This window comes from Microseira sp. BLCC-F43 (genome assembly GCF_041929235.1).
Taxonomy (GTDB): Bacteria; Cyanobacteriota; Cyanobacteriia; order Cyanobacteriales; family Aerosakkonemataceae; genus Microseira.
In genome coordinates this window covers 1-50,740 of record NZ_JBHFNP010000033.1, presented here as the reverse complement: position 1 = coordinate 50,740, position 50,740 = coordinate 1, and the positions used below count along the sequence as shown (strand labels likewise).

At 46.1% G+C, this 50,740-nt stretch carries 48 protein-coding genes, 1 tRNA gene and 1 other RNA gene; 22 read left to right on the top strand and 28 right to left on the bottom strand.

Annotated features, from left to right (window positions below; all coding sequences use genetic code 11):
- Window positions 1-218: 218 nt before the first annotated feature.
- The 4 genes from ACE1CM_RS05600 to ACE1CM_RS05585 form a co-directional block, all read right to left on the bottom strand.
- Window positions 219-395, bottom strand: a complete 177-nt coding sequence (locus ACE1CM_RS05600) for a helix-turn-helix domain-containing protein (RefSeq protein ID WP_374876417.1) — start codon at window positions 393-395, stop codon at window positions 219-221.
- A gap of 46 nt (window positions 396-441) precedes the next feature.
- On the bottom strand, window positions 442-1,140 hold the full coding sequence (locus ACE1CM_RS05595) for a pentapeptide repeat-containing protein (RefSeq protein WP_374876416.1): 699 nt from the start codon (window positions 1,138-1,140) through the stop codon (window positions 442-444).
- Window positions 1,141-1,201: 61 nt separating this feature from the next.
- Window positions 1,202-1,612 carry a PleD family two-component system response regulator gene (locus ACE1CM_RS05590; protein ID WP_374876415.1) on the bottom strand — a complete coding sequence of 137 codons (411 nt, stop codon included), beginning with the start codon at window positions 1,610-1,612 and terminating at the stop codon, window positions 1,202-1,204.
- 648 nt (window positions 1,613-2,260) lie between these two features.
- Window positions 2,261-2,938 carry a response regulator transcription factor gene (locus ACE1CM_RS05585; protein ID WP_374876414.1) on the bottom strand — a complete coding sequence of 226 codons (678 nt, stop codon included), beginning with the start codon at window positions 2,936-2,938 and terminating at the stop codon, window positions 2,261-2,263.
- 91 nt (window positions 2,939-3,029) lie between these two features.
- Here ACE1CM_RS05585 and ACE1CM_RS05580 point away from each other — a divergent pair, with 91 nt between their 5' ends.
- Window positions 3,030-5,150: a PAS domain S-box protein gene (locus ACE1CM_RS05580; RefSeq protein ID WP_374876413.1), complete on the top strand. Its 2,121-nt coding sequence runs from the start codon at window positions 3,030-3,032 to the stop codon at window positions 5,148-5,150.
- 404 nt (window positions 5,151-5,554) lie between these two features.
- Here ACE1CM_RS05580 and trxA read toward each other — a convergent pair whose 3' ends face one another.
- Window positions 5,555-5,872, bottom strand: a complete 318-nt coding sequence (gene trxA / locus ACE1CM_RS05575; RefSeq protein ID WP_374876412.1) for a thioredoxin — start codon at window positions 5,870-5,872, stop codon at window positions 5,555-5,557.
- 144 nt (window positions 5,873-6,016) lie between these two features.
- Here trxA and fabG point away from each other — a divergent pair, with 144 nt between their 5' ends.
- Window positions 6,017-6,781, top strand: a complete 765-nt coding sequence (fabG, locus tag ACE1CM_RS05570) for a 3-oxoacyl-[acyl-carrier-protein] reductase (RefSeq protein ID WP_374876411.1) — start codon at window positions 6,017-6,019, stop codon at window positions 6,779-6,781.
- Between the two features lie 56 nt (window positions 6,782-6,837).
- Here fabG and ACE1CM_RS05565 read toward each other — a convergent pair whose 3' ends face one another.
- Window positions 6,838-7,167: a hypothetical protein gene (locus tag ACE1CM_RS05565; protein WP_374876410.1), complete on the bottom strand. Its 330-nt coding sequence runs from the start codon at window positions 7,165-7,167 to the stop codon at window positions 6,838-6,840.
- Window positions 7,168-7,880: 713 nt separating this feature from the next.
- Here ACE1CM_RS05565 and groL point away from each other — a divergent pair.
- The 8 genes from groL to ACE1CM_RS05525 all read left to right on the top strand — a co-directional run bounded on the left by groL (window position 7,881) and on the right by ACE1CM_RS05525 (window position 16,742).
- On the top strand, window positions 7,881-9,518 hold the full coding sequence (gene groL, locus ACE1CM_RS05560; protein ID WP_374876409.1) for a chaperonin GroEL: 1,638 nt from the start codon (window positions 7,881-7,883) through the stop codon (window positions 9,516-9,518).
- A gap of 273 nt (window positions 9,519-9,791) precedes the next feature.
- Entirely contained in the window at window positions 9,792-10,379 is a 588-nt protein-coding gene (locus ACE1CM_RS05555) for a hypothetical protein (RefSeq protein WP_374876408.1), read from the top strand.
- A 47-nt stretch (window positions 10,380-10,426) separates the two neighbouring features.
- A complete protein-coding gene (gene corA, locus ACE1CM_RS05550) occupies window positions 10,427-11,608 on the top strand; it encodes a magnesium/cobalt transporter CorA (RefSeq protein WP_374876407.1) in 1,182 nt (393 codons plus the stop codon).
- 113 nt (window positions 11,609-11,721) lie between these two features.
- Window positions 11,722-12,180, top strand: an RNA gene (gene rnpB / locus ACE1CM_RS05545) — RNase P RNA component class A.
- Between the two features lie 457 nt (window positions 12,181-12,637).
- Window positions 12,638-13,972, top strand: coding sequence for a GAF domain-containing protein (locus ACE1CM_RS05540; protein WP_374876406.1), 1,335 nt, complete (start codon window positions 12,638-12,640; stop codon window positions 13,970-13,972).
- Window positions 13,905-14,618: a ribonuclease III gene (rnc, locus tag ACE1CM_RS05535; protein ID WP_374876405.1), complete on the top strand. Its 714-nt coding sequence runs from the start codon at window positions 13,905-13,907 to the stop codon at window positions 14,616-14,618. The genes ACE1CM_RS05540 and rnc overlap by 68 nt, the downstream gene beginning before the upstream one ends.
- Window positions 14,619-14,696: 78 nt before the next feature.
- Window positions 14,697-15,734 (top strand): Gfo/Idh/MocA family protein, encoded by a 1,038-nt coding sequence (locus ACE1CM_RS05530; protein WP_374876404.1) that lies wholly within the window; start codon window positions 14,697-14,699, stop codon window positions 15,732-15,734.
- A 201-nt stretch (window positions 15,735-15,935) separates the two neighbouring features.
- The gene (locus ACE1CM_RS05525; RefSeq protein WP_374876403.1) at window positions 15,936-16,742 is read left to right on the top strand and encodes a tetratricopeptide repeat protein; all 807 of its coding nucleotides are present in this window, start codon (window positions 15,936-15,938) and stop codon (window positions 16,740-16,742) included.
- Between the two features lie 68 nt (window positions 16,743-16,810).
- Here the strand turns inward: ACE1CM_RS05525 and ACE1CM_RS05520 are convergent, their stop codons facing one another.
- The 5 genes from ACE1CM_RS05520 to ACE1CM_RS05500 form a co-directional block, all read right to left on the bottom strand.
- Window positions 16,811-17,230: a response regulator gene (locus tag ACE1CM_RS05520; protein ID WP_374876420.1), complete on the bottom strand. Its 420-nt coding sequence runs from the start codon at window positions 17,228-17,230 to the stop codon at window positions 16,811-16,813.
- Between the two features lie 49 nt (window positions 17,231-17,279).
- The gene (locus tag ACE1CM_RS05515) at window positions 17,280-19,871 is read right to left on the bottom strand and encodes a GAF domain-containing protein (RefSeq protein ID WP_374876402.1); all 2,592 of its coding nucleotides are present in this window, start codon (window positions 19,869-19,871) and stop codon (window positions 17,280-17,282) included.
- 42 nt (window positions 19,872-19,913) lie between these two features.
- Window positions 19,914-21,353, bottom strand: coding sequence for an AAA family ATPase (locus ACE1CM_RS05510; protein WP_374876419.1), 1,440 nt, complete (start codon window positions 21,351-21,353; stop codon window positions 19,914-19,916).
- 32 nt (window positions 21,354-21,385) lie between these two features.
- Window positions 21,386-22,423 carry a serine/threonine protein kinase gene (locus ACE1CM_RS05505; protein WP_374876401.1) on the bottom strand — a complete coding sequence of 346 codons (1,038 nt, stop codon included), beginning with the start codon at window positions 22,421-22,423 and terminating at the stop codon, window positions 21,386-21,388.
- A gap of 376 nt (window positions 22,424-22,799) precedes the next feature.
- Window positions 22,800-23,750: a TIGR01548 family HAD-type hydrolase gene (locus tag ACE1CM_RS05500; RefSeq protein WP_374876400.1), complete on the bottom strand. Its 951-nt coding sequence runs from the start codon at window positions 23,748-23,750 to the stop codon at window positions 22,800-22,802.
- Between the two features lie 89 nt (window positions 23,751-23,839).
- On the opposite strand from ACE1CM_RS05500, the gene ACE1CM_RS05495 reads away from it, so the two are divergent.
- Window positions 23,840-24,145: a 30S ribosomal protein PSRP-3 gene (locus tag ACE1CM_RS05495; RefSeq protein WP_374876399.1), complete on the top strand. Its 306-nt coding sequence runs from the start codon at window positions 23,840-23,842 to the stop codon at window positions 24,143-24,145.
- On the opposite strand, the gene ACE1CM_RS05490 is transcribed toward ACE1CM_RS05495, so the two are convergent.
- Both ACE1CM_RS05490 and ACE1CM_RS05485 read right to left on the bottom strand, forming a co-directional pair.
- A complete protein-coding gene (locus ACE1CM_RS05490; RefSeq protein ID WP_374876398.1) occupies window positions 24,142-25,974 on the bottom strand; it encodes a protein kinase in 1,833 nt (610 codons plus the stop codon). The genes ACE1CM_RS05495 and ACE1CM_RS05490 overlap by 4 nt on opposite strands.
- 56 nt (window positions 25,975-26,030) lie before the next feature.
- Window positions 26,031-28,142, bottom strand: a complete 2,112-nt coding sequence (locus ACE1CM_RS05485; protein WP_374876397.1) for an SPFH domain-containing protein — start codon at window positions 28,140-28,142, stop codon at window positions 26,031-26,033.
- Window positions 28,143-28,447: 305 nt separating this feature from the next.
- On the opposite strand from ACE1CM_RS05485, the gene ACE1CM_RS05480 reads away from it, so the two are divergent.
- The 3 genes from ACE1CM_RS05480 to ACE1CM_RS05470 are packed head-to-tail and all read left to right on the top strand — an operon-like array spanning window position 28,448 to window position 29,907.
- Window positions 28,448-28,606 (top strand): hypothetical protein, encoded by a 159-nt coding sequence (locus ACE1CM_RS05480; RefSeq protein WP_374876396.1) that lies wholly within the window; start codon window positions 28,448-28,450, stop codon window positions 28,604-28,606.
- Window positions 28,607-28,634: 28 nt separating this feature from the next.
- The gene (locus ACE1CM_RS05475) at window positions 28,635-28,994 is read left to right on the top strand and encodes a helix-turn-helix domain-containing protein (RefSeq protein WP_374876395.1); all 360 of its coding nucleotides are present in this window, start codon (window positions 28,635-28,637) and stop codon (window positions 28,992-28,994) included.
- A complete protein-coding gene (locus ACE1CM_RS05470) occupies window positions 28,954-29,907 on the top strand; it encodes an RNA-guided endonuclease InsQ/TnpB family protein (protein ID WP_374876394.1) in 954 nt (317 codons plus the stop codon). The genes ACE1CM_RS05475 and ACE1CM_RS05470 overlap by 41 nt, the downstream gene beginning before the upstream one ends.
- A 28-nt stretch (window positions 29,908-29,935) precedes the next feature.
- Here ACE1CM_RS05470 and atpC read toward each other — a convergent pair whose 3' ends face one another.
- Window positions 29,936-30,352, bottom strand: a complete 417-nt coding sequence (atpC, locus tag ACE1CM_RS05465) for an ATP synthase F1 subunit epsilon (protein ID WP_374876393.1) — start codon at window positions 30,350-30,352, stop codon at window positions 29,936-29,938.
- 103 nt (window positions 30,353-30,455) lie between these two features.
- The gene (gene atpD / locus ACE1CM_RS05460; protein WP_374876392.1) at window positions 30,456-31,904 is read right to left on the bottom strand and encodes a F0F1 ATP synthase subunit beta; all 1,449 of its coding nucleotides are present in this window, start codon (window positions 31,902-31,904) and stop codon (window positions 30,456-30,458) included.
- A 179-nt stretch (window positions 31,905-32,083) separates the two neighbouring features.
- Here atpD and ACE1CM_RS05455 point away from each other — a divergent pair, with 179 nt between their 5' ends.
- Window positions 32,084-32,323 (top strand): hypothetical protein, encoded by a 240-nt coding sequence (locus tag ACE1CM_RS05455; protein ID WP_374876391.1) that lies wholly within the window; start codon window positions 32,084-32,086, stop codon window positions 32,321-32,323.
- Between the two features lie 130 nt (window positions 32,324-32,453).
- Here ACE1CM_RS05455 and ACE1CM_RS05450 read toward each other — a convergent pair whose 3' ends face one another.
- The 7 genes from ACE1CM_RS05450 to ACE1CM_RS05420 form a co-directional block, all read right to left on the bottom strand.
- A complete protein-coding gene (locus tag ACE1CM_RS05450) occupies window positions 32,454-33,137 on the bottom strand; it encodes a PEP-CTERM sorting domain-containing protein (protein WP_374876390.1) in 684 nt (227 codons plus the stop codon).
- Between the two features lie 694 nt (window positions 33,138-33,831).
- The gene (locus ACE1CM_RS05445) at window positions 33,832-34,041 is read right to left on the bottom strand and encodes a hypothetical protein (protein ID WP_374876389.1); all 210 of its coding nucleotides are present in this window, start codon (window positions 34,039-34,041) and stop codon (window positions 33,832-33,834) included.
- Window positions 34,016-34,366, bottom strand: a complete 351-nt coding sequence (locus ACE1CM_RS05440) for a hypothetical protein (protein WP_374876388.1) — start codon at window positions 34,364-34,366, stop codon at window positions 34,016-34,018. Before ACE1CM_RS05440 ends, ACE1CM_RS05445 begins: the two co-directional genes overlap by 26 nt.
- Window positions 34,367-34,982: 616 nt before the next feature.
- Window positions 34,983-35,726: a PEP-CTERM sorting domain-containing protein gene (locus ACE1CM_RS05435; protein ID WP_374876387.1), complete on the bottom strand. Its 744-nt coding sequence runs from the start codon at window positions 35,724-35,726 to the stop codon at window positions 34,983-34,985.
- A 617-nt stretch (window positions 35,727-36,343) separates the two neighbouring features.
- On the bottom strand, window positions 36,344-37,141 hold the full coding sequence (locus ACE1CM_RS05430) for a hypothetical protein (RefSeq protein ID WP_374876386.1): 798 nt from the start codon (window positions 37,139-37,141) through the stop codon (window positions 36,344-36,346).
- Between the two features lie 811 nt (window positions 37,142-37,952).
- Window positions 37,953-38,141 carry a transposase gene (locus ACE1CM_RS05425; RefSeq protein ID WP_374876385.1) on the bottom strand — a complete coding sequence of 63 codons (189 nt, stop codon included), beginning with the start codon at window positions 38,139-38,141 and terminating at the stop codon, window positions 37,953-37,955.
- A gap of 216 nt (window positions 38,142-38,357) precedes the next feature.
- Window positions 38,358-39,131: an RNA-guided endonuclease InsQ/TnpB family protein gene (locus tag ACE1CM_RS05420; RefSeq protein ID WP_374876384.1), complete on the bottom strand. Its 774-nt coding sequence runs from the start codon at window positions 39,129-39,131 to the stop codon at window positions 38,358-38,360.
- Between the two features lie 385 nt (window positions 39,132-39,516).
- Between ACE1CM_RS05420 and ACE1CM_RS05415 the strand changes: the two genes are divergently transcribed.
- The 5 genes from ACE1CM_RS05415 (at window position 39,517) to ACE1CM_RS05395 (ending at window position 42,918) form a co-directional block, all read left to right on the top strand.
- Entirely contained in the window at window positions 39,517-40,083 is a 567-nt protein-coding gene (locus tag ACE1CM_RS05415; protein ID WP_374876418.1) for a sigma-70 family RNA polymerase sigma factor, read from the top strand.
- Window positions 40,080-40,448, top strand: coding sequence for a hypothetical protein (locus tag ACE1CM_RS05410; protein ID WP_374876383.1), 369 nt, complete (start codon window positions 40,080-40,082; stop codon window positions 40,446-40,448). The genes ACE1CM_RS05415 and ACE1CM_RS05410 overlap by 4 nt, the downstream gene beginning before the upstream one ends.
- 5 nt (window positions 40,449-40,453) lie before the next feature.
- Complete coding sequence (locus tag ACE1CM_RS05405; protein ID WP_374876382.1) at window positions 40,454-40,924, top strand: Spy/CpxP family protein refolding chaperone; 471 nt, start codon at window positions 40,454-40,456, stop codon at window positions 40,922-40,924.
- Window positions 40,925-41,098: 174 nt separating this feature from the next.
- Window positions 41,099-41,746, top strand: coding sequence for a YqiA/YcfP family alpha/beta fold hydrolase (locus ACE1CM_RS05400; RefSeq protein ID WP_374876381.1), 648 nt, complete (start codon window positions 41,099-41,101; stop codon window positions 41,744-41,746).
- Window positions 41,747-41,751: 5 nt separating this feature from the next.
- Window positions 41,752-42,918, top strand: a complete 1,167-nt coding sequence (locus ACE1CM_RS05395; protein ID WP_374876380.1) for a histidinol-phosphate transaminase — start codon at window positions 41,752-41,754, stop codon at window positions 42,916-42,918.
- Here ACE1CM_RS05395 and ACE1CM_RS05390 read toward each other — a convergent pair.
- The 3 genes from ACE1CM_RS05390 to ACE1CM_RS05380 all read right to left on the bottom strand — a co-directional run bounded on the left by ACE1CM_RS05390 (window position 42,898) and on the right by ACE1CM_RS05380 (window position 45,132).
- The gene (locus tag ACE1CM_RS05390) at window positions 42,898-43,365 is read right to left on the bottom strand and encodes a hypothetical protein (RefSeq protein WP_374876379.1); all 468 of its coding nucleotides are present in this window, start codon (window positions 43,363-43,365) and stop codon (window positions 42,898-42,900) included. The genes ACE1CM_RS05395 and ACE1CM_RS05390 overlap by 21 nt on opposite strands.
- 32 nt (window positions 43,366-43,397) lie before the next feature.
- Entirely contained in the window at window positions 43,398-43,997 is a 600-nt protein-coding gene (locus ACE1CM_RS05385; RefSeq protein ID WP_374876378.1) for a GNAT family N-acetyltransferase, read from the bottom strand.
- A 907-nt stretch (window positions 43,998-44,904) separates the two neighbouring features.
- Window positions 44,905-45,132 (bottom strand): hypothetical protein, encoded by a 228-nt coding sequence (locus ACE1CM_RS05380; protein ID WP_374876377.1) that lies wholly within the window; start codon window positions 45,130-45,132, stop codon window positions 44,905-44,907.
- Window positions 45,133-45,271: 139 nt separating this feature from the next.
- Here ACE1CM_RS05380 and ACE1CM_RS05375 point away from each other — a divergent pair, with 139 nt between their 5' ends.
- A complete protein-coding gene (locus ACE1CM_RS05375; protein WP_374876376.1) occupies window positions 45,272-48,694 on the top strand; it encodes a response regulator in 3,423 nt (1,140 codons plus the stop codon).
- Between the two features lie 64 nt (window positions 48,695-48,758).
- Window positions 48,759-48,829 (top strand) — tRNA-Gly (locus ACE1CM_RS05370).
- A gap of 280 nt (window positions 48,830-49,109) precedes the next feature.
- On the opposite strand, the gene ACE1CM_RS05365 is transcribed toward ACE1CM_RS05370, so the two are convergent.
- From ACE1CM_RS05365 to ACE1CM_RS05355, 3 genes are all read right to left on the bottom strand, one after another.
- On the bottom strand, window positions 49,110-49,517 hold the full coding sequence (locus tag ACE1CM_RS05365; RefSeq protein WP_374876375.1) for a hypothetical protein: 408 nt from the start codon (window positions 49,515-49,517) through the stop codon (window positions 49,110-49,112).
- 78 nt (window positions 49,518-49,595) lie between these two features.
- On the bottom strand, window positions 49,596-49,994 hold the full coding sequence (locus tag ACE1CM_RS05360) for a hypothetical protein (protein WP_374876374.1): 399 nt from the start codon (window positions 49,992-49,994) through the stop codon (window positions 49,596-49,598).
- A 328-nt stretch (window positions 49,995-50,322) separates the two neighbouring features.
- Window positions 50,323-50,740, bottom strand: a 418-nt coding sequence (locus tag ACE1CM_RS05355) for a hypothetical protein (RefSeq protein WP_374876373.1), incomplete at its 5' end; no start/stop codon positions are given.

The window sequence follows — 50,740 nt, the reverse complement described above, 5'->3', positions numbered from 1 at the left end:
TCTTTGATTGTGAATGTTGTCATTTTGAAGTTCATGCTGATTTGATAGGTGCTAGAAACATAACATTAAGAACGATTCTTTCTCGGCAAGACTGGGAAAGAACGGGTGCTTTGTCAGTGCGCCCTGATGTGTCGAGCGTTGAAGCTCTCATCGGAACGCCTTTCTAGGTATTCCGAGTTGAGGTGGAGCTTAGATACAAGCCCACGCTTGACCGTTGGTTAGCGCTGGGTTATTGACTTGACGGCTTCCCCACAGTTTCCCAATACAGGCGCTCTTGCTTGATTGTAAGCTTCTGTTCGTTCCCTGACTCTAAAGTTGTACTGCAAGCGAAGTAAATGAAGCCAGCGCTCCATTTTATCAGTTGGCTTCAGCTTGTAAACGTATGCGAGTAGCATAATTAAAGTGAGGGCTCGCGCGAATCGGTTCAGTTTTCGGAACTATTTACAGCAAGCCAAATAATAATTTGCCTTCCTGTAATGTTCCGTCAGGCATAATAGTGTTATGAAGCTTGACATCGGTCAAGTTTGCTCCCCAGAGATTCGCGCCGAACAGATTTGCTTCCGATAAGTTTGCACCGCACAAAGAAGCACCCCTAAGATCGGTACCCGAAAGGTTGGCTTGAGTTAGGTTAGCTTCTACTAATCTTGCTCCACCTAGATTAGCTCTCATTAAATTAGCTCTAACCAAATTAGCACCAATCAGCGATGCTTCAGCCAAGTTACTTTGACTCAAGTCTGCTTCGCTCAAATCTGCTTCGCATAGGGAAGCTGCAAATAAGTTTGCTCGACCTAATTTGACTTTCCACATGAAAGCGCCGCACAGGTTTATTTTTATTAAATCTGCGTCAACTAGGTTCGCTTCAAAAAAGTTGGCTTCGCGACAGTCTGCTTCGCGCAAATTGGCGGCGACTAGGTTGGATCCACTGAAGTTTGACTCGTTTAGGAGCAGGCCGCTAAGATTTGAATTGCTGAGATTAGTGCCGATTAAATTAATCCCTTTTAAATATAGCGATCGCAAATCCATTCCACTCAAGTCTGTGCCGCTGAAATCGCTCCACTTCAGCAGCTTTTCGGTAATTTTTTGCTCGAATGGGCTGGTTTCTAAAATCAAATTTTGCTGCAACATTTCAACTGAACTCACGATATATTTTTGCTCGTCACACTCACTCAGATAGCATCAGAATTATTCCGAGTCTAATTACTTAGCAGGAAGCACAATTTTTCCGCACTTGGATCGCAATCGCTCTGATTAATTTTTCTGGGATGATGGGCTTAGTTAAGTAACCATCTGCGACTAATTCTAGCTCTTTTAGCAGGTCAAAATTAACCGGTTCGCCGGTCAAAAAGATGAAAGGAATCATCGCTGTTTTTGGGTCTTGGCGCAAGGCATTTAACAGGTCATAACCGTTCATTTCAGGCATGTTGATGTCGGAAACGATCGCATCTGGAACCTGTTGCTTGGCTAGCAGCAAACCCATTAAGCCATTTTTAGCCCCAATGCCTTTAAAACCATAGGATTCAAGCAGTTCAAGCAGGCATGTTAAAGTCTCTGAATCATCTTCAATAACCAAAACTTTTTCGTTCCTACAAGTAACTTGACCTGTCCCTATCACTCATTTCTCTCCTAAGTAGCATTAACAAGCCGGTCAAAATTGCGTACCTTTTGAGAGTACACCCCAAACCGGATAGAAATTGGGGAAGGAATCGGGAAGGTTTTGAGAAAAAATCGGGAAGAATTCGGGAAGATGCTCCCAAGCCTGGGAATTTATGCAGAGTAAAAGGCTTGGTGGAGCTTCAGGAGCAGGTGAGCTCCAGGAGCAGATGAGCAGAGGGGGTATATTTTTGGCTTTCTGCCAGACTATAAAGCGATCGCAGACAATGGCTAAAGCAAGCCTTAAGAAAAAAATAAAACTTCTGCGTCAAGTTTAGCATCTATCTTTGGGTAGAGATACTTACTAACTCAAGTTGCTAGTTATGCTAATCGCTAATGGTCAGGATATTACTGAGCTTCTCTCTAGCAATTAGCAATTAGCAATTAGCAATTTGCTAGTTATGCTAATGGCTAATGGCTAATGGCTAATGTCAGGATATTACTGAGCTTCTCTCTAGCAATTAGCAATTAGCAATTAGCAATTTGCTAGTTATGCTAATGGCTAATGGCTAATGGCTAATGGTCAGGATATTACTGAGCTTCTCTCTAGCAATTAGCAATTAGCAATTAGCAATGCCCAAGTTTATAACTACCAACTAGCGTTACTACCCTAAGATAATTGTTTCAAGCGGTATCCCAAGCCGTGAACGGTTTCGATAAAATCATCGGGGGCGGCTACGGATCTAAGTTTTTGGCGTAGGCTTTTAATATGCGCCTTGACGGTTTCCTCTTCCGGCGGATTTTCACTAGACCAGAGGCTATCAATAATAACCGAACGGCTTAATACCCGGCGACCATTGCGGAGTAGAAGTTCTAGCACGCTGTATTCTTTGGGGGTTAAGTGCAGGGGTTGACCGTTATATGTAACTTCGTAGGTAATCGGATCGCAGCGCAAGTGTCCCCACGATAGAGTAGGCGTTGATAGGGTAGTTCCCCGGCGCAGCAAGGCGCGGATGCGAGCGAATAATTCTGGTAGATTAAACGGCTTAACTACATAATCATCTGCTCCGGCGTCTAACCCATTGACTTTATCCGCGCTGGTGTCGCGAGCCGTTAGCATCATAATCGGTAAATGATAGCCGCGATCGCGCAGTCGCCTGCAAAGACTAACCCCGTCGAGTTTGGGTAGGGAGACATCGAGCAAAATCGCGTCGTATGCGATCGCCTGTACTTGTCCCCATGCGGCTTCCCCATCCTTGACCAGATCTACCACATATAGCTGGTCACTCAAAGCTTCAGCTAGCGCCTCCGCCAAACGTATATCATCCTCAACTAGCAAAATCCGCATATTTAACAGGCTAATTTTAAACTTGTCATCCCTCTTAGGGATGAACTACTGATTTATGATTAAATTTTATCGCCCTTAACGAGGTCTGTATATGAAATGGCTGGTCGAGAAAAGAATTATTGCTGGCGGGTTTGGCTTGGCTATCCTTATTTTCGGTGCAGTGAATATAAATTCTTATCAAAATACCACCCAACTTTTTGAAAGACAAAAACGAGTAGAGCAAACCTACGAAGTTCTCCAAGAAATTAAAGATGTGCTGACGACGCTGCGGGATGCCGAAAGAGCGCGACGTGGCTATATTATAACCGGGAAAGAGTTTTATTTGGGAACTTACAACAAGGCTATTCAAGAAATTAACACTAAATTCGACTTGGTGCGACACTCCACCGCCGATAATCCCAATCACCAGTATAAACTCGACCTGATCAAACCTTTAATTGACGAAAGAGTCGCTTTGATTCAAAAATCTGTTGAATTATACAAGCAAAATCCCTCGGACAGGGAAACTCAAATCGAACTGACAGATGAAGGTATCGCCCTCCACGATAGAATCTCGCAAGTTTTTTCCGAAATGGAAGCCGAGGAAAAATTATTATTGCAGCGTCGCACCGCTGATTCAGAAGCGAGTTTCCGAAATACAGTGCTGATGAAGATCGTTGGTTTCGGTATTAGCTTTGGCTTGCTTTTGGCAGTATACTTGCTTCTGCACCGACAAATTAGGAAACGCCAGCAAGCAGAAGAAATTTGGCGCGAAAGCGAACAACGCTATCGAAATCTATTCGAGTTTCATCCACATCCTTTATGGGTTTACGACCAAGAAACTTTAGCTTGTTTAGCGGTGAATGAAGCCGCTATTAAACATTACGGTTATTCCCAGGCTGAATTTTTAGCAATGACCATTAAGGATATTTATCTTGACTCTGATGTGCAAAAATTGACTTGGTCAGCTAAGCTAGCCGGAGTTTGGCAACATCAGAAGCGAGATGGAACCGTTATTGATGTAGAAATATCCTCCCATGAATTAGCCTTCGCGGGAAGACAAGCCAGGCTGATGTTAGCCCTTAATATTACTGAAGAAAAACAAGCACAGGAGGCGATAAAAGTCAGCGAAGAAAAGTTTCGCCAAATCGCAGAAAATATCCACGAAGTTTTTTGGATGATGGATACTAATCTTAACCATTTATTATATGTGAATCCTGCTTATGAAAAAATTTGGGGTCGTGACTGCGAGAGTTTGTACGCAAATCCGAAGTCTTTTCTAGATGGCGTTCATTTGGAAGACAAAGCGCGGGTTATGGAAAATATTGCTGAGAATCTTACCAAAGAATATGAAATAGAATACCGAATTGTGCGACCAGATGGAGCGATTCGTTGGATAAGCGATCGCTGCTTCCCCATCCAAAATTCAGCGGGAGAAGTTTATCGACGAATCGGCGTAGTAAGGGACATCACAGAACGCAAGCGTGCAGAAGAAATTCGCCGCAACTTGGAAAAAGAAAGAGAACTCGGCGAACTCAAACTCCGCTTTTTCTCAATGGCTTCCCACGAATTTCGCACGCCTCTAAGCACGATTTTAATATCCGCGCAATTACTGGAAAATAGCAGTCCAAATTGGACGCCAGAGAAAAAGCTTAAAAACCTCCACCGGATTCAATCCGCTGCTAAAACAATGACGCAGTTGTTAACCGATATTCTCACCCTAACGAGAGCCGAATCTGGAAAATTAGAGTTTAAACCAGAGCGTCTGGATTTGGATAAATTCTGTAGGGATTTAGTCGAAGAAGTTGAGTTGAGTTCTCGCGCGCAACAAAACATCTTTTTTATCAGTCACTGTCCCGGTAAAAATGGTTACCTGGATGAAAAACTACTGCGGTCAATTCTCAGCAACTTGCTTTCAAATGCCGTTAAATACTCCCGCGAGGATAGCCATATTTATTTTACCCTCGATTGCGAATCGGACAAGGTAATTTTTGAGTTCCAAGACCAAGGAATCGGAATTCCAAGCGAAGACCAAGAAAACTTATTTGAATCATTCCACCGGGGTCAAAATGTCGGTGATGTTCCGGGGACGGGGTTGGGTTTAGCAGTTGTCAAAAAGTGCGTAGATTTACACGGAGGTAGCATTACAGTACAAAGTAAAGTTGGGGTTGGCACTACATTTACAGTTACCTTGCCGTTTAAAAATTGTCCCGTGTTAACTGGCGTCATTTAAAAACATCAAAAGCCCCCCTTATCAAGGGGGGTGTGGGGGGATCGGTTTTCTAACAAGCAACTTGTAAAAACATCAAAAGCCCCCCTTATCAAGGGGGGTGTGGGGGGATCGGTTTTCTAACAAGCAACTTGTAAAAACAGAAAAAGCCCCCCTTGTGAAGGGGGGTGTGGGGGGATCGGTTTTATCAATAGCAACTTGTAAAAACAGAAAAAGCCCCCCTTGTGAAGGGGGGTGTGGGGGGATCGGTTTTCTAACAAGCAACTTGTAAAAACAGAAAAAGCCCCCCTTGTGAAGGGGGGTGTGGGGGGATCGGTTTTCTAACAAGCAACGTGTAAAAACATGAAAAGCCCCCCTTGTGAAGGGGGGTTTGGGGGGATCGGTTTTATCAATAGCAACTTGCGCTTTTAAAGGAAAGATTGTAAGCGCTGAATTAGATCTGCTGTTTGCATCACACCTTCAATCCTATCCACAGCTTCACCGTTTTTAAACAGTACCAGCGTTGGCAAAGCATAGATGCGATGATCGACTGCTAGCTGTTCGTATTTATCGGTATCTATTTTCACAATTTTTAACTTTCCTGACATTTGGGCGCTGACTTGTTCTAGAATCTTAGCCATCATCTGACAAGGGCCGCACCAGGTTGCATAAAAGTCTACCAAGACAGGCAAGTCAGAGCTAGTGAGCATGTCTTCAAAGCTGTTGAACTCTTGTTTAGTCGCCATAACACAAAATTGATTCTCGACTATAGCTCGATTCTAATTGTTGGAAAAATTTATTTCTGTTCCTCTGGGTACGGATCGCACTAAGATATTTAGCGCGGTTATTCTACTCGCTTTTTCTCCCAGACTTTTCCAGAGGATTTTTGCATGGAATTATTGCCAGAAAGTCAACAGCGGTTGCGGGGACAGGTAGCTTTGGTTACAGGCGCTTCGCGGGGAATTGGTCGCGCGATCGCCTTCTCCCTCGCTTCCGAAGGCGCAACCGTCGTCGTCAACTACGCCAGTTCCAGTACCGCCGCTGATGCTGTAGTAGCGGAAATTACAGAGGTGGGAGGGAATGCAATCGCTCTGCAAGCCGATGTCTCCAAAGCCGACCAGGTAGACGCCCTCGTCAACGCCACAATGGCAAAATTCAACCGCCTTGACATCCTGGTCAACAACGCAGGTATCACCCGCGACAACCTATTGCTGCGTATGAAGCCAGAAGATTGGCAAGCCGTGATTGACCTCAACCTCACGGGTGTCTTTTTATGCACTCGCGCCGCCAGCAAGATCATGCTCAAGCAAAAATCCGGGCGCATAATCAACATTACTTCGGTTTCCGGATTGATGGGTAACCCCGGTCAAGCCAACTACAGCGCCGCCAAAGCAGGCGTAATCGGATTTACCAAAAGCGTCGCCAAAGAACTCGCCACCAGGGGTATCACCGCCAATGCTGTCGCCCCAGGTTTTATCGTCACCGACATGACCAGCGGGGTCAAAGCCGAAGAAATCCTAAAATTTATTCCCCTGGGACGCTTCGGTCAACCAGAGGAAATTGCCGGGATGGTGCGCTTTCTCGCCGCTGATGCAGCTGCTGCTTATATTACCGGACAAGTATTTAACGTCGATGGCGGCATGGTAATGGCTTGAGGTAATCGGTAATAGGTAATGGAAACCAAAACCAATTACCAATTACCTATTACCCATTACCCATTAATTACCAAGTAATCGATGTAGACATCAATCGGAGAACCCCAATCTACCGTCAACCGAACCTCTACAAAGCCATTTTGCGGATCTACATTGTGGACGGTGTACGGTGCAGCGCCCATATGGCCTTCGGTTGCTTCTACAAAGACATGGGAAGTCTTTGTGATGATGCCCCAATTCAACCGATAAACCCGCGTACCTTTAAACTTACCAAAGTAAGCGCGGTAGGTATAGATGTTATTGGGGTTGACGTACTTCGGCGCGGCTCCTGCTGTTTCCGGTACGGTGATAGTTGTTAATTCGGGAGCTGTTTCTTTAGTTTGCATAATATACCTCTTCCTTTGAGGAGCGAGTTAGTAAAAATTTAGCTAATTGGAGGCGAATTACTTGGTTTTTAAGGCTGGAGCTGTCGAAATATTTTATGGTTCGACTCATCGCTCAAACAATAGCTAAATTTATTGGTAATTTAGTTATAACTAAAAATTACAATTACGTACAGTCGCTTATTAGAGTGACACTTAAATGGGGTAGCTTATTTGAGCTACCTATTACATATGTAATAGGTAATAGGTAATTGGTAATTGGTAATTGGATTAAAAACAGGACTTACGCGCGACGCTCTTAGAAACCGGGTTTCTTGCTGGGATATTGAGTTTCCAAACCGACGATTTTTCAGAGAAACCCGGTTTGTTTGCGTAAGTCCTGGCTAAATCAAATTTAAAACTGCTAGCCAGTTGCAAAAGGCAGCACCCTGCCCTGGTTCTCGCTGGCTTAATCAGGACTTACGCGCATATTCCCGGTTTCTACGAAAAATCGTTGGTTTGGCAACCAGAGATCGACGGTCGAAACCGGGTTTCTGGCAACGCCCTGGCGTAAGTCCTGTTAATCATCCCGTTTTCCTTCTCCTGCGGCAAATCTCCTCCTCCCCCCGTCCTTAGCGTCCCCCCATCCCCTTGTCCTCTTCCCCCTTTCGCCAGAGATTAGCACTCAAGCGTCGAGAGTGCTAAATTAACTAATGGAAGCAATTTAGAAGTCACGTATGGCAAAAATTGTTGCGTTTGATGAAGAATCGCGGCGGGCATTAGAGAGGGGCATCAACGCCCTGGCAGACGCCGTCCGCATTACTTTGGGGCCAAAAGGTCGGAATGTGGTGCTGGAAATGAAATATGGCGCCCCCCAAATCGTCAACGATGGTATCACCATTGCCAGACAAATTGAATTAGAAGATCCTTTAGAAAATACCGGCGCGCAGTTAGTGCGGGAAGTGGCATCCAAGACGAAAGACAATGCTGGGGATGGCACGACGACGGCGACGATCCTGGCGCAAGCGATGATTCGCGAAGGATTGAAGAACGTAGCGGCGGGTGCGAACCCGGTGGCGCTGCGCCACGGGATTGATAAAACCGTTGCGGCGTTGATCAAAGAAATTGAGGCGGTAGCGAAACCTGTGGAAGGGGGTGCAATCGCGCAAGTCGCCACGGTTTCTTCTGGTAACGACGAAGAAGTCGGTGCGATGATTGCCGAAGCAATGGACAAAGTTACCAAAGACGGCGTGATTACCGTTGAAGAGTCCAAGTCCCTCACCACCGAACTCGAAGTCGTCGAGGGGATGCAAATCGATCGCGGCTATCTTTCCCCCTACTTCGTCACCAACAACGATCGGATGACGGTGGAATATGAAGATGTCCGCCTGCTAATTACAGATAAAAAAATTAGCGCCATCCAGGATTTAATCCCCGTCTTGGAAAAAGTCGCCCGCTTAGGCAAACCTTTGTTCATTATTGCCGAAGATATCGATGGGGAAGCCCTAGCGACGCTGGTAGTAAATAAAGCCAGGGGCGTTTTAAGCGTCGCGGCAATTAAAGCACCGAGTTTTGGCGATCGCCGCAAAGCGATGTTGCAAGATATCGCCGTCCTCACAGGCGGACAGCTAATTTCTGAAGAAGTCGGGTTAAGCTTGGATACCGCTACCCTGGAAATGCTGGGAGTTGCCCGCAAAGTCACGATAGATAAAGAAAGCACCATCATCGTCGCCGATGCGGGTTCCAAAGAAGACGTGCAAAAGCGGATCGCTCAAATTCGCAAGCAACTAGCAGAAACCGACTCGGAATACGATAAAGAAAAGCTCGCCGAACGAATCGCCAAACTCGCCGGTGGCGTTGCCGTAATTAAAGTCGGTGCGGCGACGGAAACCGAACTCAAAGACCGCAAATTGCGAATTGAAGACGCCCTCAACGCTACCAAAGCAGCGGTAGATGAAGGCATTGTTCCTGGCGGCGGCGTCACCTTGATTCACCTGACCAAGAAAATCGACGAGATTAAGAATACCCTGGACGACGAAGAAAAACTCGGTGCCGATATCGTCGCGCGCAGTCTCGACGCACCCCTGCGCCAAATTGCCGACAACGCCGGTGCCGAAGGTTCCGTCATCGTCGAACGAGTACGGGAAACCGAGTTCAACGTCGGTTACAACGCCATCACAGGCACATTTGAAGACATGATTGTCGCCGGTATTATCGATCCCGCCAAAGTCGTGCGATTCGCATTGCAGAACGCTGCATCCATCGCCTCGATGGTATTAACCACCGAAGCGCTAGTCGTGGAAAAACCCCAGAAGAAACCCGCAGGCGGTGCCCCCGACATGGGCGGCATGGGCGGCATGGGCGGCATGATGTAATATCATGTCCGTTTGAGTACCCAGAGTTAGGACTGACGCGGGGACGCGGCGACGCGGCGACGCGGTGAGTTGCTCGCTCTCGTTCCCAGGTTCTACCTGGGAATGCAGTCTGGGAGGTTCCCGCCTCCCCCTAAAAAGAAGCTCCCGCCTCCCCCTGGACGAAATAGTTTAATCGAGACATTTTTGGGAATAATAATGAAAGTAGCTTGTCTATCTGGACAAGCTACTTTTTTTATTACCACCTATCTAAAAATTAAACTTTGAGGTCTAAGAATGCTTGTATTTTTTATTCACGGCGTAGCGACGCGGACTGTCCAATATGCCGATGATTTGAAAGTATTACTTAAACAAGAATTTACCACTAGAGGCGAACCCATCCCGCAGTTTCACTCAAGCTTTTGGGGTGATGTTTTAAGCGATGTAGGCAAAATCTGGAACGGGATTCATCAAGATTTACAGATACTCAAGACTGAAGAGCCAAGCGTTGACATTGAAGTAGGTTACTGGAACTGTCCTAAAACTGCTGAATTAATAGCATCTAATATTTTGGGAAATTCTGAGCAATTATCAGGCAATAGCAGCCTTTTAGATCTGGTAATTAGTCGCTGGCAAAAAGTTCGCGGTATAACAAAAGATGCGATGCAATTAAGTCGCCGTACTTTGATGGATGAAACTTTGGTTGAATTAAAGTTAAAAAATGGAAGCGGTATGCTACGCTTCTGCGTAAACCACCTTAAAATATATCACGTTTATGTTTTTGACAGCAAAGGTGTTTGTAAATATGTAGGATATGTAGGTTGGATTGAGGCGGAGCAACTTAAGCAAGAAATAGAATTCATCAAAAATAAATATTTGCAGTAAAAATTAGTTAAAGATGTAGTAAAAACGACAAAACGAGGTAGATTAGCATGATGGAAAGACGATTCGCAGCTTCAGAGTTAGCTCTAGAACCCGAACAAGTAGAAGAGGAAGAAGAGTCAGCAGCTGAGGACTTTGTTGAATACTACGACGAACCGGGGACGATACCGGGGACGCTAGACCTTGAGGAAGATGCGTTACCTCCGACAATTGTGTTAATTGACTACAACGAAACCAAAGCCAGCCGAGTTGTACTTGACTCGCCTCAAGCTTGCGCCCCCTACCTAGATAGCGAGTCGGTTTCTTGGGTGGATGTACTGGGGTTAGGAAACGAAAGCACTTGGCGGCGAATGGAGAAAGTGTTTGATTTACATCCCCTGGTTTTGGAAGATGTGGTCAACGTACCTCAGCGACCTAAAGTAGAAGATCATGAAGATCAACTGGTGATTATTGCGCGGATGGTCATCCCCAAAGAGAAGGGAATTGGCTTCCACAGCGAGCAAGTTAGTTTTGTATTGGGGAAACATTATTTGCTCACGGTGCAGGAAGAACCAGAGCAAGATTGCTTTCAACCCGTGCGCGATCGCATTCGTCACGACAAAGGCATTATCCGCAAGCGAGGTGCAGATTATCTAGCCTACAGCTTGATAGATTCTATCATCGATGGTTATTTCCCCGTCCTGGAAGCCTACGGCGAACAAATCGATCAGCTAGAAGATGAAGTGGTCACCCAACCCACGCGGCGCACTTTAGAAAAAATTTATCAAATTCGCCGAGAATTGCTAGCGCTGCGCCGCGCTATTTGGCCCCAGCGAGATGCGCTCAATTCCTTGATCCGCGATGGCAGCGATTTAATCAGTCCTGACGTGCGAATTTACCTGCGAGACTGCTACGATCACGCCGTTCAAGTGATGGATATTGTCGAGACTTATCGGGAACTCAGTTCGGGTTTGATGGATGTCTACTTATCCTCGATTAGCAACAAAATGAACGAAATCATGAAGTTGCTAACCGTGATTTCGTCTATTTTTATCCCGCTTACGTTTATTGCCGGTGTGTACGGAATGAACTTTAATACGGAAAAATCTCCCTGGAATATGCCAGAACTAAACTGGTATTGGGGCTATCCCCTTTGTTGGGCAGTGATGATACTGACGGCTGCAGGTTTAGTTTTCTTTTTCTGGCGACGTGGCTGGTTTGAGAATTATTCGAAAATTGATAAGGATGATTGACCAAAGAAGCGGAAGGGAGAAACCTGTTCACCAAATTGTTGGTAAAACCCGCCCCTAGATCTCTCACTTGCCCACCCGCACACCTGCTCCGATACAGACTAGACTAGATCCCAGAGAGCAGGCGCAGGTGGTTGCGGACTGGCTTTGTGCCGGTCTGAGGAAAGTCCGGGCTCCCCAAAGACCAAACTTGCTGGGTAACGCCCAGTGCGAGCAATCGCGAGGATAGTGCCACAGAAACATACCGCCGGGAATAGCTAATGGCTAATGGGTAATAGAGAATCGGCAAAAAACACCAATTACCAATTACCAATTACCCATTACCCATTCCCGGTAAGGGTGCAAAGGTGCGGTAAGAGCGCACCAGCAGCGTCGAGAGGCGCTGGCTCGGTAAACCCCGGTTGGGAGCAAGGTCGGAGGGACAAAGGTTGGTCTTTTCCCCGTTCCGTTGTAGGGGCTTGCCCCTAAGAACCGCAAGAGGCGTCTGGTAACAGGCGTCCCAGATAGATAACCGCCCTTTTTGGCTGCACCGCAACCAAAGAGAACAGAACCCGGCTTATGTCCTACTCTCTCTTTTTTTTACAGGTCTTACGCCAAGAAACCGGGTTTCTTAGGCAGAAACCCGGTTTCTTGGCGTTTAATTTTGTCCAAATTAATTATTGTTATTATTCGTTACACAAATTAACTTGTTATAACCATCTTGTATCCGTATTGTCCCGGAAATAAATATATAATAAGTAAAAAAAAATACAACTATCGACGTGAATAAATCTTCCAGATCAACTGAAAGCGCTACGGGTGAAATCAAACGGGTTGGCTAATCCCAACCTTGGGGCTCGCAATCAACTCAAAATTTAGCAACCAAGCGAAAAAGCACACGCTCAATCCAGGCGAAGGGTTTCACCACTCGTACCGGCTTGGTTGTTAAAACGAGAAAATACCTAAGACCTGCTACCCTAAAGCTAGACGTGCAAGCCTCGGTTTTAGCTTGGCAGAAACCTCAAGGATAAAACCAATCAGGGTGACATAATTGTGGAAATATCTTTGTTTGGTATTGCTAGCCAGTATGAAAATTGGCGCAGCGTTCGCACCATCACCACTGCGAACGCGATGAGTAATTTGCTGATTGAGCAAGTACTCAACCACCAACTCGCCGTCTATCTTTTTGTTGGCTTAGAGCGGTTCTCCGAGTTTGTCGCTCAAAAAGAAAAATATACCCGCTTAGGGGCAACGTGCAAGCAAGTTTTAGCATTTGGCGTCCCCGACATGGATCCACCCTTAATTAAAGGGGTAAATTTTATACCAATAGAACCGGGGTCGGTGCTGGAAAGGGAACGATTTGTAGTAGTAAATTCACCCGATTTTTGGGCAGGGATGGTAGCAAGCGAAGTCGAAACCAGCAACGGATTGCCTAGCGAACAGAACTTTGATGGCGGGTGGTTCTACAATCGACAAATGGTAGAGCGACTCTCGCTGTTGGTTTCGCAAGTCGCGGGTCGGGAGTATCAGCCGGTACAAACGCGGAACTACATGGAGCAAAACGCACATATTGCGGAATTGAACCAGCGCCTGTTAGAGCAATTGGAAGCAGCAGAAATAGCAAGTCACCGACGTTCGATGCAGCTTTCAACGTTGCACGAATTTTCTGCCATCCTGTTGCAGCATCAGCCGGTGCCTTGTATATTGCGAGACGCGGTGCGGATTTTATCGACGATATTCGGCGCTAGTAACGCAGCGCTCGCTCTCAATCTGCAAGGCGATCAGTTCATGATTTTTTCCTTGGATGGTAAGCTCAGTACCGGGAATCAGCGCATGTCATCTTTAGGACAAGGTGCCAGCGGTCAAGCCCTCAATCAAAGTAAATTAATCTCGGTTACCGACGCGGTGCAAACTGGTCAAAAAGACCTCCTGATGCCGGAAGCGGTGAGCCTTGTATCAGCACCGATTCAAGGGCGTCGCCGCGTTTATGGCGTCGTCACCGTAGGTAGTAAAACGCCTGACGCATGGAATGAAGAAGACGGTAAAACAGTGATGGCGATTGCAACTGGACTAGCAGTTATCATCGAGCAAAAGGCTCAAGTCAGCGGCGATATCGTCCTGCAACTGCGTCGCGCAAGACTTCTAGAACAAATGCTAACCAAGCTACGCAAGCCAATGGCAAGGTTGCTGTACTTGCAGCAAAGATTACAGGACCAAACCCATCTGTTACCGATGCAACAAGAACTGATGGCAGAGGTCGAGGGGCTGTACACTGAAGTAGCCAAAACAATTTGGGAACCCAACGATCCGCCTGACTTCAATGACTCTCCGATATCCCCGCCGCCAAAACCAACTGGAAGTCTTAGTTCAAAAACTCGGACTTCCTGAAACAGCAAAAGTAAAGTGGCAACTTTTGGACTTGGCGCTGACTCATCCTACATTCTCCCCCGAAGCAAACTACGAACAACTGGAATTTGTGGGAGATGCAGTCGTGCGGTTGGCTGCTTCGCAATTTTTATGGGAAACTTATCCTAACTCTTCGGTAGGGGAGTTTTCCGAAATCAGGGCGAATTTGGTCAGCGATCGCACGCTGTCACAAATTGCAGAAAGTTACGGCTTAGAGCGATACCTACTAATGGATAAAAGTGCCGCCTTTGACGCCGCCGGACGGGAATCGCGTCTAGCAGACGCCTTAGAAGCCGTCTTGGGCGCGCTTTTCCTCAGCACCCACACCTTAGAATTAGTCCGCCCCTGGTTAGATTCTCACTTCCAGTCATTAGCCGCACAAATTCGCACAGATCCAGCTTTGCAGAACTATAAAGCCGCGCTTCAGGAATTCACCCAAAGCGCTTACAAAGTTTTGCCAGAATATGAAGTGACAGAATTAAAGCCGATGCGGGGGAGTTCCATCATGTTCGCAGCCGTTGTTAAAATCTTGGGAAAACCCTGGGGAGAAGGAACGGGAGGATCGAAAAAAGCTGCCGAACAAGCCGCCGCTAAACAAGCTTTTGAACAAGTAAAAGCTAATAGCTAATAGCTAATGGCTCATGGCTAATGGCTAGCCGTTACAATTAGCAATTAGCAATTAGCAATTACCAATTACCAATTACCAATGACCATAAAAATCGCTGTATTGGGGGCTGGACGTTGGGGGGTACACTTAGTGCGAAACTTTTTGGCACATCCCCAAGCAACTTTGGTAGCCGTGGTAGACTCAAACGAGAATCGGTTAGCAGATTTGCGTGGGCGCTTTGAGTTAAACGATACCGTAGTTCTGACAACCGACTGGGGAACGGTGCGACAATTACCCGGACTCGATGCGGTAGCGATAGCCACTCCAGCTTCCACCCACTACGGTTTAATCGCCGACGCCCTGGGGCAAGGTTACCACGTTTTCACCGAAAAACCTTTAACCCTAGACCCCGCCGAATGCATCGAACTGTGTCGATTAGCCGAAAAACAGCAGCGTCAACTCTTCGTTGACCACACCTATTTATTCCATCCAGCTGTAGAGCGAGGCAAAACTGTTCTGGAAACGGGTATATTAGGAGACTTGCGCTATGGCTATGCCACCCGGACTAACTTAGGTCCCGTGCGCTACGATGTTGACGCGTTGTGGGATTTAGCAATTCACGATATCGCCATTTTCAACACTTGGCTGGGTGAAATTCCGATTCAAGTGCAAGCTACAGGTAGAGTTTGGCTGCAAGAAAATAAAAGCAATCCTCCCATCCAAAATTTACACGATTTAGTCTGGGTCACCCTGACTTACAAAAGCGGCTTTCAAGCTACGATTCACCTATGTTGGCTCAACCCCGATAAACAGCGGCGTCTTGCAGTAGTAGGGAGCAACGGTACTTTAATTTTTGACGAAATGTCTGGCGATGCGCCTTTAACAATTCAGCACGGAAATTTTGAAATTAGAGGCGACCAATTTATTCCAATTAATCAACGCAGCGAAGTGTTAAACCTCGAACTAACAGAACCCCTTAAACAAGTTTGCGCTCGCTTCCTCTCGAGTGTGATGCAAAACAAACCTGACTCGATTTCCTCTGGTTGGAACGGTACTCAACTCGTTCAAATTCTCACCGCTTTAACCGCATCCCTCAATCAAGAAGGCATCCCGGTTAAAGTCAATAACATACAATAGACTTCTCCATAAAATAAAATAAATGTAGGGTGCTATCTTCGGCGGAGTACGGCACCGCAACCACTAGATAAAATTAAACTTTGGCAAACAGCGAGGAAAAATAAATTATTTAAGCCAAAATCTAAAATATAAAATCGATTGACCGAATCCACAATATATGGGAAAATAAGAACAAAGCAGTTGACAGTCAGCAGTTGATAAATGATTCGCTTAATTGTGAGTTTAGTAATAAGCATTATGCTGGTATGGGGAATGCCTGGGCTCGCCCAAGCTCAAACACCCCCCACAATTACAGAAGCAGAATTGCAAGCAGGGGATGCCTTGGCACAGAAAGCCTTCGATGCAACGGAGAAAGGCGATTTTGCCACAGCAGAAACATACTGGACGCAGTTAATAGAAAAATTTCCCACGAATCCGGCAGTTTGGAGTAACCGGGGAAATTCGAGAGTGAGTCAGAATAAATTGTCAGATGCGATCGCAGACTTCAATCAATCGATAGAACTCGCCCCCAACGCTGCCGATCCTTATCTGAATCGCGGTGCGGCGTTGGAAGGATTGGGACGATTTTCAGAAGCAATTGCCGACTATAATCGCGTTTTGGAAATCAATCCCAACGATGCAATGGCATATAATAACCGGGGGAATGCAAGCGCGGGGTTAGGGAAGTGGGAGGAGGCGATCGCCGATTACCAAAAAGCAACAGAAATCGCCCCTAACTTTGCCTTTGCTAAAGCCAACTATGCCCTGGCATTGTACCAAACGGGTCAAACCCAAGAGGCGATTCGCACGTTGAAAAATATTGCCCGCAAATATAGCATGTTCCCCGATGTGCGTGCTGCTCTCACCGCTGCACTTTGGGTAGAAGGAAAGCACGGGGAAGCAGAAAGTAACTGGGTTGCTGCTGTCGGACTCGACTCGCGTTATAAAGACCTAGATTGGGTAAAAAACATCCGCCGTTGGCCTCCTAATATGGTAGCAGCATTGGAGAAATTTCTCAAATTGCAATAGTTTGGTAATGGGTAATTGGGAATGGGTAATTGGTAATGGTAGCTCGATTTTCAGACTGTTCAGAACAGTCATGTCGTCATCGACGCAGATAATTGTAACGGCAACTTGCATAATTGTGCTAAAGCAGAGCGAATCGTTCCAATTAATTCATGAGAATTCCAAGGTTTTCGCAAGCATTGATAAAGGTTGGCATCCTTTTTGGCACGGGATACAGCTTCTTCATCAGCTTGTCCGGTCAGCATAATTTTGACAATGTTTGGATATTTTTCGTGTACCCGAATCAAAAATTCATCTCCTTTCATTCCTGGCATTAGCCAATCTGAGACAATCAAAAGAATGCGGATTTCATTTTCATGGAATTCTTCAATTATTTCTAATGCTTCATCCGGGCATTCTGCAAATTCATATATATAGTTATCCTCAAATGCATTTTGAAGTTCTATGGACAAACTTTTTAAGACGATTGCTTCATCATCGACGCATAAAATTACTGCTTATGACATATTTTTACCTGCTAATAGTTAGGATTCTTGGTTGTTATCTGTCTATTGTATGACTTACGCGCGACGATGCTAGAAACCCGGTTTCTAATATTGGTAAAGATCCGGTAAACGTAGTCTTACCCGGTACAGACTGCACGGAGATTTGGCCCCCATGTTTTTCCAGAATCTTCCGGACAATATCTAAACCCAAACCGCTGCCTTCTCCAGCAGGTTTAGTGGTAAAGAAAGGCTGAAATATTTTGGGCGTTAATAAGACCTCGACCCAAAAATCTTCCCCATCTAGGCGGCGATGCATCCATTCAAACCGATGACTGCCTCGTTCAAAAGCAATAGCAATCAATGCGTTTGCTTTCTCAAAAGAGTCTCGACCATCCGGTTGATTCTGCGGGGAAAGCTGAGAGGGATGTAGGGAAAGAAACTGTTTTTTATCGGCGCAACGCATCATCGCGACAGCGGCGGAGTTGCAGTCGATAAAAACTTCTCCATCTAACAGCAGAATGGCATCCCCAGATTGCTCGTAAAGTTGTCGAAAACGAGCTTCTGATTGCTGAAGTTCTTGAGTGCGTTCGGCAACTTGTTGTTCTAAGGTGCGATTGTATTCTGCTAGTAACTTCTCGCTTTCCTTAACTTGGGCGTATAGTTGTGCGTTAGATATGGAGATTGCTGCTTGGGTAGATAGGACTTTTAAGAGTTCCAATCTGTCAGGAGTAAATGCTCCGGAAATTAGATTGTTTTCTAAATAAAGTAGAGCGATCGCTTTTGCTTGATGTTGAATTGGCAGGCACAAAATTGATTTGGGTTGCTGTTGAATAATGTAGGGATCGGCAGCAAAGTTAGTTTCGCTAGTAGCATCATTAATGACTAAAGTTGCCGATGTGCGCCAAACATAATTGATCAGGGTAATGGGAATGTCTTGAGAGTTAACAATGGGAGTAGATTGTAGGTTGCAACCTTGAGCGATCGCACATTGATCTGCGATCGCTAATGCATCTCCCTCTAGCCAAATCAAAGCGCCTTTATTCGCTGCGGCATTCTCAATCATTACTTGCATCAACGTAGAGAGCAAGCGATCGAGATCAATTTCTCCTGAAAGCAATTGAGAAGCTTTAATTACCGTTTCCAAATCCAGAATTTCTGACACATCTGAACTGGTGGATGCGATTGATCCGATGGTCATTTGGGTAATTGTTTCGCTCGGATTTATGCTCTTTTTCTGATTCAGAATCGGAGCGAGTAATTGGGGATAGCGCTTTTCTATATCTTCAACTTTAGCTTTAGCACCCCAACAGGCATAGGCATAGTAAGCATCAGTTAAATAGACTTGGGCAATCTTTTCTTTACCCCAAACAAGATAGAATTTAGCAGCAAGTTCATAAGCTAATGCTTTTTCGTTGATGTATTTGTTTTCTTTGGCGAGTTCAATGGCGCGATCGTAACAGTCCATTGCCTCAATATTTTCCCCCAGAACCCGATGTGTTTCGGCAGCAACTAAATAAAATTTATGCAAATAATTGGCTGGACTATAACCAGACCATTTTTTCATTTTTTCCTGATTGTTAGCTACCTTCACAAGAATATCATCTGGCTCAGACTTTGAACTATCTTTGTATACAGCTAACTTGACTATAGAATCGTAAAAATAAAACAGAGGAACATTCAGAGTTGCAGTCACTCCATTTAAATACTGTTCTGCTAGGGCGATAAATTTAGCAGCCTCCTCGAAATCCCCAAATAAATAATAAATCAGACTTTTGTTAAAATACAAATAATAAATTGCTGTTTTATCCTTGAGTTTTAGATGCAGTGGCAGCATCTTCTCTTCGTTGTAACTATCGCCAATCAGCAGGCAAGGGTTAACGCACTTACCTAATAAATTTTCGACAAATTGTTGATAAACTTGATGATAATTTAATGCTGTTTCTTGCTTAAGATGACCGATGGCTTCAGTGTATGTTGCCATCTCTTGCTCTAGAGAAATCAATTCCTTTCCAGTGAAAAAGGAATCGAGGCAGTACACTGATCCACAATAGGCAGCATATTCTACATCTCCGATTTCCAATCCATGTTGATAGGCTGCTTGTAAAGGTTGTAATGTTTGACTAAGATGCTCTTGCCAATGGATGACGAAACTATAAACGATTTGCATCGTTCTAGTTTTAACTTCTTTAGCATTTGCCCGATTTAGCAGACCCAGAGCAAGTTTACCAACCTGATAGCCTGACTCAATATCTCCCACAATTCCACAGAGAATTAGTGCATAGGTAGCATAAGCAAAAGCAGACCCCGAATCATTCCCATGTTGAAGTGATAAATTAACCTGTTTACACACAATCAGTGGAAACATTTCTGGAATGGCTTGAAACGCAGCAGAAAATACACTCGATAGGATTTTCATCGCTGCTAACTTGTCAGGGTCTGTCATTTGAGGCAAGTCAATTAAGTCTTCGATTCGCTTCCCACTCAAATTTGACTTTGTTTCCTCCAGTGCTAGCTGAACGTCTAAATCGCTGGGTTTTTGGGGAAACTCCACTCCCAATAATTTCAGAATCGGTAAGGCGATATTGACGGCTTCTAGCTGCTGGTTAAGTGCCATACAAGCTTGAATTTTGACTTGATAAACTTTCACCTTGTTCAGAAGATTTGTGGCTTGTTTGATTACAATATCAGTTTATTCCTCCATCTGCTGAAAGTTGCCGTTAAAAAACGCCACTTCTGCGGCTTCGTTATACAGTGATAATGTCAGTTCATACTGGGTCTGCCAACTAGAAGCAGCTAGAAGTTCTAAACCTGTAGTCAAATATCTGAGAGCAGCTGCATAAGCTGTAGACGCTTTAGCTTTGCGTCCAGCGATTAAATTTAATTGAGCTAGTTCATCTTTCTCACTCTGATGGGTAATTAACTCTGTGCCAATATTCAGTTGGTTGACAATATCAAAAATTATCTCTTCTATTTCTGCTTTAGGGGTATTGCTTAACAGCAGTTGCCCAATTTTTAAGTGAGTTAACTGTTTCTGTGCTTCCGGAATTAAAAAATATGCGGCTTGCTGTACTCGGTCATGTAAAAATTTGTAGGTAACCGATAAATCAGCAGCTTGTACAACTTCAACTGATTCAGAGTCCTGAAAGAACTTGTATACTTCAGTGCTGGGAATCACCAATCCTTCTTGCAAAGCTTTCCATAGGTCAGCCGCCGTTTCTGCTTGAGATTTTTCATAGACAATTGCCAGCGTTGCTAAGTCAAATTGGTTGCCTATACAAGCTGCGAGTTTCAAAACCTCCTGAGTATTTACAGGCAGCTTTTGTAGCTGAATCGCCATAAATTCAACTACATCATCAGTCAAAGACAGCGCCCTAACTTGGGCAATATCGCACTGCCAATAGCCGCAACTAAAATCAAATGAGATTAACCCATCTTCATGCAGGGATTTGAGAAATTGCGTCGCAAAAAAAGGATTACCTTTGGTTTTAGCGAACACCAGTTCTGTCAAAGGAACTGCTCGTTCTGATGGACAACTTAGGGGATCGGCAATCAGGCGATTCAGGGCAGGTTGGTCTAGGGGTGCTAAAGTAATTTGGTTGACTGTTGCTGACTCTTTGCGAATCTCATCCAAGGTTAGCATGAGGGGATGGGCAGGGAAAACTTCGTTATCCCGATATGCTCCGATTAACAACAGATAGCGGGTATCCGTCTCGCTCATCAACAATTGTATCAGCTTCAATGAAGCCGAATCTGCCCACTGCAAGTCATCCAAGAATATCGCTAAAGGATGCTCTTTTGTGGCGAACAAACGGATAAACTTACCAAACAGCAAATTGAAGCGATGCGCGGCATTTCCTTCTAATTCTGGGACTTTTGGCTGCTTGCCAATCAGGTGTTCTAATTCTGGGATGACATCAATAATGACTTGACCATTCTCACCCAAAGCCTTTAATATCTTGGCTTGCCATTTCTGCACTTCGGTGGCGCTTTCAGTGAGTAATTGCCGCATCAAATTCTGAAATGCTTGCACCCAAGCTGAGAAGGGAATATCGCGTTTGAATTGGTCAAATTTCCCTTTGATGAAGTAACCCCGTTGGCGCACAATGGGTTTGTGAACTTCATTGACGATAGCGGTTTTGCCAATCCCAGAAAATCCTGCAACTAAGACGATCCCCCCCTTAGCAGGGGGGGATCGCTCCCCAATGCCAAGGGGGGGCAGGGGGGATCAAAGGCATTTAATAATGTAGCAACTTCGGTTTCTCTGCCGTAGAGTTTTTCAGGAATGAGGAAGCGATCGCATATATCCCTCTCGCCTAAAATAAATGGGTCAATCCTGCCATTCTCTTGCCACTTCTGCCAGCAAATTTCCAGGTCAGATCGCAGTCCAAAAGCACTCTGATATCGCGATTGGGCGGTTTTTGACATTAATTTCATTACAATATCAGAAACCACTTGAGGAATCCCTGGATTTATTTCTATTGGTTGCTGAGGAATTTTAGCTATATGACAGTGAACTAACTCCATCGCATCGGTAGCATTAAATGGCAGTTTTCCGGTTAGTAATTCGTAGAACGTCACTCCCAGCGAATAGAAGTCCGTGCGATAATCCAGACAGCGATTCATCCTGCCGGTTTGTTCCGGGGAAATATACGCTAACGTTCCTTCTAAAACCTTAATATTAGCTATTCCGCTGTTTTCTTTAGGCAATAATGAGGCAATGCCGAAGTCAATCAGTTTTACCTGCTTCGTTTCTGGGTTAATCAGAATATTACTGGGCTTAATATCTTTGTGAATGATTCGCTCTGCATATAGTCCTGACAAAATTTTAGCAATCTCGAGCGCTATCGGCATAAATTCATCAACCGATAAGTTATTCTCTGACTGTTTTGCCCCCAAATTAGCAATATAATCTGATAGGGAAACATCACCAGAGTCTTCCATCACTAGCAAGTAACCATTGCCATATTTTTCCAAGGCTAAAGGTTTCACAATTCCTGGTATGTCCAGGTTTTTGGCAATCGCGTACTGATTGCGAAATTGTACCAGTTCGTTGAATGTGGGATACTCGTTTTTAAGCAGTTTCAGGATGACGGGTTTTTGGTCGCGATCGCGCATCCCTCGATAAACTAATGTTCTTGTTCCTTGATGAATTTTCTTCAGGATGCGATATCCAGCCACAGTTACAATATTGTCTGTCATGTTTCCTTACCTACACCACAGTCAAGGTAATAGTTTTCTAAGATCGATATTGTTTTGTCGCTTAGCCTGCACCCGTAGCAAATAAAAAACGCGCTAAAAAAAATTTGTTAAATTTCTACCACTATCTCAAAATAGAGATTCTGATATTGCTGTTTTATTATATGTATAATTATCTCGCCAAATCAACAAAGTTTTATCTAGCGAGCTTTTTTACTGGGGAAAATCCGGATGCGAGAACAAATGAACTATCTACGCTTGGGGAAAAACACGGGGTAACAAGAAAATTATCCGTATTTTCCACAGGTTTGTGAGCGATCGCTGCCAGTTAGACGATAGATTAAAGCACGAGAATGTCAACGAAACAACAGGTAAAAATCTATAAATCTAAACCAAGCAATCCGTAAATTCTCGCTGGGGTCAATTCCTGCACATTGCCCAAAACTATAGCAGCACCCGCTTGTTGCAGAGTGGCAGTATAGGCATCCCGCCGTAGAGGTATTTCCAGAACGTGGGGCGGTAAAATTCCCACAGCAATCCAGGTGCGGTTATCTTGCAAGTTACGCGCCTTTTCCACCACGTACATATCCGCCACCGTGTCACCTACGTAAACCACCGGACATTGCATATTGACAGGATGATTTTGATCTTGTTGTGGCATGGGCGTCTCTTGGACTTGTGGCATGGGCGTCTCGCCCGTCGCTGGGACTTGTGGCATGGGCGTCTCGCCCGTCGGTTGAATTACTGGGGCGGGCAAGATGCCCACCCCACAAGAATCATCCCTTGACTGTGCAACCCCAATCACCGACGTCCCTTCCTCCAATTGACGCACAGTAGCAAACAAACCTGTAGGATCGGGTTTTCCCGGTGCATCTTCCATTGCAACTAACACGGGCGAGTTTAAACCGAGTCGTGATAGAACGTAGATCGCTTCGTCGCGGGGTGCGCCGCTAAAAAACCCCCAGCGAATACCCGCATTCGTCAGTTGTTCTAAATAACTTGGTTGCAACAGTAACGGTTCGGAACAGATATAACCATCCCAATTTGCACCGCGATACCGGGATTGGAAAAAATCGACCATAGTGTCGTAATTGAGGGAAATCTGCGTTCTTTGCCGTCCCTGCGCCTCAAAATAACGATAAACTAGCTCTTGCGACGCTTCCCAGTCATTATTCCAGATACCTTCCGACTTGAGGCGGTCGAGGTCTTCCACCGTAGGACGAAAAGCGTTATTGGTAAAATGTTCTACCGTATCCGCGATCGCTCTGCGATAAGACCCTCCCACATCGCGCACGACGCCATCAATATCAAAAACCACAATCGGGGTCATTTGTTCCTTCCCTGTTTTAATCAACCGGCAATAGATACGATATAATAATAAGGTTGTAGAGTTGGAAAAAATCTGGGATAAACCCGGAGGTGTGCTTGTCGAAGTTCATTTTAAAGGTTCTCTGGCTAGAGAAGGATGTTGCGATCGCGGTTGACCAAGTAGTAGGTAAAGGAACCAGTCCTTTGACTAAATACTTTTTCTGGCCTCGAAATGATGCGTGGGAAGAGTTAAAAAATGAGCTGGAGTCCAAGCACTGGATTTCCGATATCGACCGCGTCGAAATGCTCAATAAAGCGACCGAAGTGATTGACTACTGGCAAGAGGAAGGCAAGCGCCGTCCCATGTCAGAAGCGCAATCTAAATTCCCAGAAGTGGCATTTACCGGCAGCAACTAAGCATCGCGCCGCCACAATTTGATAGTTTTATCCTTGCTGCCACTGGCAATAATTTGTCCGTTAGGGCTAACGGCAACAGTGGAAACCGCGTCTGAATGCCCAGCAAGGGTATCAATTTCTTTGCCAGTACTAACCTGCCAAAGTTTGACAGTTTTATCCCAACTGCCGCTAATCAAAGTCTCCCCATCCGCAGAAAAAACAACCGCCACTACAGACCAAGAGTGACCCAAAATCGTGCGAATTTCTTGCCCGGTTTTGAAGTCCCACAATTTAATTGTGTTATCACCGCTACCCGTGGCAAGAATATCCCCCTTGGGACTAAAAGCAACCGAAAAAACAGGCCAAGAATGCCCCGACAAAATTTGATGCGTCAATAATTCCCTATTTTGCCAATTCCACAACCGTACCGTTCTGTCAAAACTGGCACTAGCTAGATAACGACCATCAGGGCTAAAACTTACCGAAGTCACCTGCAATTGATGTCCAGCGATCGTGCAGATGGCCTTTTTTGCCTCCAAATCCCATAATTTAATCGTTTTATCCCAACTCCCACTAGCTAAGATCGGCACCTCGCCTCCTCTGATATCGCCGGAGAGGGGAGAAACTAACAATCCCGATACAGACGGATTTGATATTACTAGGGAGGGATCGAACTGCCCCCCCTTAGCAAGGGGGGGTTGGGGGGGGATCGGACTGAATATAACCGATTTAACAGGGCGGGAATGTTCGGATAAAGTACAAATTTCTTGATAAGTTTGTAAATCCCACAACTTAATCGTTTTATCATCGCTACCCGAAGCGAGAACAGTGCCATCCGGACTAAAAGCAACAGATTGAACGAAATTTGTATGCCCGAAGAGAGTTGCTATTACTTCCCCCGTTTCTATATGCCACAAGCGAATAGTTTTATCATCGCTACCGCTAGCTAAAATCTTACCATCGGGACTAATAGCAACGCAATTCACCCCTGAAAATAAACCCCTATGTCCAGTGAGAGTTCGCAGACATAGGGAATTTGAGATTTGAGATTTGAGATTTGAGATTTGAGTTTTTTTTCCCATTACTCTCAAGACTTCATCTGCCGATTGAAAGCGAAGCTGGGGGTCATTTTGTAGGAGTTTATCTAGGATGTGGGAGAAGCGATCGCTTATTTTATCCTGCAAATATTCTCCCCATATCCCTGGCGACAAATTAAACGGAGAAACCCCAGTAAACAGATAAAAACAACACACCCCCAAACTATAAAGATCGCTAGCAAAAACCGCCTTTCCCCGCAATTGTTCCGGCGCCACATATTCCGCACTCCCCATACCATTTCCAAAACCGACCAAGACAAACTTCCCTGACTTGTTTTCAACTCGAATAATATTTTCTGGTTTAATATCCCCATGAATAACATTATTGTCGTGAATCAACTTCAAAACGGGTAACAGATTATTCAACAAATTCCAAACTTGCGCCTCATTAAAAACGCCTTCTAACTCAACTACCTTAGCCAAATTAATCCCATCAACAAACTCTTGTACCAAATAAAAACTTCCATCTGCTTCAAAAAAATCTAACAGCGCCGGAATTTGCTGATGCTTGCCTAATTCCTTGAGTTTCCCTGCCAATATAGTTAGATCTATTTTTGCTTTATTTTCATCACAAAGCTGTTTAATAACACAACTTGAAGGCGGAGATTGAACTTCATCCACAGCGAGGAAAGTTTTACCAAATCCCCCTTCAGCAATTAATTGAGTGATGCGGTAACGATTTTTGAGCAGCATTACTCCCTCTATCTCTTCCTTCCTCTTCCCTCTGCGTCCTCTGCGTCCTCTGCGGTTCATTTAAATAGTCTTCAAAAGAAACCGGGTTTCTGGAAAAAACCCGGTTTCTGCCTCTATTATTGACGACTTGATGGAGGTTGACCGTTTGCTTTAGGTCGAACCTCAACCGGAAGAACCGGAGGTTTATCTAAAGTCGGAATTATTGCATCCGTACCCGATACATTTGGTACTTCCGGCGGCGTGCCGTTATGGGATTTTTCAGATTGATTCCACAACAGCATAGTTAACAAACCATCGACCAAACCTTGACCGCCATTGCTACCGTTAACCAACACATCGGGAATGAGACGCACCTGGCGATCGCCTACAATTTGCATCAACTGCATCGAAGTGTAACCTTGCGCCCCCAAAGCTTCCACCCCAGCGCGATAAGCTTCCGCCTTCGCATTTCCCGTAGCGCGAATAGCATCCGCTTCTGCAATAGCTTTAAGTTTGGTAGATTCTGCCTCACCCGTCGCTTGCTTAATATTGGCATTCGCTTTCTGTTCCGCAATGCTCACATTTTGCTCAGCTTCCACCATTTCTTGCTGAATATCCGCCAGCGCCGTTTCCCGCACCAGTAGCTGGCGTTGCTGTTGCGCCATCTGCTGCACTTCGTAAGTTTTGCGCTGTTCTTCCGCTAACTTCCTTTCCGTCAGCGTGTGCATTAATTCCGGCGGCGGTGTAATTAAACCAATCAAAGTATCCACCGCTTGTACGTCATAAGAACGCAACGCCGATTTTACATATTCTGCCGCTTCTGCTTGTCGTTCGCTGCGGGCAGTTAAGAAATCCAGAATCGTATATTCCTGTGCCGAATTGCGGAAATAATTCCCCACAATTGGACGCAAAACTTGATCTACCACATTTTGCATCGACCCCAAGCGGGAAATCACCTTTGGCGCATCCATCGCACCGATGTGGATGACTTGAAATACTTCTAAGTCGAAGCTAAACCCATCAAACGAAAGCAACTTCAACGCCGTTAAATTAGTATCGTAACCGTGACCGCCAGTAATGCGCGCCGTGAAGTTCAACACAATATTAGTCGTCGGCACCAATTCGACTTTCATCACTCGCGTATTCAGCGGATGTTTGCCTGGATAAAGCGGTTCCACCCACACACCTTTATGTCCAGTTTGGACTAAATGACCGTGAGTAAAAGCCGCACCGCTAATATCTTCCGATGCCATCCCCACAAAAGAAATTACCACCCCAACATAGCCGATGGGAATTTCCGTCATCGCTACTTGTTCAATTTGGACAAACCAAGGATTTAGGTTCCACGAACCAGACAATAATACCTGCTCTTGCAACCCTCTGCGTCCGCCGCCATTGATGAATTTTTGACCGTTTTGGAAGTTATCGTGTCCGGGAATAATTGGTCCGGCAATTTCGCCTTCATCAATGGGAATGCCGTCTAAAGTGGTAATAATTCCAACTCTATCGGGTGCGATGCTATGAATGTGCAAATGTTCCGGCCTCATGCCATGCTGATTCGCATTAGCTGCCGTAATCACCTTGAACAAAGCCGTATTGATGCGGTAAGTTCCAGCAGTTAGAATACCCAATTGTCGCCCTTTTTCCCCGCCATTGGTGAGGAATTTACGCGCATCTTGAAAATTGTCGCAATCTACTACTTTGCCCAAAATTCTTTCTAGGGGAATCGAAGCACCATCGGCGGCGACAACTAAGGCAATTTCCCCTTGGGGAACGACGGTTACCGATTCTTTACGCACAGCATATTGCCAAGGCCAATAGCCCCAATGCCATCCCGGTGCTAGGGTATCTGCTTGATAGCCAGCTTCCCCATTTAAAGCAATTAAACGTCCTGGAGGCATTCCGCGACCGGAAAGGGCAAATTTCTTTACAACTACACCAACTTCCCGTTCGCTAATCACCACGAGTCCGCCAAAAAATAGCGGCACAAATATAACAATACCGCCCACTACAACAATTGGGATTAGCGCCCAAGGTTCCAACACTTGCATCGTCTGAATTTGAGTGTTGTTGGTTACCAATGACACAGGTGTTGCGGGTTGTACCTGTTGGGCAACGATTTGTTTTTCGGGTATCTGATACTCGTTGCGGGATGCAGCATTGGCAGGGGTGAAAGAAGTTACTGCCATTGAAGCGAATACCGAGGCTGCCAATCCCAGCAGTTTACGGCTTTTTTTGAAACTTTTCATAAAAAAGACATCCCCCAAAGGGAGCAATGTGTATCTACACTAGCAATTCACTTTGGAGTTGACCGGGTTCGCAAACTTTCTTTGGATTGCAGAATTTCTTAACAATTGGTCTTGTGGGGCGATCGCTTCCGCTTCACGCGCAGCGTGCGGTCGGCATATCGCTTCCACAAACAACATCCGACAGAATTAGGTTTATATTAAGTTTGCATCGCCATCGTATCGGTCGGGGCGGGTTTATATAGAGTCTCTGTTGTCATCAGGAATTATCTGTAAAACCCGCCCCTACAAAAGCGATTCTCGCTGTTATGAGGTACAGCATCACTGAAGATGGGGAAGATGAAGAAATGGAGGAAGATGGGAAAAAATTGTACCCGTTAGGGTCAACGGGTGGGGAATGCCGACCAGCTAATAAAATGAGCGAAAGCGTTTCCGTATTATTTTTTAATAATACAGATTATAGCTAGATATTGCATAGCGCGATACAATAACTTTATGTTAATCACCTATCAGTTTAAAATTCAACCTAATGCTGAGCAGATTCTCCAGATGGAGAATTGGCTAGAATTACTTCGACGGCACTATAATTATGCACTTGGTCAAAGATTAGACTGGCTAAATAGAACTCGCTGTCAACTTGATAGGTGTAGCATTGTTTCATGTCCTATAGGAGAAATACCAGATCGCGTAGATTACTACAGTCAGCAATCAGCACTAAAGGAAACAAAAGTGCTGTTTCCTGATTACAAAGAAATTTATTCTGAAGTTCAGCAGATAAACCTACAAAGACGCCGACATTGCTTGGTGGAGATGGTTGGTTCCGGATCAGACAGGAAAAAGAGCAGGTCGTCCTAAGTTTAAAAAGAAGGGCGAAATGCGTTCCTTTGGTTTTTCTAGAATCAACCACCCTAAAGCTGCATGTTTCCTAGAAGGTTCTATATTAAGAATCCCTAGATTCGGTGAAATTCCAGTAATTGTTCATCGCCCCTTACCTGATGGCTTTACTCCTAAAACAGCTTCCATCGTCAAAAAGGCTGATGGATGGTACGTGTCTATTTCTCTAGAAGACGACAGCGTACCGTCTCCCAGACCAATGAATGAAGTTCAGACGGCTATTGGTGTAGATGTTGGGCTTAAGGAATTCCTAACCACTTCTGATGGCAACACTGTCCCAGTACAAAGGGTGTATCGGAAAGCTCAAGCATGTCTAGCGAGGCAACAGAGAAGTCTGGCTAGAAAAAAGCTTGGGTCTAAGAATGCCAAAAAGCAAACAGAAAAGGTAGCCAAAATTCATCAACGGATAGCCAGACAGAGAGAAGATTTCCAATACAAGACAGCTTATAACTTAGTCATAAATTATGACTTAATTGCCGTAGAAAATTTACAAATCCGGAACTTGGCACGAAACTCCAAGCTAGCTAAATCCATCTACGATGTAGCCTGGGGAAGATTCATCAGCATCCTAGAAGCAGTGGCAGTCAAATGCGGCGTATGGGTTGTTAAGGTAGCTCCTCACGGAACTTCAGTAGAATGCTCAGGATGTGGTCACAAAGTTCCTAAAACCCTGTCAATCCGCCTTCATCAATGCTCGAACTGTGGATTGCAGATAGACAGAGATGAGAATGCTGCAAAAAACATTCTTGATAGAGCATTAAATGCCGTGGGTCTCATGGTGTCAGCTTGTGGAGGGTTAGAGGTTGCTCACCCTAAGAAGCAGGAAGCTCCATCTGCGAAGAGGAGAAGCCCCCGTTATACTCGCAAGAGTTAACGAGGGAGAACGTCACATTGGATAAGTTTTAAACCTGAACCATGCCGCCAGCAGCTTGAAATCGGGCGCGGGCGCGCTTCATAGCTTGCGTTGCCTGAATTTGCTCTTGACGGTTACCACCAGCTTGAACTTGGTTGTAACGTTCTTGAGCTTGAGTATATTCAGCACGAGCTGCATCCAAATTAATCGCATCGCTGCGTTCGGCAGCGTTGACCAAAATGGTCACTTCGTTGCTTTCCACTTCTGCAAATCCGCCCATTAAGGCAATAGGAAACCAATCCTTGCCTGTGCGGACGCGCATGACGCCGATATCCAAAGCAGTCAACAAAGGTGCGTGACCGCTGAGGATACCGAGTTGCCCTGTCGTACTGGGCAGAATAATTTCCTCGGCATTCGAGTCCCAGACAGTTTTGTCTGGAGCAATTACGCGAACTGTTAGAGTCATCTCGATTTCTGTCCTTTGGTAATAGGTAATAGGTAATGGGTAATGGGTAATTGGTAATCGCAATAGTTCTGCCAATTCCCAATTACCAATTCCCAATTACCAATTACTTAGCTTTCAGCTTTTCAGCTTTAGCCAGCGCTTCGTCGATGCTGCCGACCATGTAGAAAGCTTGCTCTGGCAGTTCGTCCAATTCACCGGAAAGAATCTGCTTAAAGCCTTTAATCGTATCGTCCAGCTTCACGTATTTGCCGGGAGAACCCGTAAATACTTCTGCTACAAAGAACGGTTGAGACAAGAAGCGCTCGATTTTGCGCGCGCGAGCAACGATTAGACGGTCGTCTTCCGACAATTCATCCAAACCGAGAATCGCGATAATATCTTGCAGTTCCTTATAGCGTTGCAGCGTCGATTGGACGGAGCGAGCGGTGCTGTAGTGGTCGTCGCCGACGATATCCGGTTGCAACATCGTGGACGTAGAGTCTAACGGATCTACAGCGGGATAAATCCCCTTCGCCGCCAAACCGCGAGATAGTACGGTTGTTCCGTCCAAGTGAGCAAACGTAGTTGCTGGTGCGGGGTCGGTCAAGTCGTCCGCAGGTACGTAAACCGCTTGAATCGAAGTAATCGAACCTTCGTTCGTCGAGGTGATGCGCTCTTGCAACGCACCTACGTCGGTTGCCAAGGTTGGCTGATATCCTACCGCAGAAGGCATCCGACCGAGTAGTGCGGATACTTCCGAACCTGCTTGTACGAAGCGGAAGATATTATCGATGAACAACAGTACGTCTTGCTTACTAACATCGCGGAAGTATTCTGCCATTGTCAGCGCTGACAGACCGACGCGCATTCTCGCTCCTGGTGGTTCGTTCATCTGACCGTAAACTAGAGCGATTTTCGAGGCGTTGAGGTCATCTTTATTAATAACCCCAGACTCGATCATTTCGTTGTAGAGGTCGTTTCCTTCGCGAGTGCGTTCGCCCACGCCGCCGAATACTGACACACCACCGTGTTGGGTAGCGATGTTGTTGATCAGTTCCATCATAATGACGGTCTTGCCAACGCCTGCACCGCCAAACAGACCGATTTTGCCGCCGCGCCGGTACGGAGTCAGCAAATCGATCACTTTAATACCAGTTTCAAAAACGGAAGGCTTGGTTTCCAGATCGGTGAGTTTGGGTGCTGGACGGTGGATGGGGAAGGTTTCTGTAACGTTTACTGGACCCTTGTTATCTACAGGTTCGCCCAGTACGTTGAAAATACGGCCTAAAGTAACAGTACCAACTGGCACGCTGATGGGAGCGCCCATGTCTACCACTTCCATGCCGCGAACTAAGCCATCCGTAGTACTCATAGCAACGCCGCGGACTTGATTATCGCCCAGCAGTTGTTGCACTTCACAGGTGACGGACACGTCTTGTCCGGCTTCGTTTTTGCCTTCGATCTTCAATGCGTTGTAGATTTGGGGCATTTTGCCCGTGGCAAACTCTACGTCTACCACGGGGCCGATGATTTGGGTAATACGCCCGATGTTTTTGTCTGTGGTGGCTACCATGCTGTGCCTATGTGTCAGAAACGGGTGTCAGAAACGGGAGTTGGTGCAATACAAAACTGACTCAAATTGAGCTTGACTCTTCTTTGACGTTTGCTTCCTGCTTCCAACAAGGGCGTCGGCTCCTTTTTGTCCACAGGCGTAAATTCCGCGCTTGCGGCACGTACTCTTAACATTTAGCAATGCTATTTTTTAGAGTACCACTGAAGGGGTACGATGTTTGGCGGCTTACGCGATCGCTTTGGGGAATGCTCTGCGCCACAGCGACACCCTCTGCCCTAGAGCATCCTATCCGTCACAAAACGCCTCAGCCCCAACCTTGCCCGATGTGTCGGGAAAAGCGATCGCACACGCCCAAAACAATAACTGCCTTGTCTCGGAGGAGACAAAGCAGTCAAAAATTTGGTTATCCTAACAGCTAAGGTTATTTTTTCACAGGGCGAGTTGTTGACGGTATGAGCGATCGCACAAAAGCGAGAAAGCTTACCTCGGCGCGGCTCGCATTTTTTCGTGCTGTTAGTACCATAGTCTTTGGTTTTACCTTAGCAGCGATTAACCATTCGCTTTCTGTTGTTGAAAGCGCTTAAGTGTCGAACCTGCACCCATCGCACCGAAAGCTAATAGACCCAGTACAGAAGCAGGTTCGGGAACAGAAGTAGGTTCGGGTATGTCCAAAGTTGTCTGAGACACGGACGGAATCAAGCTAACTGGTTGAAACACAGAGGTTCCAGACTGCCCGTTAGATAGCGTCGCTGTGAATTTTGCCCCCGCAAGGCCAAAATCTATACCAGGGTCAAACGGGTCAAGGCCAAAAAACGACGACCCTACCCGATCGGTGTCTATGCCAAAACGTAAGAATTCACCCGCAACGAACGCCCCGTCTGCCAAGGTTACAGTCAGCATTTTGTTGGAATTGCTCAGAACGCTAGAAAGAATGTCGCTAGCTGCTACACCGCTAGATGGACCTAGCGCAAACGGAAATGGAGTAATGTCAAACGAAGCATTGGAATCGGGACTGAGGTCGATGGAAAACGATTTGATAAACGTACCAACAGAACCTTGATCGAAGGAAACGCCAAAGAAGCTGTTCCGGTCCACAGCGGTATTAATCCCTGAATCCAAACCTCTTGTTTGGGCAGTAATACTTGCTGCTTGTGCCACTTCTCCTGTTACTAGAGCCATCAATGCCGAGCCAGCTAAAGTTGTAAATAGAGCTAGGGTTTTCACGAGTTTCATCGAATTCATTCCTTCAAACAGTTAAATGTTGAGCGCTTCGCGCTTAGTTGACATGCCAAAATCGATATCGAGTTCGCGAAGAAAAGCGAATCCGTATTTCTTACGGTTGCTTTGTCAACGCATGTAGATGCTTAAAACTTGTTCGCTTCCAGATTAATTATTTAGTTAATCTTCCCTGACAAAACTTACGAAAATTTACTGTTCGTACCGACATAAAGTCAGTATTTCATTCCCCCCAGGCGTCAAAAATTTCGTTAATTCTTGACTCTGTTCAAATCTTTCACACTTATAACTTTGCCAGATTCACCGAACGTTCGCAAGCCTTTCAATTAATATTTATCAAAATAATATAATTTACGGGTAACTTTGTGAAGGTTTGATTAAGTCAATTGACTAAAGCAACCCCAGGTTTCGCGCCGGTAGATTTCTCGCTTTGAAAACCCTATAAGGCGATGCAGTTAGGCAATCTTTCTGGCAAAAAAAGCCGAATTTTCAGAGTTATTACTGAGGTCATTTTAATTCTGTGGATGCATATGTTTTTGCCGACACCGTACAAATAAGTAGTTAGGTTGTTAGTAAGTAAAATTTTATACTAAAATCCAAGTAAGATAACTGAGTCGGCGCTTGGGGAGCGATAGGCAAGGACGGGCACGCACTGGCGATCTGCTCACGAAAATGCGATCGGCAATCTTCCCTAGCATCCCAGCTGGCAAAAAATTGCCGTGTCTCCACAGGAAAACACGGCGATCGGATCTGCGTTGCTGTTGGCGTAAAAGTAGGGAACATCAATCAGCTTAGCTGCTAACTCCAAGGTTTTCGGTCGCCGTGCCCCTACTATCTGCGTTGCTGTTGGCGTCAAACCAGGGAAGTAGGGAACATCAATCAGCTTTGCTGCTAACTCCAAGGTTTTCGGCCGCCGTGCCCCTACTGCCTTGCTGTTTGGGTAAAACCAGCAAAGTGGCGCCCATTGCACCTAATGCGATCGCACCCAACGCAGAAGAAGGTTCCGGAATCGATACTTTCGGTTCTCCAATCGATACATCACTTGGAATAACCTCCTGAATGCTTCCAAAGGTCATGTTATCGAAGGCAAAAAAGTCGCCTTCTCCAGTAGACATGTCAAATAACACGCTGGTGAAGTATTCATCTGGGTTGTTGGCAATTATCCCAAAGTAAAGCACCGAACCATCAGTACTCCCAGAGCTACCAATCGTTTTGGGGATAGTCACTTGTCGAGTGCTGTCGCCTATAAGATTCAGGACGAGTTGACCCCCAAAATCGCCAATGTCTATGCCGTAGAAGCCGAAAGCCGCTACTCTTTGATTGAAAGTAATAACACAAGTTGCTAGTTATCTCAAACCTGGAGCTAATGGCTAGTGTTAGGAAAAATGCTGTATTAGCAATTAGCAATTAGCAATTAGCAAGTTTATACAGCAAGATCAGGACTTACGCACGAAGATCCTATCACCACAGTTTCTACGTAGATCTCTAGTTGCCAAACCAACGATTTTTCATAGAAACCCGGAATATGCGCCTAAGTCCCGACGATCTTCAACCTTAAACCAACGTATCTGTGTTGCTGTGCTACTACCCCGTGCTGTACACAACTGAAAATCCCAGTAGGTGAGCGAATCCCTAATGACCTTTGAAGACGCTCTGACAAAGGAGTTGGGGAGACGCTAAGAGTGTACCATTCTCAAGTGAGAAGCTCCCGGTCTGAGCCTCCCGAATTTAAACGCGCTCTTATGAAGAAAATTGTTCCTTGTTGGAATCCCCTGGCTCCTACCATGAGGTGTCCCCGCGTCCCCATGTCCCCGCGTCAGGAGCATCCTCTTGAAGCCCAGTCTACTGGTGGCGCTGCGGTTTGCGCTTGAGTCTGTTGGCGACACCCATTGCGCCAAACGCCAATAAACCCAAGACCGAAACAGGTTCGGGGACTTGCTTGACCTCAACCTCATCTAGGCGAAAGTAAGCTGCACCAGCTTTGAAGGGACTGTTGGTGGGAACGATGCGGAGCGAGTACTGTCCCGCTGCGAGATTGAACGCACCTTTACTAACCAAGGGATCTGCGAAGCAGATATCGGGGTTGTCCCCGCAGTAGCCTCCCCTAGAGGGGGTGGAAGTTGCTCCAATCAAAGTATTAAAGTTGAAGATACTGAACGCATCACCTCGGGAAAAGGCATCGGTTACTTTTAAAATAGCTCCAGCTGCTCCAACTTCAAATTCCCAAGGCGAAGCGCCTGCGAACACCGAGTTTCCCGCTGAACTTGGGGTACACACAGGACCATTAGGATCGGCTGGGTTGCAACCTCGGGCATCCTCTCCTACCTGACCAAAACTGAATTCATACCAAGGTCCGCCGAAAGCGATATTGCTTTGCATCCCTGGTGTCTGAGCAATAGTTAGTAACTCTGACTCTGGTGTCGCTGCGAATCGCGCCAAAGAAATATTTGCTTCTCTACTTTCAGGTAAATCTAAACTTTGTCCGTTCAATGCAAATGCTTCTGCCTTAGCTGTTACTCCCAGAGCGATAAATACACCTCCAGCAGTAGCCATTAATAACTTTTTCATTACGGTTGAGATTGCCATAAAACTCATTCCTACCTCTAAACAGGTCGATATTGACAGTGGGAATGAGCCTAACTAACTAGGGCTTGCGTAGCTATTGAAAGTTGCTCCACTCACTTCGCTTGCCGCAGGCGTTTTGTAGCTCTGTCTCACGACCGATTGCGAAAATTTTGGGATCCGTAGATGCTAAAAACCTGTATACTCGTAAGATTACTTAGTTTGTTAATCTTGCGCTCATTTTCGAGTTCTCACTAAAAACAATTTGCCACATCTGCTTCAGTCCTGTCCCTAGTTTTAGGGCATCTTTACCAAAAAGTTTAATAAAACTGACCTTTGTGAAGGTTAAATAAAATTTTTGCACCAATAATTAAATCGTCGCTACAGGATTATACGAAAGCTCCCGCCCTAGAAAGTTTCCTTTCTGAATCGCCTCTTCATTTAAAAAACACAATTCACTCGTTTTTGTAAATTTTTTGTGAAATCTGAGAAAAAAGTGATTTAGATAACATTATTATGCGGCAAGTTGGGTATAATACCTGGTCTTACGTTTGAAAGCGCGGTTTGGCTGAGAACTCACACTGAGGCGATCGCCACCCATCAATGTCAGTTTTGGCACAGCGTTCCTGACTCTGAGCCGATTATTTCCGTTTCAGCAGAAGATGGTAACCTACCCCAAGGACACCAAAGGCTAACGTAGCTAACGCAGAATTCCCTTCTGGAATCGCCTTTGGCGGTGATGGTGGCCCAATCTTAACTCTGCCAATACTTAGGTTATCGAAACCGAAAAAATCCCCCGTTTTTCCAACGTTACCAAAGATGACTTCGGTGAAAAATTCAGAGGCAGTTTGGGCAATGACACCAAAATAAAGTACCGAACCATCTTGGCAGTTAACCGAGCCATTTGGGCAATTGGGGGTGCTGGGAATGGTGAGCGTCGTGGCAGTGGTATTGTTTTTGAGCGTCAGGGTGAGATGACTGTTAAAATCGCCGATATCGGTAGCGTAGAAACCTAAAGCTGCCACTGGCTGTTCCAGAATAATCGAAAAATTACTAAAAGTGTCCCAATACTTTTTGCCCGAGAGCGGGTAACGTCCCGCTCCATTAGTACCCGTAGGGAAATTCCTGATGCATCCTTTTCCTTGAAGAGTTATGCTGTCTGTCTTTGAGATGTTGACAAATAGATCGTCATAGCATCCGGATCTGATATTCTCGAAGTCTTCGGTTTTTACATCCACTAGGTGAGATAGAAAGCGATTGCTCGCTGCATCCGCATTTGGACGGTTAACCAAGCGAGTATCTTTACCTAAGCCCGCGTCTTGACCGAAGAAAATTTGCAAAGCCCCGACGGGTGTTGGGCTCCAATTTACAGCCACAACTGCGCTCAATACCATCAAGGATTGAGGGAGTAATTTCTTGACAGGCTCAGAGTTAGCCATCAAAATTTCTCTCCTAAAAAACGCATGTTACCGCCGGAAAACCGCTGAAATTGAGATTTTTTGCCTTAACGGCTTGTCAATATCGCTCAATTATAAGTATATCTTCATGAAGTTTTTAATCTGGTGGAGTTTAAAAATCGGGATTTATATGTAAAAATTTAGCCGATGGGGCACGCCACTAGCCGATTATTCCTACGAAAATTTACGTAAACATTACATAGACAATTTCATAAAAAATAAAAAAAACGCCAAAAGCTTTACCAGATATAGGTTTTAGACCATACTATAGCATAATGGTTTTATGAAGATGGGATAAAGCACAGTCAAATTTGACATCCTGCCTACCCTACTTCGCTGAGGGTAGGGTACCCTGGGAATTGCTTCTTAGGTTTCCTGGTTCTCGGACACTTATCTAGGTCAATCACCCCCGACAGTACGTCTCCCCAGGCAATTTCTGGCACTGCAAGACCTGCAGCTACACCTCGAATCATGACAACCTGTGCAGCAGCAACATCTCGGTCAGTCGTATATCCGCACACCGGGCAATGGTGGATTCTTTGGAGTAATATCATGTCCGGTTGCATCGGTAGCGTTAGGCTAACAGGTCAGCAGGTGAGCAGGTGAGCTATTGAGCAGGTGGGAGGAAAAAAACAGCTTTTCGCACAATCAACTATATACAACCGATACCTAAGGACATGATATAAGTCCTTTTTGCCCGTATGAAGACCACATCGGGGACACTGTTGAGATGTATTTAGGATCTACTTACGTAAAGTAAACTTGCTGCTTCCAACACACCCATTGCAGGATATTAATGAACGCATCCATTGCCAGCATCTAGAGTGTGCTTTGAAAGCATCCCTTTTGCCCATGCTTTAAAATTCAGGTCTTCAACAAAAACCATTCCTGCATTTTGGGTTAAGTGATGAGCCAAATTAAAGTGAAAATCTTTCCGATTGTCATGAACTCTCTGGTGCAATCTAGCAATCTTTAATATCATGTCCAGTAGCAATGGTTGTGTAACTGCTAATAGCTAATCGCTAATGGAGCAATCAGGAAAAATACTATATTAGCAATTAGCAAGCTTGCAATTAGCCATCCATACACTACCGATCTCTCGCGGACATGATATAAGTTGAGTTTACGCCAATTATTAGACCCTTTTTTCTTGTGACTCAGTCTGCGTTGTAGCAATTTAAGCTTACGGTGCAACTCATTAAAGAATCGAGGTGAGCGCGATTAACTCACCATCGGAAGTTGCTAAAAACTTTTGGATCCCTAAGTCAATCCCAACAGGATGACCATGAGGCGTTGCATCAGGTACTTGCACATCACACTGCAATGACAGCATGGCAAAGTACCCAGAGGCTTTCTTCACTATACGAACCTGCTTAAGCTTGAACCCGTCAGGAACTGGGCGAGACAACCGTATCTTGACCCAACCCAGTTCTGGCAGCTTGATTAAGTCTCCCTTGACGGGGTTGGTCTTAAACTGAGGAAACACACGCATAACGCATTCTCCCCTGCTTCTTGAACAGGACTTACGCACCACGATCCTATCACCAAAGTTTCTTGCTGCGATCTCTGGTTCCCTTTCCCAAGGATTTTTCATAGAAACTTTGGTGTTTGCGTAAGTCCTGTTGCATCTGGGAAAACCCATTCCTTTCCGACTCATATCAAGAACCCCTGTCTCAATTTTTATCAAAAAATGTTGGAAAAATTGAGCGTTTACTGATTTTAGTTCAGGTTTTTTCCGGTAATCAGTTAAAGATTTAGCTGGTTTTACATAATTTGGGTATGGTTCATCACCAGGGATTATATACTCAGAAATTAGACCGCAAGCGTTCACCTCTGACTTACGATAATTGAGCCATTCTTTACGTTCGCGTAGAGCATAAGTCCAGACTTTACGGCAAACATTCAAGTAATGCTCAATGGCTGTTATTTGTTGCGTTGTTGGCTCAATTTTGTATTCGTAGGTTAATGTCAACACTTGTCTCACATGGTTGTATACACGATCGCATATCTAAATGTAGAACCAGGCAGAGTGTTGGTAAATTTTGAGCGAGTGCGGTCTTGGGGGAACCCCAAGTGGAGCATCTCGCGTGCAGGGATTGACTTGCCAAAATTTACTTGGGGGAGTCCATGTACCTCCGGCTGATCTCCACTTCGTTCCGATTGAAGCCGGAGTCCTATAGCTCCCCCAGATCCCCACGTTTCGATAGAGGAGATGAGAAAGAAAAGGGAGAGGGGGAAAAATTTAGGGGTTTTTTCTGCGCCATAGGAGCGATATTTTTGAACCTTTCTTCTACTTACCCAGTCTAAACAAAATCAGAAATCCCGCTCAGGGTGAGGAAAACCGAGAGGTGTCAGTCATACCAGAGGTAGATACATCAGCCCCACAGCAGTCCGACTCCTACCTAGTCGAACAATGCTTGCAGGGCAACCAGGATTGTTTTCGAGAACTCTACCAGCGCTACCAACAGCGAGTCAGGTACTCGCTGTACCGGCTGTGCGGGGCATCGTTGCTCGACGATCTGGTGCAAGAAGTTTTTTTGCGAGTTTGGAAAGGATTGCCCCATCTGCGGCAGGCGGCGCAATTTTCTACCTGGCTATATCGCATCACTTGGAACGTAGCTTCGGATCGGCGGCGGCAGTTAGGGCAACAGCGCTGCCAAGAGGCAAAACTGATTGGCGATCGCGCCAAGCTATTCCCTGCCCCTGACTTGATGCACCTGCACTATCTTGACCTGGTACAACGGGGACTACAACAGATCAAACTCGAGCATCGTGCCGTACTGGTACTGCACGACCTAGAGGAACTACCTCAAAAAGAGGTAGCTCAAATTTTGGGGATTCCAGTCGGGACGGTGAAGTCTCGCCTGTTCCATGCCCGTGCAGCCATGCGGCAATTTTTAGAGGCACAAGAAGTAGAATTATGAGTCAGCCGCCAACAGATAGCGATCGCTTGGTAGATTTTTTGCGGCAACATCGCCCAATCCCTCCATCCCCTCCACCGGATTTGGAGGAACGGATTATGACTGCCGTAGCAGCTTCGCCCCATGCCAAAATTTTCCCCCACCGGCGTCTTTGGCTGATACCGTCAGCCATTGCCGCTAGCTTGTTGATTGCTTGGGGAAGCACAAGTCTGCTGATGCAGCCAAAACCTTCGGCTGCGGAACTAGCCAGTCTGGAAGCATTTCTAGAAAACACCTGGGAGGATGTTAGGGGTAGCAGCGAAGCCAGCGATACAGAACTCGATGAGTTTGACCCAAGCAATTGGAGCAATTCCGATCAAAGGAGATAACTTCTATGTGGCTGCGTTTAGCTTTTGTGGTAACTGTTTTGAGCGTTACTCTAGATGGTGCATCTACCTTAGCCGTACCAGATCCCTTATTGCCGTTAGCCATCGCCCAGAACGAAGGAAGAGCAAATCGACCCGATCGAGGGATGCCTCGCTGGATTGGACAATTAAACCTGACGCCGGATCAAATGCAGCGGATGCAGGCGATTCGCCAAGTCTACCAAAACCAAATCTCCCAACGCGCTCAAGCTTTGCGCCAAGCTGAAACCGAATTGACTGGTTTAATCGCCAGTAACGCCGATTCAAACCAAATCCGCGCTAAACACAATCAAGTTCTATCCTTAAGACAGCAGCTGGCTCAGGTAAGATTTGAAAGTATGCTGGAAATGCGAGAAGTCCTGACCCCAGAGCAACGCCGTCAACTGGCCCAACGCATGACCCAGGGACGGCAAAATTTCCGCCACCGCAGGATGAGATGAGGCTTCTGATGCGGGTGAGCAAGTGTGCAGGTGAGAATGTACGTTCAAATTTTTCTCTTGCCCCCCTGCACCTAGACCTCTGCCCCTCTTGCCCCTCTTGCCCCTCTTGCCCGTCTTGCCCCTTTTGCCCCTCTTGCACACCTGCACACCTGCACAAGTTGCCCACCTTCCCCCATGCCCCAAGCTTTCATTTATCTGCACGGATTTGCTTCCAGTCCCCAGTCGGCTAAAGCCGAATATCTGCGCTCGCGCTTTTGCGATCTACAAATTCCCCTGCCACTTCCCGACCTCAATCAAGGCGATTTTTCCCACCTCACCATCACCCGACAGCTGCGTCAAGTCGAAGCAGAATTTCCACCCCCACCCACGCCAGTGACTATCATCGGTTCGAGTTTGGGGGGTTGGACTGCAACCATACTGGCACAGCGACAACCCCAATGCCAGCGTCTGGTACTGTTAGCCCCAGCGTTGCAATTTCTCTCCCATTGGTTGCCCCGCTTGGGAGAACAAACCCTAAACCAGTGGCAAAGTGAGGGATATCTGTCGGTTTATCACTATGGAGAGAAGCGTTCCCTTCCCTTAAGTTACGACTTCATCCCAGACGCCCAAACCTACCAAAACGAACCACTCAACCGCCCGATTGATACATTAATTCTGCACGGCAGTCAAGATGAAGTTATCCCGATCGAAACCAGCCGCAATTTCGCCTCTGGGCGTCCCTGGGTCAAATTGATCGAACTCGATAGCGATCATTCCCTGGGAAATGTCCTGCCGGAAATTTGGTCAGCTATTGTGGCGTTTTGCCAACTTGCTGGAAAATAAAATACATGCTGCCATATATTCGCTCAGACCTAGCCCAACTGACTGCCTACACCCCCCATCCGGGCGGTATTTCGGGAGAACCCGTCCAATCCCACATGTTGGATCGGTTGGATACTAATGAAAGCCCGTTTGATTTGCCGGTCGAATTAAAACAAAAGCTGAGTTTGACTTTTGAGCAAATAATTGAAAGCAACCGCTATCCAGATGGGGCTTATATTGCACTCAAGCAAGCGATCGCCGACTATGTCAACGAGTCTGGTTCCCCAGCACAAGTCATGCCGGATTGGATTTCCGTCGGTAATGGCTCTGACGAATTGATTCGCTCGGTGTTAATTGCTACCTGCTTGGGGGGAGAAGGGTCGATCCTAGTTGCCAATCCCACCTTCTCAATGTACGCAATTTTAGCTCAAACTTTGGGCATCCCCGTAGTATCGGTAGGTCGCTCGGCAGCTAACTTTGAAATTGACCTAGCCGCAGCTCAAAAAGCCATATGCACACCCGACGCTGGCGCGAACGCACAAACTGAGAATCCGCCGATTCGAGTTGTTTTCGCGGTTCACCCCAATTCCCCTACCGCCAATGCTTTGACCGCAAACGAGTTAGACTGGCTCAAAAGTTTACCGGAAAGCATATTGGTAGTGATCGACGAAGCTTATTTTGAATTTAGCCAAAATACGGTTGTGGGCGAATTGTGTCGTCGTCCCAATTGGGTAGTATTGCGGACATTTTCCAAAGCATTTCGCTTAGCCGCCCATCGAGTAGGATATGCGATCGCCCATCCCGAATTGATCGCTGCTTTAGAAAAAATTCGCTTACCCTATAACTTGCCCAGCTTTTCCCAAGCGGCTGCAATGGTAGCACTTTGCGAGCGAAAACAGTTGCTGGCATCTGTGAGTCAAATACTAGCCGAAAGAGAGCAGTTAATCGCCAATTTAGCCCAATATCCAGGGATTAAAGTTTGGCCTAGTGCCGCTAATTTTATTTTCCTGCGACTTGGTGCCGGGGGCGAAAACGATCTGGCGCAGCGACTGAAAGCGCAAGGAACCCTAATCCGGCATACAGGTGGAGGATTGCGCCTGACAGTGGGGACGAGCGAGGAGAATCAGCGCTCGCGCGCTCGCTTGCAAGCTGCTTTGACCAGCAGTCACCGCTCATCTTCTGCTGCCATCTGAATCCCCACCAGTACGACGCACCATATGAACCGTTTGTGGCAAGACACCCACTAAGCGAGCAAAAGCCTCATCTGGCATCATAGCCACCGTCTGGGAATCAAAAAACGCTTCAAACTGAGTCAGAATTTTCTGCGCTCGCTGGATTGGCTGTGGTTCATCGGTCACTTGTTTGGTAAATCGAATCCACTGTCGCCGAATCAAATAAGCTTTCTGGCGATCTTCATCGGATTCTGGTTCGAGCAAAGAAAAATTTCCCACCGGAAGTACCCGCTGACAAGCCATGTCAAACGAGCCACCAACCGCCGATCCAGGTCCAGCAAACTCGGCGTGGAAGTCCTTATAGAGGATCAAACCATTCCGCTTGCGGGCGTTGACTATCATCAGTTTGCCACGTTGCAGCTCAGTTAAAATATCGGAGCCGTTTGGATGTTCAATCTCTTGTTTCATCAAAAAAATGCGCGGCGGATACACCTTCGATCTTAGCCTCCCGGTATATCACTCGGTGGAGCCTGCAAGCGTTTGTGCAGCAGAAGACGGCGGGGTTTCCCCAACAACAGAGAACCCCAACTGCCATCGCTCCGGTGCAATCGGTAGCCTAATTTAAAATAGAGGCTTCGTGCTTGATGGTTGTTTTCCAACACGTGGAGGTAGAGATCCTGGAAACCCCATGCCAGCGCAATGCTTTCGCACTTTAGCAGCAATTGCTTCGCAGCTCCTTGGCGGCGGCAATCTTGATGCACTGCCAAATTAGACAGGTAGGGGTATTGGCAGGAATTGGCAAAAGGCCAGGGATAGTTTGAGCGCAGCGCCATTTCCACCGTTCCTGCGGGGTAATCCCAGGAGTTAGGGCGAACTGTTGCGGCAACTACGGCTACCAAACAAATGTAATGGGGCGAAGCTTTGGTGAGTCGATTGCGGATATCTTCGTAGATACCCAAGCGCAACACAGGATAAATCCAACCATTGATACCGGCACGGGAGTGAAAGCTATCGGCAAGGATTTCGGCAAGCGCGGTCAAATCCTTGGGGGTAGCCGCACGAATATGGAACTGGGAGGCACTGCGCGATTGTGGAACCATTTCTTGCTGGTGCTGTTTTGAGAGCCTGATTGACACTTTGCCACCTGAAGGTGCGGGGATACTTAAGACATTACAGTCTTAATATCCTGACAACTCAGGAAACCCTAGCGCCATCCTTCTGACATTAGGCGATCGCATATCCTAATGTTGCAAAGGTGCTATACAAAACTTGGCTAAACTTATCTAAGCTTCACCATTCAACTAGAAGTAATTTCTAGAGGGTCTGCTTAGAGCTTCCACCAAGGGAGTCGGCGAAAACAGTCAAGAGGCGTAAATTCTGATCAGCCACTTCCTATTTTTTCCAGCCGATATAACAATTGTTTTTGCAGCTTTTAGCCATTGTTCAACCATTATTTTCAGCCTATTTAACCAATCTTGGTCAAACTATCCACCTTTTTATAGGCTGGCTAGTTTTGCAGCGCAGTGACTGGGTTACAAACCAGAATATTTTAAGCCTTGGTTTTCGGCCAGCTGGTAAATCTAGCATAAAATTACAACAAGGTCAATATTATCGCCATAAATAACTATGAGTAACTAGAGTAAAGTATTTGGCTATTTAGTCAAGCTCTCCGCGGTCGTCAACTTTCCCCCAGTCCGGGGGTAGGGTTTAACGTCTTGTACTGACTCAAGCAATTTTAGCACAGTTGCTGTGAGCAAATACCCGACGAAATCGTTGCGGCAAGCACTACCCAGCTTCAGCTACCCCGCCCGTCCATAGGGACGGGGATTGTCAGAGGTAAGTATGAAAAGGCAAGTGTTTGAAGCACCCTCCCCGCCCTGTTTCGCTGAGGACGGGGGATCTGGCAGAAAGAACGATCGCTATCGTCAACAAGCGTGGCGCTCCAAATGTTAGAAAGGTTTGTGTGCTGGGTAAGCTTAATAAGTAAACAAGGTTGACAATGGTCTCTTAGGCTTGCTCCACACAAGTAACGCGATCGCATTTTTCTGTCGTGGGAAGTACTCCAGCTTGAGGCGAGCATACCAATGGCTTTTTAGCTACCCTGTGGCAGCGAAGACGCCGCGATCTGCTGGCACCCACTTGCGAGCGCACCTTATAAGCAGGCTTTTTGGGTGCATCTGTCTGCCAAATGAAAAAACGGGGTGTACTGCCAACAACTGTCACAATGGTTTTCAAGGGATGGGCAGATTATACAACATCAAATCACAGCAGGGATCGCTCTATCAGTTTATCATCCGTGGATGTAACCTTTTGCCCTTTAGTTTGAACCAGACGTTTTTCACCCAGAGGGTCAACAGCAGCAGGAGAGCGGTGGATGACATCTCAAAACTTTAGCAAGCCGAAAATTTTGGTTGTCGATGACGAACCAGATAATCTCGACCTGCTATACCGCACGTTCTATCGCGAATACCAAGTGTTGCGGGCGACTTCGGGGGCAGCAGCACTGGAGATTTTAGCGAATCAAAGGGATATTGCCGTAATTATCTCAGATCAGCGGATGCCCCAGATGAGCGGCACCGAATTTTTGAGTCTGACTGCTACCCAATATCCAGATATTATCCGGATTATTTTGACTGGCTATACGGATGTAGAAGACCTGGTAGACGCAATTAACTCCGGGAAAGTATTCAAGTTTGTCACCAAACCCTGGGAAGCGGAAGAACTTCGGGGAGTGGTGCAACAAGCTTTGGATACCCACAATGTTTTGAAAGCGCGCACGCGGGAGTTGTGCCGCACCCTGCGCCAGGAATCTTTGCTCAATACAGTTACCAATACTATCCGCTCGCGCACCGACTATCGGGAAATCCTGCAAACGATCGCCAACACAGTTGGTCACATGCTCGAGGTGGATGCTTGTATTATCCGTCCCTTCCAAGACGACCAGATGGTTAACCAATGGTTTGTTTACCAAAAGCCCCAAGGCAAACCCAAGCAAACCGAACCAGAACAAACATCATTGCCGGTTTTAGCGCAAACTGTTTGGGAGGTGGGCGACGTGCAGGTGATTGTTGATGCGACTATGGATGAGCGCATCCAGGGGGAGACGATCGAACTACAATTGCGATCGCGCGCCTACCAAACCGCTAATATTCGCTCTTCCCTTGTAGTACCCCTCATCTGCCAACAGGAATTAATGGCAGTGATGGCACTGCACCAGTGCGGCACTTTCCGCCAGTGGCAAGACGATGAAGTCCAACTCGCGTTTATGGTCGCAGATCAAGCTGCCCTGGCGCTTTCCCAAGCACGCGCTTACGAACGCTCTCTGGCGATGGCAAAACGGGAAGCTTTAATCAACAGCATCACCCGCGCCATTCGTTCCAGCCTTAACCCCCAGGATATCTTTGCCGCGATTACTTACGAATTGGGGCAAGCTTTACAAGTGGATGGCTGCGCGCTGTCCCTGTGGACTGAGTCGGATGAGTATGTCCAGTGCGTCGGATTGTACGATAAAAATTTTGCAGTTTCGGTGATGAGTTGCGATGTGGAAGAGGCAACTCCAAAGACGCCAAAATCTCCACACATGTTAAATTTACCGCAGTCGCAAGTGCCGATAGCGGGTAATCCCGTCCTGCAACAGTTGTTGATTACGCAACAACCTGTGGTAATTAACGACCTGGAAGCCACACCCAGACTCAAAGGATTTGAATTGCCGCTGCGGCAAAGTGCCACGGCGCTGTTGGTGGTGCCGCTGTTGTCTGACGGTAAGATTATTGGCAGTATTTCCCTGCGGGAAGCTTATCAGCCGCGCCAGTGGAAGCAGATGGACATCGGTTTGGCGCAAGCAGTCGCCGCCCAAGCTGCGATCGCTGTCCAGCAATCCCGCCTCTACCAAAAAACCCGACAGCAGGCAGAACGTTTGCTCGAATTAGACCGGCAAAAAACCGAATTCTTCCAAAATATTTCCCACGAATTTCGCACCCCTCTAACCCTAATGATGGGGCCTTTAGAATCGGTTGTATCGCAAAAACACGATCTGCCTTACGAACAAGCAGAAATCGCTTTGCGAAGCTGTCGCCGCCTGCTGCGACTCGTTAACCAACTGTTAGATATCCAGCGCATCGATGCCGGTCGAGTGCAAGCGAGGTTTCGACCTTGCGATTTGAGCGAAATGATCGGTCAAATTGTGGAAGCATTCCGCCCCTACTGCGAGAAAAAAAATTTGCGTTTGGTGAGCGAATTAAATCCCTGTCCCCTGGTTTATTTAGACCCGGAAAAATTTGACAAGGTGCTATACAACCTACTGTCAAATGCAATGAAATTTACCAACTCTGGCGGGATAATTGCCATTAAAGTCGAACCAGCTGGAGATCACATCCGCATCCAAGTCAAAGACACGGGGATCGGCATTCGCACCGAGCAAATCCCCCACTTGTTCCAGCGATTTCGTCAAGCAGAAGGTTCGGTGAACCGTTCTTATGAAGGTAGCGGTTTAGGTCTGGCTTTGGTGAAAGAATTGGTCGAACTCCACGGGGGTCAAATTTCCGTCGAGTCGATTTATGAAGCTGGAACCACTTTTACGGTGTGGCTGCAAACTGGAACGGCGCACCTACCCATCGACCAGGTGCTGGAAGTGCAAACGCAAGTAGAACTTTCCCGCGCGGCGGTAGAATTGGCAGATTTAGAAATATTAGAGGAGTCAAAAAAAGAGGAATCTAGTGCAGGCGAGGTGTCTTCCATCTCCCCCACGATTTTGGTCGTCGATGACAATCCGGATTTACGCGCCTATGTATCCCGGATTTTACGCTCTAGTGGGTTTGATGCGATAACAGCCCGCGATGGGGCAGAAGGTTACAGCGTGGCGAAAACAAAGCATCCCCAACTGATCGTGACCGATTTGATGATGCCCGTGGTGTCGGGCTGGGACTTGATCCGGATGGTGCGCGAGGACGAAAATTTAGCCGGAACGCCGATTATCCTACTCACAGCCAAAGTTGACGACGATACCCGCATCGAAGGAGCGGAAATGGGGGCAGATGCCTACCTAGCCAAGCCGTTTAACGACCGAGAATTGTTGGCAGAGGTGCGAAATTTGCTGGCGCTCAAAGAAAACGAGCGCCGAGTCAGCGAGTTAAATACTTACCTCACCGAGTCAGTACTGAAGCGCTTTTTACCCCCAGCAATGGTGAAGGGGGCAGCCTCGGGACGGCTAATGCTCGATTTGCGCCCGGAACCGAGATTGGTGACGATTTTATTCAGCGATATTGTGGGATTTACGCAACTGTCGAATACGTTGCGCTCGCGCCGCATCGCCGAGTTGTTAAATGAATACCTGGAAGCGATGACCAAGGTGGTGTTCGATAACGGCGGCACGGTGGATAAATTTATGGGCGATGCCGTGTTGGCGTTGTTTGGCGCGCCGGAGGACTTGACCCCCAACGAACAAGTGCGCCGTGCGATCGCCGCCGCGCGGCAAATGCAACAAGTCTTGCGCCAACTCAACGCCCGCTGGAGCGAACAGGGCATCCCCCAAGTCCAGTTCCGCTGCGGCATTCACCAGGGAACCGCTGTAGTAGGCATGTTCGGCAGCGCCCAGCGCTCCGACTATACCGCCATTGGCCCCACCGTGAATATTGCCTCGCGCCTGCAAGAAGCCGCCAAACCCAATGGCATCCTGGTTTCTGCGGCAGTAGCAGATTATTTAAAGGAGGATGAAATTATTAAGGGCAGTCCCCTGCAACTCAAAGGCGTCGATGAAACCGTTCTCACTTTCTGGGTAGATCCAGAAATAAAAGGGTGAAGCTTTTGTCGTTCCTGGCAAATTGTGTTATAGTAGTTAAGTTGCAGGCAAAATGCCTTGCCCTGCGGGCGTGGTATAATGGTAATACCTTAGCCTTCCAAGCTAAAGACGCGGGTTCGATTCCCGCCGCCCGCTTCAAGATAACACCAGCTTTAATCAAGGCTTTCAGCAGTTTGGTGAAATCTGTGTACTTTTCCACCCTCTCTCATGACCCTTTGTTTTGTCTACAAGTTTGGCTGAATTTTGGCTGCCATATCTAGTGTTACCAGGATAAACCACACCATATCTAGTGTTTGTGTCGTTAACATCTTTACCGTCACGTTACTGATAAAGGATTGCATACTTCACATTGCTGTAATATAAACTTGCATTATAACAAGGCGTTAACCAGATAAATACATTTGTACCAACGAGTTCAGAGGCTGCTCTCTGCCCCAGGAAACCCTATTACCCCCCTCTTGGCTATCTTTGGTGTTAGATCTGGCTCAATTCCAAGGTTGACAAAACTAGCAGATTCTGATGCAATAAAATCCTGGATTACCTGAGTCAGTGGTGAAATAGTTTCTGTTTCATCCAACCACTCCCAATAATCACTGATTGCTCTGATTGCTTCATTTGAACTAACCCAAACACCAGCAACAATCCCACTGATAACCAAATCCAAACACAATTTTTTTCGAGGAATGGAACAACCAAATTTCATTTTGTTTACTTGTCGCCACAAGGTTATGTAACGTGAAATGTTTTGTTCGATCCCAAGGCGATAGAATTGAGTGTTCAAGATTTTCAAATCAAACGAACGAAGATATTGAAAGTTATCCAAATCAAAATTGTTTGGATTGTCTAATCTTGAAATGTTGTCAATAGATTTACATAAAATCCTCAGAGATCGCCGTTTAATTTATACAAATTTTGGATGTGCCAAAATGCCATGTACTGTTGTTACCACCTTGAGACAGAAAGTGTTAAACTCCATGTTATCACCAGCAGCCGTGATTGCATCTTTTCTGTCATAAACGCACCATAAAAGTGTATAGATATTTTCATTTTTTATCTTCTCATCATTCAGGTTATCAACACACAAAACAAAGTGTTTTTCATCTCGGTTATCCTCAACTGAATTTGTGGCGATTTCGTTGGGAATACTAGCAAAGCTCCCAGATGCATTTTGTGCTTTTATTTGATGTATTGCAACAAATACATTCATCAAGTTTGATTTACCGCTGCCCTCTGACCCTTGTATCCAAAGTATTGGAACAACAGTACACAGATCGCTAGGAAGTGAAGCGTATGCTGCCAAGATGGGAATCTGAATGTGAGCATGAGGGATGATGAAAAAGTTACTGAACAACTGAATTATGTTCTGTCCAAAACTCAAGTCATCATCCCAAGGGTACTCATCTGTGCCAAGAAATTATCTAATATTTTTGAAGTCTGGCATAAAGCAGTAGAAGGATTTCTAAAATGTATTGAATACGGAATTCAATACATGTATTCAATACATTTAGATATGCTCCTTTTTTGCTGCCAGCAGGGAAGAGATGAATGCCAAGATAGCCGAAACGGTTTCAACATCTCTGGCTTCTATGCTAATTTCTACTTCTCGATTGCTACTTTTGTAAACAAATTTACCCTGAACTAATCCACAAGCAATAGCAAAAAGTAGAAAAAATAAAGTGATGTGAAAGAAAAGATTTTTTTTCACCACTGACTCCTGACGTTATTGGTAAATTAAATTTCCAGACTTTTAGACTATAAACTCTTATCTCCGGAGCACCAGCTCGTGTATCCATAGTTCCAACTTTAAGATAACGACCTGTTATTAAACCTGATACAAGAATAGTTCTTTCAGTAGAACCAGGACGAAATCGCGTATACCAACTAGGAACAATACCGTCACTTGTATCAGACATTCCTGCAAACCAATCAGCTTCACCTCCGGGAAATTCTGGTGCCATTTTAATTCCGAGTTTTATTTCGACATAATATCGATTGATTTGCATTAAATCAACTTGAATAAAACCACGATTACCTGTGCCTGTCATG

Bases quoted from the DNA above. Each gene is read 5' to 3' on its own strand.
- ACE1CM_RS05600 (WP_374876417.1), bottom strand. From the start codon at position 395: ATGCTACTCGCATACGTTTACAAGCTGAAGCCAACTGATAAAATGGAG.
- ACE1CM_RS05585 (WP_374876414.1), bottom strand. From the start codon at position 2,938: ATGCGGATTTTGCTAGTTGAGGATGATATACGTTTGGCGGAGGCGCTA.
- ACE1CM_RS05580 (WP_374876413.1), top strand. From the start codon at position 3,030: ATGAAATGGCTGGTCGAGAAAAGAATTATTGCTGGCGGGTTTGGCTTG.
- trxA (WP_374876412.1), bottom strand. From the start codon at position 5,872: ATGGCGACTAAACAAGAGTTCAACAGCTTTGAAGACATGCTCACTAGC.
- fabG (WP_374876411.1), top strand. From the start codon at position 6,017: ATGGAATTATTGCCAGAAAGTCAACAGCGGTTGCGGGGACAGGTAGCT.
- ACE1CM_RS05565 (WP_374876410.1), bottom strand. From the start codon at position 7,167: ATGCAAACTAAAGAAACAGCTCCCGAATTAACAACTATCACCGTACCG.
- groL (WP_374876409.1), top strand. From the start codon at position 7,881: ATGGCAAAAATTGTTGCGTTTGATGAAGAATCGCGGCGGGCATTAGAG.
- ACE1CM_RS05555 (WP_374876408.1), top strand. From the start codon at position 9,792: ATGCTTGTATTTTTTATTCACGGCGTAGCGACGCGGACTGTCCAATAT.
- corA (WP_374876407.1), top strand. From the start codon at position 10,427: ATGATGGAAAGACGATTCGCAGCTTCAGAGTTAGCTCTAGAACCCGAA.
- rnc (WP_374876405.1), top strand. From the start codon at position 13,905: ATGACTCTCCGATATCCCCGCCGCCAAAACCAACTGGAAGTCTTAGTT.
- ACE1CM_RS05530 (WP_374876404.1), top strand. From the start codon at position 14,697: ATGACCATAAAAATCGCTGTATTGGGGGCTGGACGTTGGGGGGTACAC.
- ACE1CM_RS05525 (WP_374876403.1), top strand. From the start codon at position 15,936: ATGATTCGCTTAATTGTGAGTTTAGTAATAAGCATTATGCTGGTATGG.
- ACE1CM_RS05505 (WP_374876401.1), bottom strand. From the start codon at position 22,423: ATGACAGACAATATTGTAACTGTGGCTGGATATCGCATCCTGAAGAAA.
- ACE1CM_RS05500 (WP_374876400.1), bottom strand. From the start codon at position 23,750: ATGACCCCGATTGTGGTTTTTGATATTGATGGCGTCGTGCGCGATGTG.
- ACE1CM_RS05490 (WP_374876398.1), bottom strand. From the start codon at position 25,974: ATGAACCGCAGAGGACGCAGAGGACGCAGAGGGAAGAGGAAGGAAGAG.
- ACE1CM_RS05485 (WP_374876397.1), bottom strand. From the start codon at position 28,142: ATGAAAAGTTTCAAAAAAAGCCGTAAACTGCTGGGATTGGCAGCCTCG.
- ACE1CM_RS05480 (WP_374876396.1), top strand. From the start codon at position 28,448: ATGAGGTACAGCATCACTGAAGATGGGGAAGATGAAGAAATGGAGGAA.
- ACE1CM_RS05475 (WP_374876395.1), top strand. From the start codon at position 28,635: ATGTTAATCACCTATCAGTTTAAAATTCAACCTAATGCTGAGCAGATT.
- atpC (WP_374876393.1), bottom strand. From the start codon at position 30,352: ATGACTCTAACAGTTCGCGTAATTGCTCCAGACAAAACTGTCTGGGAC.
- atpD (WP_374876392.1), bottom strand. From the start codon at position 31,904: ATGGTAGCCACCACAGACAAAAACATCGGGCGTATTACCCAAATCATC.
- ACE1CM_RS05455 (WP_374876391.1), top strand. From the start codon at position 32,084: ATGCTATTTTTTAGAGTACCACTGAAGGGGTACGATGTTTGGCGGCTT.
- ACE1CM_RS05450 (WP_374876390.1), bottom strand. From the start codon at position 33,137: ATGAAACTCGTGAAAACCCTAGCTCTATTTACAACTTTAGCTGGCTCG.
- ACE1CM_RS05435 (WP_374876387.1), bottom strand. From the start codon at position 35,726: ATGGCAATCTCAACCGTAATGAAAAAGTTATTAATGGCTACTGCTGGA.
- ACE1CM_RS05430 (WP_374876386.1), bottom strand. From the start codon at position 37,141: ATGGCTAACTCTGAGCCTGTCAAGAAATTACTCCCTCAATCCTTGATG.
- ACE1CM_RS05425 (WP_374876385.1), bottom strand. From the start codon at position 38,141: ATGATATTAAAGATTGCTAGATTGCACCAGAGAGTTCATGACAATCGG.
- ACE1CM_RS05410 (WP_374876383.1), top strand. From the start codon at position 40,080: ATGAGTCAGCCGCCAACAGATAGCGATCGCTTGGTAGATTTTTTGCGG.
- ACE1CM_RS05405 (WP_374876382.1), top strand. From the start codon at position 40,454: ATGTGGCTGCGTTTAGCTTTTGTGGTAACTGTTTTGAGCGTTACTCTA.
- ACE1CM_RS05400 (WP_374876381.1), top strand. From the start codon at position 41,099: ATGCCCCAAGCTTTCATTTATCTGCACGGATTTGCTTCCAGTCCCCAG.
- ACE1CM_RS05395 (WP_374876380.1), top strand. From the start codon at position 41,752: ATGCTGCCATATATTCGCTCAGACCTAGCCCAACTGACTGCCTACACC.
- ACE1CM_RS05390 (WP_374876379.1), bottom strand. From the start codon at position 43,365: ATGAAACAAGAGATTGAACATCCAAACGGCTCCGATATTTTAACTGAG.
- ACE1CM_RS05385 (WP_374876378.1), bottom strand. From the start codon at position 43,997: ATGGTTCCACAATCGCGCAGTGCCTCCCAGTTCCATATTCGTGCGGCT.
- ACE1CM_RS05375 (WP_374876376.1), top strand. From the start codon at position 45,272: ATGACATCTCAAAACTTTAGCAAGCCGAAAATTTTGGTTGTCGATGAC.